Genomic DNA, 57,671 nt, shown 5'->3' with positions numbered 1-57,671 from the left:
TGTTACAAAGGGGTCTGATAGGCTATTTTATTGGCGATAGTCGATGAACTGTAAGAAGTTAGGAAGTTAGAAAGTCAGGAAGCGAGGAAGTGAGCAGCGAGGTAGTGAGTAGCGAATAGCGAGTAGTAATGCAGGAGTGCGCATGGCTTTGGCTTCGTACAAGGGGCTGGCCGGAACCCATGTTGGGGGCGGTAGTCAAGCAGCCCCAAGGCATTACGGTCCGCATGCGGCGAGACCGTTATTAGGAGAATTCCCGTGGTAACCCGAGTCGAAATCTTCGATACGACGCTGAGGGACGGTGAGCAGTCCCCCGGTGCGAGCATGAACGTCCAGGAGAAAATCCAGATGGCGTTGCAGCTCGAGCGACTCAATGTGGATACCATCGAGGCTGGGTTCCCGATTGCGTCGGAGCAGGAGTTCGAGGGGGTGCAGCGCGTGGCGGGGGCGGTGAAGAAGCCGCGCGTAGCGGCGTTGGCGCGCGCGAACCGGTTGGACATCGAGCGCGCCGCGAAGGCCATCGAAAAGGCGCAGTCCCCCGTCCTCCACACCTTTCTCGCCACCTCCGACATTCACCTGGAACTGAAACTGAAGATGAGCCGTCAGGAAGTGATCGACCGCGTTGGCGAGTCGGTGCGTCTGGCGAAGAGTCTGATCGGGCGCGTCGAATACAGCGCGGAAGACGCGACGCGATCCGATCTCGAGTATCTTGCGCAGATCACGCGCACGGCCATTGACGCCGGCGCGGACGTGATCAACCTGCCGGATACGGTCGGCTACACCACGCCGGGCGAGATCGAGGAGATGTTCCGCTTCGTCATCGAGAGGACGAAGCCGTCCGATGACATCGTGTTCTCCTGCCATAATCACAACGATCTGGGGTTGGCCGTGGCGAATGCGTTGGCGGCGGTGCGCGGCGGCGCGCGTCAAATCGAGTGTTGCGTGAACGGGATCGGCGAGCGCGCCGGCAACACGTCGCTCGAGGAAGTTGTCATGGCGATGAAGACGCGGCATCAGGTGTATCCGTTCGACACGGACATCGTCGCGGAGGAAATCACGAACACGAGCCGGCTGTTGGGCAGCATTACGGGACTTTCGATCGCGTACAACAAACCGATCGTGGGGCGCAACGCCTTCGCGCACGAGGCGGGCATTCACCAGCACGGGGTTATCGCGAGCCGGATTACGTACGAGATCATGACGCCGGAGTCTGTGGGGCGCAAGAGCAACGAGTTGGTGCTGGGCAAGCATTCCGGCAAGCATGGTTTGTCGCGCCGATGCGCGGACCTGGGGTTCAAATTGTCCGACGCGGAAGTGCAGCAGTTGTACGAGAAGTTCATCGCGTTGGCGGACAAGAAGAAGGAAGTGTTCGAGGACGATTTGCGCGTGCTGATTGCGTCGATGCGGAACGAGAGCTTCGAGATTTATACGTTGGAACAGTTGCGCACGGCGGGCGGCGACCCGACGATTGCGTACGTGAAGTTGCGGCGCGGCAGCGAATCGTTCGAGGAAACGTCGACCGGCGACGGCCCGGTCGATGCCGCGTGCCAGGCGATCGAACGGATCATCGGCGTCAGCGGCCGTTTGCAGGAATTTTCGATCCGTGCCGCGTCGCCGGGAAAGGAAGCGTTGGGCGAGGCCCACGTCGCCGTGCTCCTCGATGGCAAGACGTTCTACGGCACCGGGGCCAGCACGGACATCGTCGAAGCCGCCGTACACGCGTTCCTCAGCGCGACCAACAAATACCTCGCGCTCAAGAGCACCCAGGAGCCCACTCCCATCACCGCCCAGGCGCGGTGATGGGGGCCCGGCTACGCTTGCTGCGCCCGGTGGATCGCGCGTTACCTGCGGCGGCAGGGGATGTGTGCAAACGGAGTCCCAGTGCTTGCACAACCTTTAGCACCGTCGCGAACTCGGGATTGCCTCCGGGAGACAGGGCCTTATAGAGGCTTTCACGGCCCAGCCCTGCCTTGCGCGCGACCTGCGACATTCCGCGCGCGCGCGCAATATCGCCAAGCGCCGCCGCGACAAGGCCCGGATCGCCGTCCTCAAAAACAGCCTCCAGATACTCGGCCATATCTGTTTCGGTCCGCAGATACTCTGCCGCGTCCCACGGGCGCGTCGGAGTTTTGACAGGTTTCGGCATTTTTGGTCCTTTACACGGTGCGCGCAATCTCTTGCGCCAGTTTGATGTCCTTCGGCTGCGAGCGCTTGTCGCCGCCGCCAAGCAATATTGCCACCGTTGCCCCGCGCACCGTAAAGTACACGCGATACCCGGGACCATAATCGATTCGCAATTCGGATACACCTTCTCCAACGGACTTGGTGTCTCCAGTGTTGCCAAGAGACAAGCGTCGTATCCGCGCGTTAATGCGCGCTTGCGCATGCCGGTCGCGCAGGCCGCGGAACCAGCGCGAGTATGCTTCGGTTTGCCTAACCTCATACATGGCGCGAGGGTATTGTATCCCAAAGGATACTGCGCCGCAAGTGCCTCGAAGCGGGATGCGAGCGAGGTTTCTTGCGGATGCAAAGTGCTAAACGTATTCTCGTATCCCTATGTACGAGCAACTCGACGAGGTCCTTCGGAAGGTACACGAACTAATGGACGAGTACCGCGTCCAATGTCTGTGGTACATGCGGAAGGACTACTATCCCGAAACCGCCGAGTCCGCGATTCGCGTGTTGCGTGCGGTCGAGAACAATGGCGACCTGGCCGCATTTAAGAAGGCCGCCCCACTCCGTCAATGGCTCCCACAGCATTCCAGCGCCACATCTGCCGGTTAGTCGCCCGCACGCGCATCGAGTCTGGCGAAAGCTACGTCGGTGACGGAGTCGCGATAAACGAAGTCGTCCGTGGGGGCCGCATCTCGGACGATATCGACTTGTTCCATGATACGCCGCAGGCCGTCATGAGCAGTTTCGAGGCGGACCGGAAGCTCCTGGAACGCGATGGCTGCGCCGTGGAGGTCAAACGCGAGCGGCCGGGATACGTCGAGGCGATTGTGCGGCGCTGCGCGGACAACACCGGTATTCAGTGGGCGGCAGACAATACGATTCGCTTCTTTCCTTTGGTGGAGCACGCAGAGTTTGGATTGACGCTGCATCCGGTCCGATCTCGCCACGAATGAGGTGCTGGCGCTCGTCGGCCGCCTTGAAGTGCGCGATTGGGTGGACGTCATTGCTTGCCACGATCGAATTCAACCGATCGCCTATCTGGCTTGGGCCGCTTCGGGAAAAGACCCGGCCTTTTCACCGTCCGCAATCCTGTCGCAAGCTGCGCGAACTTCCAGGTACTCGGTCATGGAGATTGCGGCGCTTCAGTACGATGGCCAACCGCCCAACGCATCGGACCTGGCGCTGCGCTGGCACGATATGCTTGACGAAGCGCACCAGTTGATTTCGATACTGCCCCCGGAACATTCGGGCAAATGCGTGTTGTTACGTGATCGGTCGCTGTTCTCGGGAGGCGAACCGGACCTGCGTGCAGCCATTTCCGCAAATGCGCTGGTCTTTCAGAGCGGTTCGATACGCGGCGCGCTCCCAGTCGTAACGGACGTGTAGCACAGGCCACCGGTTTTTGCGTCATTCCGCCGAGAGGCCGTACTCCGCAATCTTTGCGTAGAGTGTGCTGCGGCCGATTCCGAGCAATCGCGCGGCGTCGTTGACGCGGTTGTTGCAGAATTTGAGCGCCTTCTCGATGTGTCGTTTTTCGACTTCGGCGAGACTCAGCGGTGTCTTGTCGGTATCGGGTTCGGTGGACGACTCCGCGGGCGATTGCACGTCGTGGATTTGGATGAGGTCCGAGCGCGTCAGGGCGATAGCGCGTTCGATCGTGTTGCGCAGTTGGCGGACGTTTCCCGGCCAGGAGTGCGACAGGAGATACTCCATGGCCGTGCCCGAGATTCCGGTTACGGGCCGCTTGGCGCGCCCCAAGCTCATGGTGAAGAAGTGCTCGGCGAGCGCCGCGATATCGGCCGGGCGTTCGCGCAACGGCGGCACGGGAATGGCGATGCCGTTCAACCGGTGATAGAGGTCTTCGCGGAACTCGCCGCGCTTGACCTGCATCGGCACGTCCTTGTTCGTCGCGGCGATGACGCGAATGTCCACGCGCGTCTCGCGGTTTCCGCCGACGCGGAAAAAGCGCCCGGAATCGAGCACGCGCAGCAGCTTGGCCTGGTTGTCCATGCTCAGATCGCCGACTTCGTCCAGGAACAGCGTGCCTTCGTTGGCCTGCTCGATTAGCCCGATGCGCCGTTGCGCCGCGCCGGTAAAGGCGCCCTTCTCGTAACCGAAGAATTCGCTTTCGAAAAGGTGCGGCGGAATTGCCGCGCAGTTGACCACGATAAGCGGGCCGCCGGAGCGGGCGGACTGTTCGTGCAACAGGTGCGCGACCAGTTCCTTGCCAGTGCCGGTCTCGCCCGTCACCAGCGCGTTCAATTCGCTCATGGCCGCCTTCTCGACCAGCGCGCGCAGATGGTTCATGGCCGCGCTCTCGCCGATCAGGCCGGTCGACACGCGGGCAACGGCGCGCAGGCTCTGGTTGTCTCGCCGCAGGCGGTCCATTTGGCGCATGGATTGGAAATAGGGCGCGCTCGTCTGTGCGAGCGCCACAAGGAAACGCAGGTCGTTGTCGCTTGGCAGCCGGTTCTCGGCTTCCAATCGCAGCATGGCGCAGCCGATCTGTTGGCCGGCAAGATCGATCGGGGCCGCCAACAACGTCGCAAGCCGCTGCGCCTCGCCTTCGCGCGATATAACCGGTATGTTGAGTCCTTCTCGCCGCGCCAAGGCCTTCTTGGCCTTGCGCTGCACTTCGTTCGGCGCGGTCGTTGAATCGCCCGACTGAATGGACTGCGGCGAATAGAACACAAGCTCGCCGCTCAGCGACTGATGAAGCCCTACCCACGCCGTTGTCGGATGGAAGTACGCCTCGATCGCGTCGAAGATGACGGAGATCAAGTCCGTAATGCTTGCGGAGCGGCTGCAGCGCCGACTCACGTCAAACAATACCGCGAGTTCAGTGACGGAATTGGGATACGCCTTGGCGACAAGTTCCGCCGTGACGTCGCCCAGGGCCTGCGATTGATCCTCGCCGAGATTTACCGTCGTGGCCCCGCCGAAATCGTCGGCACCCTGAACCGAAGGCACATCGCTCGTGGTAACTAGGAACAGCGAACGTCCGATCGCGATTTCATCACCGGGCCGCAGGGCACATTGCTTTGCGGGCCGGCCGTTTACCAAGGTAGCGTTGCTGCTGCCGAGATCGGTGAGGAATACGTCATCCCCGGTTGTAACGATTTCGCAATGATGGCGGGAGGCTAACGAGTCGGGCACAAACACATCGCAGTTCGGCGCGCGGCCAAGCACCAGTCTGTCCGGCCCTATCGGCCAGGTCAAACCTTTACTCGGCCCGGTTTGTGAAGTAATACTGAACATCTCGAAGCTGCAATCCCGTTGTACGACAAGCCGTCGCCGCTCCCAAACATTCACTGAAGGCCAAGGATACTACACGGAAATCGCAATCCCCAAGCGGGCGTGCGGATTACTGAACATCGAGCGTGCGAATGTGGATATTGCCCATGAAGGGCGCGATGCGCCACCACGACATCAAATCGCCCGAGAGCAGCTTGATGTGGGTTGCGTCGGCGATCGGCTGGCCCAGGGTTGGGTCGATCCAGACCCATCGCCCCACGTACACCTCGGGCCACGCGTGGTAGTAAAAGGCGCCGAACTCTTCGCTCCACACCAGCCCGATCGCCATACGCGTCGGAATGCCGGACGCGCGCGCCAACGCGGTGTAGAGCATAGTGTGCTCGTTGCAGTCGCCTTCGAGTGTCATTAAGACATCGAGTGAAGTCGGCAAGCTGGGCACGATGTTCTTCTCGATTTTGGTGTGGACCCATTCGTAGAGCAGCATGGCCTGCCGCCACGCGTCGTGCTCGCTGCCGACGATTTCGCGCGCTTTCTCGACGATCTTGGGATGGTCGATTTGCAGGAAGGGGTCGTTCGCCAGTGCTGCCTCGCGATCGGAATCGGACAGGGGCGCTGCTTCGCCTTCCGGGCCTTTGGCCGTGATGACCCATGTGTTTCGTGGCGTTTGCGATTGCGCGCCATCGATCTCGATGGGCAGTTCTGCGACGCCTTCGAGTCCTGAGAACACGAATTCCATCCGGGCGGCGCCGCGGTATGGTTTCGGACCTTCGGGCCTGATCGCGGCGAACTCCAACAAGCCGGCGGCATTCTCGTGTTTCGCCGCGGCCATATCGAGGGCCTCCGCGGCGTCCATGCGTTGCAGAACGAACCCGATGGGGGTCTCGGCGCGCACTACTTCACCTCTATCGTCGATCCACGCGGTCGACTTCATTCCGGAAAGGTTGGTCTCAACGACTTTGGTGTGCGCGTCGCGTCCCATGACTCGGATGGTTTCCTCGCGCAGGCAGCGCACGCGCGCCCTTCCCGCGGACATTGTCAGCGGATCGAATGTTTCGACTTGGACCTCATCGCCAACCGCCAACGACGGTATCGAGAACGAACCGAACCCGGGCGCAGCGGTCATCAACTGCGCGTCGCCAACCGCCAAGTCGATTGGGGTGCGTTCGCCGCCGGTCTTCATCGCGCCTTTCAGGCGGCCAGCCTCGACCGTCGCCTCCAAGGTGGTGGCGTGCTCGCCGGAGCGCAGCGTGAACGAAAAGTCGCGCAAGCCGGACGCAGGGGACGCCCAAGCCTGGCCGTTCATTACGAGCTCGCCTTTGAAGCTCCCGAGGTTCAAGCGCATTCGCCCGAGAACCTGCGCGCGGATGCCCGCATCCTGCCCGCGGGTATTGGGTTCCGTGCGAATGTTGATGTACCCGATCGGTGTCTTGACTGCGTCGTTGAGCAGAAGCCCCAACCATGTGTCGGTCGGTTCCGATGGGACGGTAAAGGCGCCAGGGCCGACGCGCAATAATGGCGTGAGAATTTCGCGGCGCAGCAGCAGCGCCATCATCACCAGCCAGAAGGCGGCGATGGCGAGGGCGGAAAGTACTACGAGACGCCGCCGCAGCACTTCTTATACTTCTTGCCGCTTCCGCAGGGGCATGGGTCGTTCGGGCCGACTTCGGGGGTGAGTTTGCGGATCGGCTCCTGCTTCACCTTGCGTGGTTGGGCGTCGCCGGGCGGTGCACTCTGCGCCGCGGCGTCTTGGCCGGCAAGTTTGAACCGGCTTGTGTCGTAGGACGCAAAACTCCGGTCTTGTTGTTTGTCGGCGCTGACCATGTTGTAATCGGAGATGGACGCGAATGGGTCGTTCTTCGCACTGAGGGTACCGCGCTGGGCTTCGATGCGGCGCGATTTGCGCACGTCCGGGTCGGTCAGACGGAATACGGTCTGAATCACCCGTTCCTCGATGCTGCTCATCATGCTCTCGAACATCTCGAACCCTTCGGTTTTGTACTCGACCAACGGGTCCTTCTGCCCAAAGGCGCGCAGGCGCACCGAATCGCGCAGGTAGTCCATCGAGTAGAGGTGATCGATCCATTTGTCGTCGACGGCGCTGAGCAGCGCCATTTTCTCGATGTCGTGGACATATTTGCGCGCAAGCTTCGCGAAATCGATGTGGGAATCGTCGCCGCCGATTTGTTCACAATAGCTGCTCCGATACTCCTCTTCGATCGCCTTCTCGTTGGCCACGTAACGCGCGTGGACCTGCGCAATCAAGTCGGTATCGAGCGGCTGCGCATTTTCCTCGTCATCCGTGTCCAACTTTGGATCGAAACCGAAGACTTGCTTAAACCGCGCCTCGAGGCTGTCAAAATCCCAATTCTCCGGCAATTGCTCCTGCGGCGCGTACTCGGCGACGATATCGCCAATCGTGTTGTTGAAGAAATTCTCGATGCGCCCGCGCACGTCCTTGTCTTCGAGCACTTCGCGACGAATCCCGTAGACGATGCGGCGCTGTTCATTCATGACGTCGTCATATTCTTTGAGATGCTTGCGCGCTTCGAAGTTCATTTCTTCGACGCTGCGCTGTGCGCGTTCGATTGAGCGTGTAACCATGCGCTGGCTCAATGGTTGATCGTCCATTTCTTCCTGGCTGCCCATCCACTCGAGCACGCGCTTCACGCGGTCGCCCCCGAACAGCCGCGCGACTTCATCCTCGAGGCTGAGAAAGAAGCGGGTAGTTCCCGGATCGCCCTGGCGGCCGCAGCGGCCTCGGAGCTGGTTGTCGATGCGCCGGGACTCGTGGCGCTCCGTCCCGACGATAGCCAGCCCGCCCAACTCGCGTACGCCTTCGCCCAGCTTGATGTCCGTACCACGGCCGGCCATGTTCGTGGCAATAGTGATGGCGCCCTGCTTGCCCGCGTTCGAGATGATGGACGCTTCGCGCTCGTGGTGCTTTGCGTTCAGCACCTGGAAGTCCGTAATGCCGCGCTGGCGCAAGGTCTCCGCCACCAATTCCGACTTTTCGATTGAGACCGTGCCGACCAGTACTGGCCGCCCGGCGCCGTGAATGTGAACGATTTCGTCCGTTACGGCCTTGAACTTTCCTTTTTCGGTGGCGAACACCAGGTCCGTCATGTCGTCGCGGATCAGCGGCAGGTTCGTTGGAATCTGAACGACGTCAAGGTTGTAGATCGACGAGAATTCCATCGCCTCGGTGACGGCGGTACCGGTCATGCCGCTGATTTTCTTATACAATCGGAAGAGATTCTGGTATGTGATGGTAGCAATTGTCTGGTTTTCGAACTGGACTGCGACGCGTTCCTTCGCTTCGATCGCCTGATGGAGGCCGTCCGAGTATCGGCGCCCTTCCATGAGCCGACCGGTAAACTCGTCGACGATGAGCACTTCGCCGTTTCGTACGACGTATTCGTCGTCCTTCTTGTACAGGTTGTGCGCGCGAATCGACTGTTCGATCATGTGGACGATGCCCAGCGAGTCCGAGGTGAACAGGTCCTCGACCCCCATAAGTTTCTCGGCGAGCGCCATGCCATCGTCGGAGATGATCACGTGGCGGTGCTTTTCGTTTACTTCGTAGTGCTTGTCGCGCCTGAGCTGGCGGACGACATCGTCAACGCGGTAATACAAGTCGGTAGGCTTCTCGGGGCGCCCGGAGATAATCAGCGGCGTTCGCGCTTCGTCGATCAGAATTGAATCGATTTCGTCGATGATGGCGTAGTTGAGTTCGCGATGCACGCGGGACTCAGGACGCCGGGCCATGTTGTCGCGCAGGTAATCGAACCCGATTTCGCTGTTGGTACCGTACGTGATGTCCGCGCGGTAGCTGACCTGGTGCTCGATGCTGTCCATGTCATGTTGGATTAGGCCGACCGAGAGGCCGAGGAATTCGTAGATCGGGCCCATCCATTCCTTGTCGCGGCGCGCGAGGTAGTCGTTCACGGTGACGACGTGGACGCCCTTGCCCTCGAGCGCGTTGAGATAGCAGGGCAGCGTTGCGACGAGCGTTTTGCCTTCGCCAGTCACCATTTCGGCAATGGCACCCTGGTGTAGCACGATGCCGCCGATGATTTGCACGTCGAACGGGCGCATTCCCGTTACGCGCTTGGAGGCTTCGCAGCAGACGGCAAACGCTTCGGGAAGGATATCGTCCAGCGCCGCGCCTTGGCTCAGGCGCTCTTTGAACACGCCGGTCTGTGCGCGCAGTTGGTCGTTTGTCATGCCTGCAACGGTCCGTTCGTGCGAACGCACGGCATCGAGCAACGGTTGGAGGCGTTTGATTTGGCGCTCTTTGTTCGTGCCAAAGAGCGATTTCAGGATCGTGTCAAGCATGCGAAAAAAACCATCGAACAAGGATGATGAACTCCGGACACCGCGGAATGCGTGTCAACACGGACGGCAATTCATTGCATTGACGAGATGATACCAAAGCGTTGGCAAACCGCACAAAACGAAGCCGGACCGCAGCGCGCCGGGGTTACTCCATGGGATACTTGAGGCCCCACTGCGCGCGCAAGCGGTCCATCGTCTGCATAATAAGGATGCTCTCGCCCAGCGGCATGTCCGGGCTTTCCGTTTCGCCAGCGCGCAGACACCGCATCACTTCCATCGCCTGGTACTCGTAGCCGTTTCCCTGGTGCGCCTGAGAGAATAGAACCGGCTCGTGCCCATGCCGGGTTAACGTTGCGGTCGTCGTACACCAGAAGGGGGAATGCATGCGGACCATACCGTCCGTTCCGAGCACATAGGCATCGTGCGGCGTCTCGGTCCGCACGCCGCTCGCTAGGACGGCGAGGCGTCCTTTGTCGTATGTGAGAACGTAGCCTGCCTGTTCGTCGACTCCGGTTTGCCCGATGTGCGCAGCGCCGGTCGCGGCGACCGGTTCGCCGTTGAACACCATCGAGGCGAAGGAAACAGGGTACACACCGACATCCAGCAGGCTGCCTCCACCATACTCCGGATTGAACAAGCGACTCTCCACGTTCATGTCCGCGCGAAAACCGAAATCGCCCATGACCATGCGCGGCTCGCCGATACGCCCCTCCGCAATCCACGCCTTCGCCTGAACCATTGCTGGAAGGAATCGCGTCCACATCGCCTCCATCAGGAACAGGTTCTTCTGCCGTGCGAGAGAGACCATCGCCTTCGCTTGCGTAGCGTTGATCGCAAATGGCTTTTCGCACAGCACGGCTTTGCCGTGTTCTAAGCAAAGCAGGGTATTTTCGCAGTGCAGTTGGTGTGGCGTGGAAATGTAAATCACGTCCACTTCGGGATCGCTCGCAAGCGCTTGGTACGACGCGTAGGCGCGCGGCGCGCCAAACTCCCTGGCAAAGGCATCCGCTGTGTCCTGCCTGCGTGAACCGACCGCTGCAATCGCGGCGTCGGGAACGGACTGCAATCCCGTCGCAAACTTTTTGGCGATAGCGCCGGTCCCGAGGATTCCCCAACGAATGGCTGTGCTCATTTAGCGTCCTTTACGTGTTTCCGCATGAATTCGTACGCATGATCGCCTTTGAATTCGTGGCCACCGGCGAATACTTCAAATACGAAGCGGTCCGAAATGCCCAATCCGTCCCAATATCGCTTGGCGCGCAGCGCCTCGGACTTTGCGCCATCGACGGCGAACAGCGTGTCCGCGTCGCCGACTTCGATCAGGAACGGGCGCGGGCAGATGAGCGCGCAGAGTTCCGCGTCGTTGAACTCGTTCATGAAGTTGAAGAACGACCAGTCTTGCCAGAGATAGCGCCGCCGTTCGTTGAAGTAGCAGGAACTCACCGCTGCGCCGATTCGCGTGTCCAGCGCTGCGGCGTACAGGGTGTATAGGCCGCCATAGGACAGCCCCATCATCCCGATCCGATCGCGGTCCACTTCCGATCGGGCACACGCGACGTCGATCAGACGGAATATCTTATAGAGTTCGACAGCCAGAATGGACGTGCCGAGATACTGCAACTGTTGGTCGAGTTGATGACGGTTCAGGCCCTCGATGTTTTCTTTACCGCCGTACGGAAATAGAAGCGCGGGTTCGAGGGTCACGTAGCCCTCTTTCAACGCGCGCAGCGTCATCCACCCGTAGTTGCCGGCGCCGACGCCTTCGATCATTCCATGCACCAACTCGGGATTGCCGCCACCGCCATGCTGGCAAACCATCAGTGGCGCGGGCTTTGTCAGTCCGCGCGGAATGCTTATCAAGCCGTAGGCCTCGACACCATCAAGGACCTCGACCCAGACGCGATAAATGGTGGCGTAAGGATCGTCGGCAATCTTTTCATAGCGAGGCTTCGCGAACCGTTTTATCATTGGAGGGGGATACCCGATGCGTTCGCACACGGACTCGCGCAGCTTCCACGTGGATCGAACGTAGCGCGTTTCGTTTGTGAAGTCCGGTTGGAACGCCGCGTCCCGCCTTTGTGCGGCGGCGTCATGCAGGCGTTGCACGTACGTACCGATCTCGTCGTACCGAACCTGGCGATTCTCCCGCGAGTTTTCCGCGGGTTCGGTGTAGCGGTCCGGAAATAGTTCGTCCGCGTAGGCGCAACACACAATCGCCGGCAGTGCGAGACAGGCGTACATTGCGTGTCGAGACAGCATGGGCCAAAGCATAGGAATGCGGCTGGAGCGAATCAAGAGGACGCCGGCTGCTAGGCGCCGCGAATCAGTACGAATTCTGCGAGACCGAGCATTGACTCGCGGTATTGCGTTGCGGGGAGTGATGCAAGAGCGGCCCGGGCCTCGTCGATGTACTCACGTACCATCGCCTCGGTTTGCTCACGCGCGCCGGACGACTCGATCGCGTCCGTAACCCACACGCGGTCCGCGTCCGTAAGCGGCTTGCCCTTCAGGCGGTCCAAACGCGCCTGCCCCGCGGCGTCGAGCGATTCGCGAAGCAAAATGATGGGCAACGTTTTCTTGCCTTCGACAATGTCGCCGAACGCCGGTTTTCCGAGCGATTCTTCGTCACGCGTCAGGTCGAGCAAGTCGTCGACCAACTGGAAAGCTACGCCGAAGGCGAGTCCATATTCGTGCAACTCGCGCCTCGGGGCCCCTTCAATAACGCACGCGGGCGTACTGCACGCCACTGCAAAAAGGCTTGCCGTTTTCTGACGCGCCAGGCTGATACACGCTTCGGGCGAGTAATGGTCCTGCCCAAGACCGAAATGTGTTAATTCTCCCTCGGACATCTCGCGCACGGAGTTAATCGCATTGGTGATGACGAGGCACGAATCGTACGATCCGAGAATGTCGATGGCGCGGGCGACAAGGTAATCGCCGCCGAGCACGGCGGTGTGGTTGTCCCACATCGCGTTGAGCGAACGCATGCCATGCCGCAGATTCGCGTGGTCGATCACGTCATCGTGCGCAAGCGCCGCGAGGTGCAAGAGTTCCATCGCGGTCGCGAGCGGGACAAAGCGTTGTGTATCGCGCTCGCCCAGCGCGCCCGCCGAAAGCAGCGACAGTGCGGGCCGCAACATTTTGCCGCCGATCGGCAACATCGGGAGGCTGTCCCCGTAAACAAACCGCAGCGCATCGGCCCAGAGTCCGGCGAGCGACGCGCGTACGGCATCCATGTCGTGCTGGATTGGGCGATACAAACCATTTAAGTTTACGGTCGTCTGCATACGGTTGGATTTTAACATAACGGGATGCGGCGTTTGAAAAATCTCGCCGGATTGCTGTATCTTCAATCACTTTGCAGGTCAAAGCGCGATCGTGCGCACATCGTCAGGATGCATACGCGAGCGCGAAGGTCATCGCATCGCGGCGCGCAAGAGAATTGAGACACGTTTCATTTCCGGGGATAGGCAGTTTTCCCATGACGTCACCGCGTCACGTTGACGTGCTCGTTATCGGCACTGGGCCCGCCGGCGAAGGCGCGGCCATGCAATCGGTGAAATCCGGCAAGAGCGTTGCCGCGGTCGAGTGCAAGCCTCTTGTCGGCGGAAGCTGCACCCATCTCGGCACGATTCCGAGCAAAGCGTTGCGCTACGCGATTCACGTGATGGTCACGGCGAACAACAACCCGTTGTTTCGCGAGGCCGGCATCAATATCGACCTGTCCTTTTCGCAATTGCGCAAAAGCGCCGCCTCTATCATCGACCGGCAGGTATCGATGCGAAAGCGTTTTTACGATCGGAACGGGGTCGACCTGCTTTGCGGCCGCGCGTTCTTCCGCGATCCGCACACGATAGAGGTCCAAAACGGCTCCGCGGAACCCGAGATTGTTAGCGCTGCCAACGTCGTAATTGCGACGGGTGCATCGCCATACCGCCCGGACGACGTGGACTTTTCGCATCCGCGCGTGTTCGACAGCGACACGATATTGAGCCTCAAGGACACTCCGAAGTCCATCACCATATACGGAGCGGGCGTGATCGGATGCGAATATGCGTCGATGTTCCGCAATTTGGACGTCAAGGTCAATCTCGTCAACACGCGCGAAAAACTGCTCGAGTTTCTCGACGACGAGATCATCGATGCGTTGAGTTACCACCTTCGCGACTGCGGCGTTCTGATTCGCCACATGGAAACCTGCGAGCGCGTGGAAGCGCGAGACAACGACGTTATTCTGCATTTGAAGTCCGGCAAACAATTGAAATCTGACGTACTACTCTGGGCAAGCGGCCGCGTTGGCAATTCGATCGGCATGAACCTGGAAGCGATCGGCATCGAGCCGGGCCACCGGCAACTGATTCCTGTTAATGAGCGCTACCAGACCGCACTCCCCCACGTTTATGCGGCAGGCGACGTTGCAGGTAAGACGTCGCTGGCGAGCGCGGCGTACGTCGAAGGCCGCTATGTCGCCACGGCCATTCTAGGTCACGCGGAGCAGGAGTTGGTTCGGGACATCCCAACGGGCATCTACACGTCGCCGGAGATCAGTTCGGTGGGAAAGACCGAGCGGGAGTTGACGCAGAATAAAGTCCCATACGAAGTGGGTCACGCGCTCTTCAAGAGCCTCGCGCGGGGCCAGATAACGGGACAGACCGTCGGAATGCTGAAGCTGCTCTTCCACCGCGAGACACTACAGATTCTTGGCGTACATTGTTTCGGAGCAAACGCCTCCGAGATCATCCACATCGGTCAGGCGATCATGGCGCAAAAGGGCGAGGCCAATTCGCTTCTCTACTTTATAAACACGACGTTCAACTATCCCACCATGGCCGAGGCGTACCGCGTTGCTGCGCTGAACGGTTATAACCGGTTGTAGACCGGACGCTACCGAATCTTTTCGAGGATATCCAGTCCTCTCCGAATCGTGTCATCGGTCGCCGCGAAACTGATACGTATGTTGCTTTTTCGCTCGCTGAATACCGACCCCGGAATGATCAGCAGGTTGTTGTCGATGGCTCTCTTGACGAAAGCGTCGCCATCGCCGCCGGGGGCCTCGGGGAAGATGTAGAACGCTCCGCCCGGTTTGGTGACCGTGAATCCGCGTTCGCGAAGGCCGTTGTAGACGAGGTCGCGCTTTCGCCGATACGCGGCGATCTTCCCGGCCGGGTCGAGGTGCAGCGCGGTGACGGCCGCTTTCTGCGCGAAGGACGGCGCACACACGAACGTGTACTGCTGCAGCGTGTTCATCTTGTCGAGGATGTCTTTCGGGCCGGCCGCGAAGCCGACGCGCCAGCCTGTCATGGCGGCAGTTTTCGAAAACCCGTTCAGGACGATTACATTCTCGCATAAGCCCGCCATGCTGCCCGGCGCGTCGTCGTAGTGAAACTGGTCGTAGATGTCGTCGGAGATCACAAGCAGGTTATGTTTTTGCGCGACCCCGGCCACAGCCTTCAGTTCCTCCATTGTCATAGTCACACCGGTCGGATTCGATGGTGAATTGACAATCAGCATTTTGGATTTCGGCGTAATTACGCGCTCGATCGCCTCGGGGGTAAGTTTGAAGTGTGGATACGTATCCACCATCGCGCACTTGCCCCCCAACAGGTTCACGAGGTGCTTATACATGACGAAGTAGGGATCGGCGAAGATTACTTGGTCGCCGGGGTTAATTGTCGCGAGCAGTGCGAGAAACAACCCGCCCGACGTGCCGGACGTGACCATGACGTTTTCCAGCGGAACGCCGAAACGGCGTTTGTAGTACGCAGACGATTCCTCACGCAGTTCTTCGATGCCACCCGTTTGGGTATATTTGTTGAAGCCTGCGCGTATCTGCTCGATGGCTACTGCCTTGACCGCTTCGTCCACGTCGTAATCCGGCTGGCCGATACTGAGGTTGACGGGGTCCTTCAACGATGCGGCGAGGGCAAAAACTTTGCGAATCCCACTTGAATCAATTCGGCCCATTCTTTCGGCGATAAAGCTCATTCGTCCTCCTACAAATACTGCTGATACGGGAAATCGCTCAAGGGGCCTTCGTGGAAGATAAGGCGTCCGCGAACGGTTTGGTCCTGTCCCGGTTCGAGGTCGTTAAAGTGCGGGTCGGCGTGCATGCAGGGATGGTTGTGGTTTTGGGTCAGCGAAAGCGTGGAATCGAGCCAAGTCATCGCGACCAGTCGTTCGGCTTTGTTGGACACGGTTGCCATCATGGGGAGGTCAGCCTTTCGATTCGAGTGCGTCCGCCATCCAAGTCCGAATTTGCCGTTTTCTTCTGTCAGCGCTCGTGCTTCCTCGAACTTCATCCAACCCTTGTTGGGCACATGCACATATTTGTTGTCCCGCGTGTAGTCTGCGAATTCTCGAATCGCCCGGAGGAACGCGCAGGTTTGCAGCGTAATTTCCCGGAGCGGCTTGTCGCTGCCATTGCGAATACGCAGTTCCAGCCCCGCGACATTTTCCCGTTCCTTAATAACGGCGGCAAAGAACGACACACCATCCGGCAGCACGCGCTCGACGGATACTTTGTCCTGTTCCGACTTCCATTCGATTCGAGGCCACTCCGAGTAGACCGCGGGCGCCGCAGGATTGATATGACTCAAGTAGAGCAGGCCACGATCGGTGAAAAGCGCTTCGGGAAAGTCGAGCCAAATGTAGTCCTGGCTTGGCCACGACGGGCTCACCCAGGCAATGTGTTCCCACGGGTAGTGGGGCCGCCACGCGCCGGGAAGAATGCGCATTCCTTTTGCATTGTTCTCGTAGCTTGGCTTCTCCGACTCGCCAGCCGCACCGAAGGCACGCAGGGCGAACGCCGGGGCCGCCGCGCATGAAACGCGCAGGAACGTACGTCGAGACACGCTTGTGTTCATAAGTGTTTCCTTCGTTGGATAGTCAATCATAGCGAATGCCAAACGTTGAACGTCAATACCGCTCTTGATAGGCTCCGTCCACTATGGCGACGTCCTGGATTATACGCGCTCGAGGTCGGGCAATGGCGTGTTTCCTTGCGGGACTTGCCGTATCCTGCGGACAAAACGAATCCGCAGAATCAGGTGCAACTCGGATCACCTATTGGCGAACGTTGTCGGGCGCGGCAGGCGACGCGCAGGACGAACTGGTGCGGCGGTTCAACTCCTCGCAGTCCGGCGTCAACGTTGCGTCCGAATACCAAGGCACGTACGGCGATCTTGCTACAAAACTCATTGCCTCCGCGGCGGCGAAGTCCGGACCGGATGTAACGCAATTAGGTACGTTTGAAATTCGGCAGTTTGCGCGCGGCGGCGTACTCGTCGATTTGACCCCGTATCTCAGCGGGCCCAATGGAATCGATCGATCCGATTGGCCGTCATCGTATGCACATGCGGGGGAGATCGACGGCGCCACGTATTGGCTGCCATTCAACGTCGCAGTGCCGACGCTTTACTACAATAAGGAAGCCTTTGATCAAGCAGGATTGGACGGGCCGCCCAAAACGTGGACCGAGTTTTATGTATACGCGCGCACATTGACAGTAGCCTCGGGAGAGGCTGAAAGGCGAGTGGGCGTCGCGCTGTGGAGCAATACATGGCCGCTCTTCTCGATGATTTGGTCCGAAGGCGGCGAACTGACCACGCCGGATTATTCGAACATCACCCTGAACGACCCTGTCGCCGCCCGTGTGTTCACCGAGTTGCAGCAGCTTGTTCGGGACGGCGCCGCGATTGTCCCGGACAAGGCTTCGGGTGGACACCGCGCGGCGTTCATCGGCAAGCGCGCGGCCATGATCCTCGATTCGCAAGACGCGTTCAGCGAGGTATTCACGCAATCACAAGGATTCACTCCCGCCGTCGCGAATTTTCCGGCGGGAGCGAAGGGCAGAATTTACGCGCCGGGCGGAGGCGGAATCGCCATGCTCACGGTTACGCCGCCCGAACGACGCGATGCCGCGTGGGAATTCATTCGTTTCATGCTGGCCCCGGAGCAAATCGCATACTATGCGAAAGAATCCGGGTACGCGGCGTTTTCGACGTCCGCACAGGTGGCGATGAGCGGCGGGGCCAGCGACCCGAGATTCAACGTCATTCACAACGCCCTACCGCATGTTCGGGCGGACTTTTCCGTCAATATGTCTCCCGCTATTCGCAACGCGTTCGACGAGGCTTTCCGGAGAATTCTGTTGCAGGACGCGGACGTGATGCGGACATTGGATGACGCAGACGCGAAAGCCGAGGCCGCCATCCAAGCGGAACGGTCGCGATGAAGGTGAATGGAAACAGGCGCGAGTGGCTAACCTTTTTGGGTTTCATCGCGCCTAACGCGCTCCTTTTCTTGACGTTTACCTATTGGCCGATTTGCTACAGCTTCTGGTTGAGCTTGACGGACTGGGACCTGCTGCGTCCGACCCACGAGGTGGTTGGGCTTGCCAATTACGTTGAGCTGTTTCGCAGCAGCGCGTTTTGGCGCGTGTTGGCGAACACGGCGATCTATGCAATTTGCGTGGTGGTAATCGCGCAAGTTTTTGCGTTCGTTCTCGCGCTATTCCTCAACATGCCGGCGCCCGGACAGCGCGTATTCCGTACGATTGCGTTTCTCCCCCACGTGACCATGACCGCGGCTGCGGCCCTCGTTTGGGTGTTATTGCTGCACCCGCAATACGGGCCACTCGCTTTCGTGTACGCCACACTGGGCGTCGCCGGACCAAACTGGCTCGACAGCGCCGTGCTTTCCATGGCGGCGCTCGTGCTCGTCGGCGTCTGGAAGGAAACCGCCTTTGCGGGCCTGTTCTACCTTGCGGGACTACAAGGCCTGCCGCGCGACTGTTACGAGGCTGCGACACTTGATGGCGCCGGGCCCATCGCGAAGGCCCGTCATCTAACGATTCCGCTCATGGGTCCGGTCATTTTCTTTTTGCTGTTAACCGGCACAATCGCGGCGACAAAGGCATTCGATACTGTCGCAATAATGACGGAAGGCGGACCGGTTTATCCCGACACAAGCATGTACGTGTATCATCTCTACACGCTCGCGTTCCGTGACTATCGCGCGGGGTTTGCATCTGCGTTCGCGCTGGTTTTTTTCGTCGTCACCATTGTCGCACTTGTCGCGCAATGGCGCGCGTTGGCCCGCCGCATCCACCATGGCGAATAGCGGATGTCCGGCCGGCATACAACCTGGATTTCGTACACTGCAACGCTCGGAGCGCTCACCGTCGCCACGCTTCTACTTGGACTTCCATTCGTCTGGATGCTACTTACTTCGCTTAAGTCGGGTGGCGAAGTCGCGTCATATCCGCCTGTCTGGATATCCGGCGAATGGCGTTGGTCAAACTATGCCGACGCATGGCGTGTTGCGCCATTCGGCCGCTTCTACATCAACAGCGTCGTCGTCGCGGGTACGACAACGTTTTTCCAAGTAGCCTTTGCGCTCCTGATGAGTTACGCGTTTGCCGTCGTTCGATTTCCAGGGAAGCACGTCCTGTTAATCGCCGTCTTGTCGACCATGATGATACCGGAAGAAATGAAGCTGGTCCCGAACTTCATTCTGTTAAGCCGGCTCGGGTGGTTCGACACGTACGCGGGCCTCATTGTGCCGGCGGTTGCGCATGCGTTTCCTGTGTTCGTGATGTATCAACAGTTTCGGCAGATACCCCGATCGCTGATCGAGGCGGCGCAGGCGGACGGCGCGCACCATGCGCGTATCCTGTGGCATGTGGCGCTGCCCATGAGCCGCCCCGTGCTGACGGCCGTGGCCCTTGTCTCGCTGCTCGGACAATGGAACGCCTACCTTTGGCCGCTCATCGTGACGAACTCCACGTCGATGCGCACGCTCCCACTCGGCGTCGCGTACTTGCGCAAACAGGCGGAAGAGGGCAGCGTACAATGGAACTTGTTGATGGCCGCGGCAGTCTTCGTTGTGGCGCCAATCGTGATTTTGTACACTCTTTTGCAGAAGCAGTTTGTCGAGGGCATCACGCGGGGCGCCCTCAAGGGATAACTCATCCGCGCCGCGTTAGAAGTTAAGGTGCGTTCGTGTACGCGTTGAAGTTTCTGAAAGAATTCATTGCGCGGCCCGGCGACGTTGGGTCGATTACGCCGAGCTCCAAGCAATTGGCCGCCCAGGTGGTGGACTGCGCGCAGGTCCCCAAGGCGAACGTTGTGGTGGAGTTCGGTCCGGGTACGGGCGCGATTACGGAGGTGATCGTTCCCAGTTTGCGCCCCGGCGCGAAGTTCATTGCTATGGAAATCAACTCCGATTTCGTGAGACTGCTACGGGATCGGTTCCCATCGATAACGGTGCATGAGGACAGCGCAGCCAATACCCCCAAACATCTCAAAGAACTTGGGGTTGGCCACTGCGACTCGATCGTGTCGGGACTCCCCTGGGCCTTCTTCAAGGAATCGCTTCAAAACGAACTCCTCGACGGCGCTGTCGAGGCGCTGCGACCTGGCGGCACTTTCGCGACGTACATCTACGTCACCAGCTACCCCATGCCGTCCAGCATGAAGTTCCGCAACAAGCTTCGCTCCCGCTTCTCCCAGGTGGGTCTTTCGCGGGTCGTCTGGGCAAACGTCCCCCCCGCCATCGTGATCTGGGGACGCAAGTAGCGGGGGCGGCAGATCGGGGCAGGCCGTGCGATTTCGCTACGGCGTGAAGGTCAGTCCCTCTGCTGGCGTCCCGTCAAGGTTCGTGAACCGCAGGGACACGCCACTCATCCCGGCGCGGTTATAGACCTTGACGAATATCCGTGAGGTGCCCGCAGGCAGTGTGACCGGCACGATATCCTTGTCGTAATCGAGACCGCGAGGCCCGTCATGGCGATACACCTCGATGTCGTTGAGGCGCACGATTCCGTCGTCATCGGTGCATACCCGCATTTGCAGTTGTCGATCCGCGGAACTGGTCACGTCGCAATACAAGTACATCGCCGCATTCTTGAGCGCGCGCCGTCCGTAGATGTTGGTAAGGCCCAAGGTGCCGCACGTAGTTTCACGAACGCGCCAACCTGCTTTTCCATCTTTGACAGGATGGATTGCGCCGGTGTCTATCGAGGAGTCTGGCGGAAAAACCGCGTCGAGCAGTTTCCCTTCGGTGTCCTCGAAAGGCCCGATCACGTACCAGGCGGGCACTGCGCCCGGGAACGGCGCAGGCGTGGCCCAATGTCCGGCAGATTGCAGGCGCGTCGCCTTCATTGATTCGGTTTCAGGGCGAACCATGAGACCGCCCGTATCGATTGCCTCGCGGTTCGCCGCGCGCACGACCGAACCCAGTTCCGGCAACGTTGCCCACCCCGGAAGTTGTTCGTTGCCGAGCCAATACGCTGCAAGCCCGCTGGCGCCTTCGCGCACGAAATCTTCCAACTGTTCCCGGAGCTGTTCACCCGTGGGCACGCCTTGCCCGGTGTTGGCGGGCCTTCCATCGAAGGCTTGATAGATGCCGACAAACGGTATTCCCGGGACACGGCTGCGCGCGGTGGTCAACATGCGTTGGACGACCTGGCTGGTCCGATCGCGTTCGTAGCTTTTCGTGCCCACCGGATACCAGTAGATGAACATGATGTCGCACACGCCCGGCGCAAAATTGATGAGCGAGCCGTCATCGCCGAACCCTGCGCAGACTGGGTGCCGTTTGCCCAGGTCTTCCTTTTGCACGGTTGCGTACATAGCGCGCAGGGCGGACACCGAATCGCCGGGACTATCGTCGAGTGTGTAGTACCCAAAGAGGTTTGGCGAATCCTTCACCCGCCGAATCTCGTCGGCGCACGGCCCCGGCCAGAATAGAATTGTGCCTTCCCGGTGCTCGGCGGCTTTGGTGCCATCGCACCCGCGCTGACAATTCAGAAGGCCGGTGTCGTCTATCGAATCGTATCGAATGATTTCGTCGTCGATCTGGACTACTTTCGACGTGTGTTTGGGTCTACCGCCCTGGAACGAGAGTGGAATTGTGACCTGATCCGCGGAAATCGGTTCGCGCAGGCTGACACCGTGGTACAGATGGCTCGTGAGATGGTGGAGAACTTTGATGCCGTGCTTCGCGCAGTAGGCCCCTTCGGGCGTGGCCGGATCGAGTTCGTTTTCGCCGCCGAAGACAATGTTCATTCCCGCATCGCGAATGTAATCCAGGCTGGCAAGCATACCGTCGCCTGGCGCGTACGTCCCGAGAATGGGCTTGCCGTCAACGCTCCACCGCGTTGGGTGCAGAGGCATTCTCGCGCTGTTGGCCGCATCCGACGAGACCACGCCGGGTATGAAGACGCCGGCGCACCCCCCGCGCGTTGGGATTTTCAGGTTGCACTCGACCGCCCACATTTCCCAGGCGCCATCGGTGTACACGTCATTGCCCGGCCGCCCGCAGGCCTGGCAGAACAAGTACCATTTGTTCTCTATGCTATAGAGCGCGGGCGTGGCGACATGGTAGAGCGTGTTATCGCCATACAGCCCCTCCCACTTTGTTTGGAGCATCGTATCTACGTCGATCTGCGTCCAACCTTCGGCGGGATCCGTGCTGACCGCCAACACCGGGCGCCATCGCTTTCCCTGTTCGATGCCCACCTCGATGCAGAGCACGTAGGTGTTCTCGATCTTCTGAATTTGGTGCCATTCGTAATACGCGTTGGGCGTTGACTCGAAAATCTGCCCCATGCCGCGCGGGTCGTTCGCATTGTATCGCCGCGTCCAGTTTTTGCCGTCGTGGGACGTGGCGAGCCGAATGCCGGGAAGGATGCCGTCCTTACCGCGATAGGAGTAGTACATGTACCAGTCCCAACGCTGCTCCTTTTCGTTCCACTCGCGCATCACCGCGGCTTGTTGCGCCATGTCTTCGTAATAGGGCGCTGCCGGTTCGGGCGCCAGAATTGGCTTGTCGCCGTACCGTTTGATCGCCTCCGGTGAGATGGAGGAGTAGCCGTCTTCTCCGGCGGGACAAATTGCCAGCCCGATTCGATCCTGCACGGTCCCGGTGGTCCCCGAGTAGTAGATGTAATACGAATCCTCTTCCGGTATGTACAACACGGTATCGAGGCGGATGCTCGCCGAGTCCCAACCCGTTTCGCCCGGACGAAATATCGGGTTCGCTTCGTATTGATACCATGTGAACGGATCGCTTGTTCTCGCCCACGCCTTGCCGACCGCAGCGTATGCCCGGTCTGATGCCGGCACCGCGCCGTAGAACATGATTAGTTTAGCCGGGTCTTTCGGGTTCGGAAGAATGCACGGTTCCTCGATTTGCTGCGACTGCCACGCGGCATCCGCGCGGGAGATGATCAGCTTTCCGCGTACGGACGCAGGCTGCGCCGTTGCATCCAAAGATGCATACGTGCAAAGAACAACGACTACGCCGAAAGTCCGCAATACCAACATGTTGGCCCCCAGGCAGGATTAGAATTGCGCGCGATCTCCGTTAACCCCTCGATTAGGCGGCGCGGCGAAGCACGCACATTCGCGTTATGCAACAAACTTTTTCTTGGTCTTGGCCAGAGCGCGCCGGACTTCCAGTGGAAGCGAAATCGCAATGAAGTATCGGGGCGGATACAAATGGTCTTCGCCGGATTCGTCAACGACCCGTATCAGGTCTGACCTTGCGGCGCTCTTGTCCGGCACCGCCGCGTATATCTTACCTCGAGGCAGGTCATCGCAATCCGCATTTTCTACACAGACCAAAAATCTTTGTGAGAACTTTTTCATGTCTTTAATCCACGAAACGCTTGATCTTGGATTGCTTCATGCCAGTTCCGTGGGATTCATACCAGTGAAGTTCAGCCCCCGAATATCGCCCCGCGAGCGCTTTACTCGTGCAATCCCTTTCATCTTGCGCCATCGCGTACCGCCGTACTGCTCGTTCAGTATTGCTCGCTTGCGCACACCTGCGCCCTGAGCAATTGACTCAATCTCCCTGATGGCACCAACGATTTCAAAGTATACCAATGAAAGCTCCGCTTCAATCCGGCTCCGCCGCGCAACGTATTTGACGGAATCTGGCTAGAGAGTCCATCCATTCCGATATTGACGCGTCACATACTGATTTGCATCGGGCATGTTCGGGAACTCCATTTTTGCCGGGTCCCATTCGATGCGCGCGTTCATGCGCTTGGCGATGTTGCCGAGTTGGCAGACTTCCGTCAGCGGACCGGAGTAGGCGAAGTCCGCGCCGGCGCGCGTGTTGGTCCTAATCGCGTTAAGCCAGTCTTGCTCGTGCGAGCACTCGACGCGCGGTATTGTCGGCTCGGGCGGCTTGAACTCCTTCATGCGAGACGCGGGCAACAGGCGCGGTTCGTTGCCGTACACGTTGCACGTGATCATCCCCTCGGAACCTTTGAACAGTGCGCCGCCCTCGGGGTCGCCCAACCGGTCCTCGGGCAAAAGGCCAGCGGGCCGGGGAGGCCGCAGCCCGTCGTACCAGGTCAATGTCACCGGAGGCATCGTCCCCCGTGCGGGGAATTCGTACTGGACCAGGCACGCGACAGGATGTACTTCGCCGTTCCAGTCGGTGTAGTTCCCGTCAATCGAAGCCGGATGCCCCAGATCGAGCGCATAGAAAATCGGATCGAAGGTGTGCGCCCCGCGGTCGCCCATCATGCCGCTGCCAAAATCGAGGAAGCTGCGCCACGTGCGCGGGTGGTAGCACCGGTGGTAGGGCCGCTCCGGCGCGGGACCCAGCCACAGGTCCCAGTTCAAGGTCCCCGGGACTGGCGGCGTCTCCGTTGGACGCACGCCGACTGGTGAACTCCACGCCGCGTGACCCCACGGGTAATACGTCAGGCTACACCACGCGTCCACTTCGCTCACTTCGCCGATCGCTCCAGCTTGAATCCACTCTTTGATTTGGCGAATACCTTCGCCGGAGTGGCCTTGAATCCCCATCTGCGTGACGACGCCGGTTTCCCGGGCAATCTCCGCCAGGCGGCGCGCTTCGTACACGTTGTGCGTTAGCGGTTTCTGGCAATAGACGTGTTTCTTCGCGCGCATGCACGCCGCGGCAATCACGGCGTGCGTGTGGTCCGGGGTCGCGATGACAACGCCGTCGATGTCGCTCTTCGCGAGCATTTCGCGATAGTCTTTGTACTTCGCCGCCTGCGGAAACGCCGCATACACTTTCGCCGCGTACTCGTCGTCCACGTCGCACAACGCGACGATGTTCTCGCGCGCGACGTTTCGCAGGTTTGAGGCGCCCATTCCTCCGACCCCGACGACGGCGATGTTGAGTTTGTCCGTTGATTCTCCGGCTTTCGCCGGTTGATGCAAGGCGGTAATGGCAATACCCGCCGCGCCCCGCGACACAAAGTCGCGCCTGCTGAGTCGATTCATGACTGTCCCCTCCCCCACGATTCTTTCAATATCATCAACACCCGTTCCGAGCGATACATCTTACCCGACCACTTTGCGCTATACTGTCTCTTCCATTCAATTAGAGGAACCTATCCATGCTTAGAAATCGACTCGTCATCTCTGTATTTCTGCTCTCGTTCACGATGTTCTACCCAATGGCTCTAGCCGCCGACGCTCCCACCGCGCCAAATCCACCCGAAGGCTTCACGGCCCTGTTCAACGGCAAAGACCTCACCGGCTGGAAGGGACTTGTCGCAGACCCCGAAAAGCGCGCGAAGATGACGAAGGAAGAGCTCGCCGCGGCGCAGGCCAAGGCCGACGAGCGGATGCGCGAGCACTGGAAAGTCGTTGACGGCGCACTCGAATTCGACGGTAAAGGCGACAGCCTGTGCACGGTGAAGGACTACGCGGATTTCGAACTGCTGGTCGATTGGAAGATTAAGGACGAAGGCGACAGCGGCATTTACCTCCGCGGCAGCCCGCAGGTGCAAATCTGGGACCCGAAGAAGAACAATGTTGGCTCCGGCGGCCTGTACAACAACGAGAAGGGGCCGTCCAAGCCGCTCGTGCTTGCCGACAATCCTATCGGCGAATGGAACACGTTCCGCATCAAGATGCTTGGCGACAAAGTCTCGGTCTGGCTGAACGACAAGCTCGTGGTTGACAATGTCGTGCTCGAGAATTACTGGGACCGCTCGAAGCCCATCTATCCCACCGGCCAGATCGAGCTACAGAACCACGGAAATACGCTGTGGTTCCGGAATATCTACATCAAGGAGATTCCCGCGAAATAGCGGTCAGGATGGCTACGGCTTGCGGGAACCACAGGCGAAAAGGTGTAGCAGCCCTGACAACTTTCCTATGCGGTTGGCCGATGATCGCCGGTATCGGCCAACCGCGCTAGTCTCCCTTAACAGTTTGCTGCAGTTTAGCTTAGCCGACAAACGGTACTGCCGGAACATTTCTTGCCTGTGAACCGCCGGTGCATTGTCTCAGCCTGATCAAGGCAGGCGGGACATTTTTCGCGTGGTGATCCGGCGTTGCCGAAGCCAATCAGGCGAATTGGCTTTGGCGCTGACGCCCGGGTATCGAGTTGGCGCTCGACCAGAGGAGAAGCTGCGGTGAGCGTGAAGCGTGCGTTGTGCGTTCTTGCCCTCAATGTGTTCGCTCTTCCCGCGTTCGCCGGCACGAACGACGGTGCGGGGGAAGCACGCGAGCGCATTACGTTGTGGCATCAGTTTTATCTTGACCGGGGCGTAGACTACACGCGCTTCGGCGAACTGGGTGCGACGCGGACCGCGTTCCGCCGCATGTTCGTACAGGAGATCGCCGCGCTGCAGGAACTCGGCGCAAAACCCATTGACGCCGCGGTCGTTCTGCTCGCGCTCGATCGCCACTACAACGAAACGATCGCGCGTGCGGAACGGGGCATCGAGGCCAGCTTCGCGGCCGAATTCCGGACCGCACTGCTTTCGCACTACGAGCGGACCGGCAACCCACAGCGGATCGTCATGTTCGATGGCACATTTGTTCCCAAGAACGCAAAATCAGAAGACGCGTCAAGCGCTCCCATTGGCGTCGACATGGTTGCCTCCGGCACGTGGTCAAACGTGGATGGCTATACCGTCCGTGTGTCGATGGACTTTGTGTTTATCGGCACCGGCAGCCTGATCAGCTTCACTGCGGAAGGGACTGTGCCCGAAGCTGCGGAGGGCATTGCGTTTCAATTGTTCGACTACTTCGAGAAGAACCGCTTCCCCGAGCCGGAGAATCCCCTCGCCCATCTCGAGGTCCGGCCCGCATTGCCCGGGCATAGCATCTACCGCGGCGTCCCGCGCGATGCCGCTGTACGCGCGTGCGAGGGCCAGGGATTTCGTCTGCCGTATTCCTACGAACTCGACTTGATCTTCGCGCAAGGCCCCTACGAGGATGGCGGGATCGAAATCGATCCGAACTGGTACTACCATGTCGCCGACGATGCCGAGCACGTGTGGCTCGCTCCCGGAAAACTGGAAAACGTGCACGGCCTTTCTCTCGCCAACTTCGAGAAGCGCAGCCCTTACTACATCATGGTGAAAGGTTCGCCATCCGCAAATGTGCAGCTCATCACGAAGCTGACCCACTTCATGAAGTCAGAATCGCGCAGGCCGAAGTCTGACCGCGACACGCTCGCGATATACGCCGCGCGGCTCGCGTTGGCGGACCTCGGCGCCAAGACTCCAGACAGCGAAAGGGCGCTGGAACTCATGAAGCGAGAGTTCCGTAAGCGCGACGGCAATCCCTGGGTGTATTTGCGGGAGAAGGGGATTACACGGACGAGCCTCGCCGCAGCCAGCACGTCACACTGACGTCCCGGGGCGGTCCCCCGGCTTCGCGGGGGGATACTTATTGGGGAGTGGCTGACAGCAACGCTCAATTCGCCGTCGCCGCACCTTCCACGGGGTAGGCGCGCATACGCTCGACGTCGAACGCCCACGCACGAACGTGGCGCATACCTTGCGGAAGCGCCGACGTATCGAGTTGCTTCATCCAACCGCAATTCACGTACGCAGGTACGTTGAGGCCAGACGCTATGTCGGGTCTGTATTCTTGAGGAACCGCGACGGAGAAAATCCGCGCCACGCCGTTGCTATCGTCGTATGTGAGCAGGACCGCGTCGGCTGGACGCTCTTTGCCGGGCAAGACCGCCCATCCCGCAATCAGGAAACGTCCGTTCGCAAGTCTGCCGGACTGTTCGATGGCGCCGTGGTGCGCCGGACCCGGGGCATTTGGATCGGCGAGATCGTTGGCGTTGTCCGTGTGAACCAGACCCGGGGTCAAATACCCGAGCCGGTCAAGGGTCCCAATCAACGGTCTGAGCGGCTCGGGGAACGGATGAACGTGAGACGCGAGAAGCGCGGGATCGTCGACAATATGCGATAACGCGACGATTGATTTTTCGTGCAGTCGAGAGTGCTGAATGTCCCGCCACTGGCCGACGACGGATATGGCCCCGAGGACATGGAGCAACGCGATTGCCGACGCGACACACGTCAGCGCAGTGCTGACGCGATCCACATTGCCCGAAGACTTGGCGTCGTCCCGCCCGTGACGCACGATCAAGGGCAGGAGGAATAGCAGGGCAATGGGCAACGCGGTGCTGAAAGGGGTATAGCGCGACGGCATCGCGCACGCGACTGCTCCAAGTCCGAGACGCCCGACGGTGATCGCGGTCGCATTCAAGCACGCAAAACCGGCAAGCGTGATCCAGGGAAGCGCACGCGCGAGCAGCTCTTGGTCGCTGCGGCGGCGCAAAATTGTGAACAGGGCGCCGATCAAAAGAATGACGAAAACTCCCCCCACAATTTCCGCAACGGAAAACGGTTCCAGCGCAGTACCGTGGGCAAACGGAGCGCCGAGAACGGCGAGAAAAGAGCGTAAGCCCGCAACGGGATGGCCAAGAACGAACAGTGGGCTGGGGTGGAGTTCGGGCTTCGTATAGCCAACGAAGTAACTTGCGGTGCTCGATGCGAATGCGAGCAGGTAGGCGAGCATCCACCGCTTGCGGGCTTTCCAGCGAGCCGCGGCGCCGGGAAACAGAAACATGGGAAACGCAAGTATCCAGTATGTAAAGCCGCTGCCAATGGAAAACGTGCACACGAGACACAGCGCCATCGTCACAAGGAAGTTCCATGGATGCCGCATCGACGACGCGACCCACGCGATCGCGAAGAAACAAACGACGGGAAGGAGAAAACCAATTTGGAAGCCCCATAGCCAGTTCTCCCAACTCATTGGCGAGAACACCAGGGCGCTTGCGCCGAGAAGCGGCCATGGATTTGCGGACGCGCGAAAACCAGTCGATCCCGCAAGTCGAATGAGGCTAGCCAGACACAGCCAGCCCAATAACCAGACGACCCAGAGTTCGGCGAGTATGTTCCAATGCGTCAACCGCGCCAGGGCAAACATGAGGAGCCGCGGGACCAGCAAACGATGCTCGTTGTGCTGCGCCGCGAAGTCCGCAAAACCCAAAGTTCCTTCGTCTGCTTTTGCGAACAAAGGGGCCAGACCGTTCCATTGATCGAGGTGCGGAACGTTTACGCCATAGCGGTGCACGAGCAATGCGATCCACACCGCGGGGAGAGCCCAAACGACGGCCCAAAGCAAATTCCTCCACGTTGGCAGCATTTGGTAAGCGGCTCCCCTTCTCCGCTGCGCGGAGTCACGGCAAGTGCCGCAAGACTAGCGCGATGACTATTGTGGTTCAACAAAAGCGCGCACCGAACGCGTGCCCCGCAGAATCACGGGCACCGTCAGGGAGATTGGTTCTGCGAAGACCCGGGTCAGGATGGCGGGGTTGCTTCCGGTCTGACGAAAAAGGCCAGGACCGCTCCGGCAAGTAACCATGCGCCGAAATTGTAGACGCCCTGGACCAGTTTCCAGCGAAACGGCAGCACCCACCAGACGTGCTCGCCTATGTCCACCAGCAACATCGAGACCAATCCCGCCAGCGCCACGAAATACACGCGCGACCCGTAGGTGGGCAGCGCCGGTAACGCCGCCCGCATCATGAGCGCTAACACAGCAACGGTCACCAAATAGAGGATAAATCCCTTCAGCATGATACTCGGGTCGACGATCGGGCGGCCGTCCCGATCAATCATATGTACAAATGCCAATGGGCCGGTGGACATGTGTTTTTCCCAATCCGGCTGGCCGGGCGACGGCACGTAATAGGTCCCTTCCTCCGGGAATATTTCCGACAGCGCCCGCTGTGCCGCAGCCCCGTCCACCGGATTCTTCCAGACCCAGGTTTGGACGCCAACCGCGCCCCAATACAGGAATCCCCACAGGTAAATCGCAATCGAGGCGGCGAGAACGCCAAGAACGGTACGCCACATTTTTCTCTCCCTTGCAGAACCCGGTTCGATCGAGCTGGACGCGCGATGGAATAAACCATAATAGCACAGGATCGTATACAAGTAGCAGCCAGGAGCGGATTTCCAGGCCCGGACCGCTACAGTTCTGCGCCTGGGGTTGCGTAGAATGCGGGCATGCCCTATCTCGGCTGGAAACTGAAGCGAGTGTTGTTCAAGGACAACGCGGCCATGCGGTATGGCCGCGTGCGCGGAGTCGAGAAGCCAATCAGCACGCTGGTACAGGGCACCGTGATGCTGCCGGGGGAGAACGAGGCGCAGTCGCACGCACTATTGGACGCGGTGCTCGAGTTGGGCTGCAACACGTTTGACACGGCGCACGAATATGCCGGCGGCGAAGGCGAGCGTTCGTTCGGGCGGTGGCTTGCACTACGGGGCAATCGCGACAAAGTGGTGATTATCGGAAAGGGGTGTCATCACAACGCGGACCGAAAATGCGTCACACCTTACGATATCGCCTCGCACCTGCACGATTCGCTCGCGCGCATGAAAGTCGATCATATCGATCTGTATATGCTCCACCGCGACGACCCGTCGCAGCCCGTCGGCCCGATCATGGAAGCGCTGAACGAATTGATGGACGCGGACAAGATTCACGCGATCGGCGCGTCGAACTGGACGACGCGCCGGATTCTGGAAGCGAACCTCTATGCGCAGACGCACGGCCTCACGCCGTTTGTCGCGAGCAGCCCGCAGTTCAGTCTTGCGGAAATGATCGATGAACCATGGGACAACTGCGTCAGCATCAGCGGTCCCCAGGGCGAATCCGATCGCGCTTGGTACGAGGAGAATGAAATGCCGCTCTTCACGTGGTCGTCGCTCGCAAGCGGGTTCCTGTCGGGCAAGCTGACACGGCAGAATGCGCGCCAGCACGAAGGGCAGATGTATCACCGGTGCTACGCGTGCGAAGCAAACTTCAAACGGTTGGATCGCTTGCAGGAACTCGCGCGGCTGAAGCGCGTCAGCGTCCCGCAGTTGGCCCTCTCGTGGGTGCTGCACCATCCCCTCGAACTCTACCCACTTGTCGCGGCCTATCATCCGCGCGAGTTCGAGCAACTCACCAAGGCGTTGGATATCGAACTTACGCTATCGGAGTCGGAATGGCTGGATTTGGAGCGGGATGAGTTGGATTAGAGTTCGTCGCTTGAGCAATGGAGTCTACCTCATGAACGCTACGGTCACGATAGGAACCTACATGGACTTGATGCTCGCTGAGCTCGTCCGGGGACGTCTTGAATCGGAGGGAATTCAGGCAATTCTTACCGATGACTTGGCTGCGTTATCCAACGATGGCGGAATCGTCGCGACCCAAGGTGTGCGGGTCCGCGTGCCGCACGATCAGGCGGAGAAGGCGCGAAGAGTTCTCGACGAGATCGAGGGGTAAGCTTGGTGAGAAATGTTCTGGAGTAAGGCGCGCCGCCGGGAGAAGGTAAGGGCGCGCGCGTTTCCGGAGGCGTGGGAAGCGGCGCTGCGTGACAATGTGCCGTACTACGGCTTCTTGCCGCCCGAGGATCAAGCGGAATTGCGCGGGCACATCCATGTCTTGATTGGGGAGAAGAACTTCGAAGGCTGCGGCGGCCTCACAATTACGGACGAAGTAAAGGTCACCATCGCCGGCTATGCGTCGATACTGCTGTTGCATCGCGACGCGGCGTACTACCCGCGCCTTTCGTCAATTCTGGTGTATCCCGACGCGTTCGTTGCGCGACAGGAATTCGTGGAGTTTGGGGACGATATGGACGTAATGGACGATGAAGACGTTCGCATTGGGGAGTCGTGGGATACCGGGGCGATCGTGCTCGCGTGGAAGCCCATTATGCAATCGGCAAAGGGCCAAGGCAGCACACAGAATGTGGCGTTGCACGAATTCGCCCACCAACTCGACCTCGAAGATGGCATCACCAACGGAGTGCCCGATCTCGATGACGACGAGGCCTACGACGACTGGGTGCGGGTTATGGGTGGCGCATACGAAGCGTTGTGGAAAGACATCGAGCGCAACCGGTTGACGTTCATCGACGAATACGGCGCGACGCATCCCGCGGAATTCTTCGCGGTGCTCACCGAGACATTTTTTATGCGTCCGCACACGCTGCAGCGAAAACACGCGGACGTGTACGGGGTATTGCGCGAGTATTACCGGCAAGACCCGGCGGCGTTACTGCCGAAGGTCTGACTACGAAGTTTCTCCGTCTTCGTCGTCATCCTCGTAGACCTCGTCCAGCACATCGCTGTCGACGCCTTCGTTCAAGTCGGCCAATAGTTCCGCCGCCGCCTCGGCGTGCTCCGGTTTCACTTCGATGAACGCCATCATGCTCGCGCGCGAATACAAGCCAAGTATGTTTTGTCCCATGGCGTTCTGCACGACATAGGGGATGTCTGCACCCTGCAATAGCGACTCGGCAAGGGCGATTTCCCCTTTGTCATCGGTTTCAAACACACAGACGGAATCCTGGAAATGCGGTTCCATGTCGGGCTGCTCTTCGACCAACTCAACCTGGCACTCCCCGCACATCGTCACCCCCGGGTCAAATTCAGCTCCGCAGCCTGGACAAAACATTTCGCACCTCCTCCGGACCGGCACTCGCCGCGTCTGGAGGACATGGTAACCCATTTCCGTGTTCATTGGCGTGCAACGCCGGCGAAGTTCCGCGGTAGTATGCGTCGTATGCCGCGTAAGAGCTTATGCAACTTTTCCGAGCGCGCCGATGATAGATCGATTGTCCTCGAATTGCCTCGCGGACTTGGTATAATTTGAATCGTTAACGGCCCCTCGCTCTGCGGGGGAGATGGGGCCTCGCCCGAACGAACCCGTCCAACCATCACTGCTACTCCGCGGCAGTACCAAGGTGTCTCGCCATGACGTCCGCTTCCGCCTCCCGCCTGCTCCCGTCCCGTGTTCTCGCAGCGACGCTAATAGCCTTGCTCGCGGTCGCGCAAACCTTCGTTCAGGGGTGCGGCTCTCCGTCGGACCAAACGCCGCCGAGCGAGTCCGCGGCGCTTCCGGCCACCCAGGAAGGCGACGCCCCCTCCCCGGATGCCGAGCCGACCGAGGCGGAACCGGTGGAGGACATAAGACCGTTGTCGGTAGTTGGAACCGTGCCTTTGCCGGGCGACGCATTGAAAGGTCGGATCACAGTCTTCTTCGACCAGGACATCAAGGTGGAGGGCCAAGACAAGCCGGAAGCTACGCCGCCATTCACGATGGACCCTCCGTTCGTAGGGACGTATACGATTGGGCGCAATTACATAGACATCGCGTCGGACAAATTCTCGCCGACGGCCCCGCTGACCCTTACCTTGAACGATGACATTAAATCAACAACAGGAAATACGCTTGGAACAGAAGCGCGCACTTTAAACTTTGCCCCATTCACGTTCGAAGTGCGCCGAATCTGGCAGCTCGAACAGTCCGCCGAACGCGAGGTGATAGGGGTGCTCTTCCCCACGTCCGTCGCTCCCGAGGCCCTCCAACAGAACATGACCGTGACCGATGCGGACGGAGCGCCAGTCGCAGTGACTGTCGAACCCGGCAGCCAACCGGATATCCTTCGCCTTGTCATCCCGACTGGAATCAAGCTCCCGGTCCACATAACCGTGGGTACTGGTCTGACGGATTCCACCGGCGCGTTCCAGCTTGCCAACGAGTTTATCGCGGAGTACCCGTCCTTTGCTGACTTGCTGGTGACATCCGCCAAGCTCCTCGAACCGGACGGGGAGGCCCCGCGGGTTCGATTCCGATTCTCGAAGGCCATCGACGCGGAGACGCTCAAAGAGCATCTTTCGATTAAGGACGAGGCCGGGGCGCCGATCAGTTTCGAGATTGTGTCAGACGGCCAAACGACTGAGCCCGATGTGCGAGTGAGCATCACAGATGAGACCCGCTCAGACATCACGCTCGAAATTTCGCCGGGCCTCGAAGGTTTGGAGCACGCCACCCTTCGCGAGACCTTCACCAAGACGTTGCCGGCGCGGGCGCTTCAAGTCGACCGGGAATTGTCGATTGCCGATGATTATTGGGACTACGCCGACCGCGACGGCCTTGCGCTGAGCCTCGGTTTCAACATACCCATCAACGTAGTCAGCATGAAGGAACACCTGAAGATCGAGCCGAAGGTCGAGAACGTGCGGGTCGAACTTGGTTACAACGCGCGCCGCGCGAAGATATTCGGCGATTGGGATTCGGGAAAGAGCTACCGCCTCAACTTTTCCAAGGGGATGACCATTGGCGCCGGCGCCAAGACCGCCGATGACGTCGAGTACTCAGTGACTGCCGACACGGTCCCTCGATACATCGGTTTCGGACAAAAAGGCAAGTACTACTTCCCCCGCCGCGACGGCATCGGCCTGCCGCTTGAAACCCGCAACGCCTCGAAGGTGAAGCTCCGTCTCTTTCGCATGTTCCCATCCAACATCGCGGTGGCGGTAGGTGACATGGAGAACGGAGAACCGTGGACCCAGTTTCTGCGCGCCTGGAGCGAATACATCACGGATCAGGACCTGGACGTGAAGCTTCAGGCGGACCGCCTTGTCAGTACCCCGCTAACGCTCGACACAACCATCCCGGAAGGCAAACGGGGCGTCTTTTGCCTTGCGGCATACGACAAAACCTCTGAAGGCGAGGACGAGGAGTACTACGACGAAGAAGGCGGCGCCGCGGACGAGGACTCCGCCTCGCCCGAAAGCGAGTACCCGTCCGCTACCAAGCTTATCCTGTTCACGAATATCGGCCTGCTCGCGCACTGGCTCGACAACGAGCTGCTCGTTTTCGCTCACGACCTTTACACACTCGAACCGAAAGCCGCGGCGAAGGTCACCATCTGGTCTGCCAAAAACCAGGTCTTGGCGACGGGAAGCACCGACGAACGCGGCGTCGCGAAGCTGGGTCCCTTTGAGACACGCCTTGGACTGCCGAGCGTTGTGGTCGTGGAGGCCGGCGATGATGCGACCTTCCTCCATCTTGAACCCCGCAATGACGACACGCGCGAGATTTCGCCAGACATGCCAAAGTTCGACCGAAAGGCGTATGACGCATTCTTATACGCCGACCGCGAACTGTACCGGCCGGGCGAACCCGTCTACCTGCGCTGGCTTGTACGCAGCAATTACGGCGACGCGCTCGCGAACGTTCCGTTAACGTACTCGATCGACAATCCGAACGGCGAGGAACTCACTAGCGGTCCAACAACGCTGTCCGCGGCGGGGACGGGCGGCCTCGATTTGACGACCGAAAAGGAATACCCCACCGGCGAGTACACCGTGAACCTCAACGTCCCGGGGTCAAAGAAGCCGATTGGGACTTATTCCTTCAAGTTGGAGGAGTTCGTCCCTAATACGATGAAGGCCGCACTAACCGTTGCGGAAGCGGTCTGGCTATCCGGCGAGAAGTACGCCATAAAGTTGAACGCGCAGCACCTTTTCGGCGCGGCAGCGGCCGATCGCAGGGCCGACGCGAAGATCGTCCTGCGCCCCGCGGCGTACCGTCCCGAGCAGTGGAAGACCTACACGTTCGGAAACGACACGCCCTACAAGAGCGAGACAGTTACCACGGACGAAGTGCAGACGGATGGAGCGGGCAACGCCGAGTTTCCGTTCTCCTACGCCGCGCCGCCTGATGTGACCTATCCGCTCAGCGCGCTCATCATCGGGCGTGTCTACGAACTTGGAGGGCGCGCCGTCGCGGACACGAAAGAGATCACCGTGCTGCCCGCTCCCATTTCGTTAGGTGTTGGCCTCGCTCCAGCGGATAGCGGACAGGGTGTGTTGGTCAACGTTGCGGCGATTAACCCCGACGAGACGCCCGCTGCACTTTCGAGCGTGAAGGTCACGCTGGAAAAACAGGTCTGGAACTACTACGTACGCCGATACTACGACTACCACGAACCCAACTGGTCCGAATCCTTCGAGCCGATGGAGACGCGTGACGTCGCTCTGAATAACGGCGCGGGCGCGACTACCTTTGACGTGAAGGGCTACGGTTATTTCCGCGTGCGCGTGCACTCGGACAAGACGCCGCAATTCAGTACCCTGTCGTTTTACTCCTACGGCGGGCAGCCCCATCTCGTGAATGCCGCGCGGCCAAGCCTCATCAAGCTCACCCTCGACAAGCCGAAGTATGTCGTGGGCGAACAGGCCACGGTGCGCATTGAAGCGCCGTTCGACGGCAAATCATTTGTTGTCCTGCAAGGACAGGAACTACAGCAGGCGCAAGTGGTGGACATCGTCAACGGCGTTGGCAACGCGTCATTCCCCGTATCCACCGATCAGTATCCGAACATCTGGATTGAAGCGACTGTCGTCCACGCGATTAAGGAAGGGCAAGATCAGGTCTATCCGTTCTCCAGTCTCGCGCTTGCTCCCGTGAAAATCGAAGACCCCGCGCGCAGCATCGCGGTGTCCTTCCCGGGATTGCCGGAAGAGATTCGTCCGCTGTCCGACGCGCAGTTCGTTGTAGAAACGCGCGACGCTACGGGCGCGCCGCAGTCGGTCGAACTCACACTCGCCGCTGTCGACGAAGGCATTCACGCCATTACCGGTTACGAAAGCCCCGATCCGCTTTCGTATCTGTCGCGCGTGCGCCGGCCGGACTACCGCCGCACGCACTACTACGACAAGGTCGCGTACGATTTCGACAAGACCCGGATCGGCGGCGACCTTGAAGCGCTGTTGGCGAAACGCGCCGCAGCGATTGACGAGAACTGGATCAAACCGGTTTCGCTGTGGTCTGGCGTCGTGCAAACAGACGCAAACGGACAAGCGACCGTCAACATGAAAGTACCAGAGTACAGCGGCCAATTGCGGCTCGTCGCCATTGCCGCGTCTCCACGGGCGACCGGTGCGCAGACTGGATTTGTTTACGTACGGCGTCCGTATACGTTACGTACGAGCATGCCCCGTTTCCTGTTGCCGGGCGATAAGGCGACCTGCCGTGCCACGCTGCATAACAACACCGATTCGCCCGCGAAGGCAATTGTGAGTTGGACAGTCGAAGGCACTATCGAGGTGAACTCCGGGTCGCAGGAAGTCGACGTCCCGGCGAAAGGCGAGGCGCATGCCCTCGTGGACTTTGTCGCGGCGCAGGCCGTAGGCCAGGCGGCGATTCAATGGTTCGTGACGTTCCGTGACGCGTCGGGCGCGGACGCCGAGAAGCTCGAACAACGCGCCCCGATTCCCGTGCGCGCGCCGGCGGTATTCCAGTCGGACCACCAATTGATCGTGCTGAATCCCGGCGAATCCACGACTGTGAAGAACTCAAAGTTCCTCGAGGACAAGCGTACGGAGGTCTCGATCGTCGCGGGTGCAAACCCGGTGCTGCGCGTGTTCGACGCGCTGAAGCACGTGGTCTCCTACCCCTACGGCTGCGTAGAGCAGACCACCTCTCGTCTGTTCCCCATGTATTTGCTTAAACAGAATTCGGAACTCGCCGCCATGCAACTGGACAAGGGTGAAAACCTCGACGGATTCATCCAGTCCGGCATCAATCGATTGTTTTCGATGCAGACGGATTCCGGCGGTCTCGGGTTCTGGCCCGGCGCGGAATCGCCTTACGACTACGGTTCCGTGTATGCGCTGCACTTCCTCACGTTGGTGAAGAACGACCGTCAAATCGCGTTGCAGGAGAAGAACATGGAGGACCTTCAGAACTACGTGCGAAAAATATCGCGCGACTGGTCCGACAGTTCCGAGTCGTCGCTTTACAAACGCGCGTATGCGGTGTACGTCCTCGCGCTCGGTGGCGACAACGAGGCGCTGAAGCAAATACAGCGCTTTGATTCGGTGAAGCTCCCGCGCTCGGCGCGGTTCATGCTCGCGGCGGCGCTGGCGATCAACGGTGAGAATCCCGACCGGGTGAGCCTGTACATGTCCAACACGCCGTCGGTCCCCTACGTCGTGACCGAACCGGACGGCACGCTGAACTCGGAAATCCGGAACGACGCCGTCGAGCTGCTCGCGTTGCAGCAGATGAAAGGAGACGCGAAGCAGATGTCCGAGTTGGCCGGCAAGCTCACGGCATATATCACGGCCAACCGCTACGGCACGACACAGGAGACAGCGTTCATCTGCGCATCGCTGATCACGTATCTCAGCGAGATCGCGCAGAACGTCGATACGGCCAAGGCGACGATCGAGGGACCGAAAGGCAAGAGCGAGATCAAAGGCAAAGAGTCTTTCTCGGGCGAACACAACGGACCTGGCGGGCAGTTCGTCATCACCAATTCAGGCCGGACGGCGATCTACGTCAGCGCGACGACGCGCGGCGTGCCGGAGCAGCCGGACACCACGCCAATCAGCCAAGGCATCGCCCTGACTCGCACAGTCTACAACGAAAAGGGCGAGCCGCATGCCGGGACGTCGTTCGGGCAGGCGGACAGTTTCGTTATCGGCATCGAACTGAATTGCGATCGCCCCGCGAAAAACGTCGTTATCGCCGATCTCATCCCCGCCGGGTTCGAGATTCAGAATCCGCGGCTCGACGCCGACGCGATTCCGTCGGACGCGTTCAAGAACCGAATTACGCCAACATACCTTGAAGTGCGCGACGACCGGCTTGTTGCTGCGTTCGACTCGATCGACACGGGCAAACACAACCTCTACTACATAGTTCGTGCGGTCACGCCGGGCCATTACCAATATCCGGCCGTGACGGGCGAAGGCATGTACGACGCATCGGTCCGCGGGCGCGGCGTACCGGGCGAAATCGATGTGGTTGCGCAGTAATTCATGCATGCTTCCGGCCAGATAGTCCGCATCGCAGTTGCCGCTTGGCGGCGCAGGCGCTGGTTCATCGCCGGCGCGTGCGCCGCCGGCGTTGCGTTGGTCACAGGCCTGCTCTGGCCCATGGATACAAACCGCTATTTGAACGCCGGCGCATCGCCGCAGATGCTTGACCGCGACGGCAAATTACTCTACGCCTTCCTGAACGACGAACAACAATGGCGGTTTCCCCGCGCGCTCGACGAAATCAGTCCGTATATTGTCCAAGCGACGGTTGCGGTCGAAGACCAACGCTATTGGGAACATCCCGGTGTCGATGCGTTCGCGATTGCCCGTGCGATCCTTCAGAACGTGTTTCGCGCGCGCATCCATTCCGGCGCTTCGACGATCACAATGCAGGTCGTCAAGCTGGCGGACGATTCGGACCGGACCGTATTCGGAAAGCTCGCGCAAGCGTGGCAATCGCTTCGTCTCGAACGCAACGCGGATAAGGATGCGATCCTCGACGCGTATCTGAACAGCGCGCCGTATGGACTCAACCTTGTCGGGTGCGAAGCGGCCGCGCGCCGCTACTTTGGGAAGCCGGCAAGCGAACTGACCCTATCGGAAGCGGCGACGTTAGCGGCGCTGCCCAAGTCGCCGGTTGGACTCATGCCATTAAAGCATCCTGACGCGGCGAAGGCGCGCCGTGGCTACGTGCTTGACCGCATGGCAGCCGAAGGTTTCATATCGGACGACGATTGCGTGCGGGCGAAGGGCGACGCGCTGACCGCGGCGTGGAACGAATTCCCGCAGCTTGCCCCCCACCTTGCCATGCGTATTGCGTCATCCGCCAAACCGATCATGTCCACACAAACGACGCTGGTTTATGCGTTGCAGGAACGCATGGAAAACGAAGTAACGGAATACCTCAAACAATTTGATAACGACGTGAGCAACGCCGCCGCGATCGTGGTGGACGCCGAGACCGCGCAAATCTTGGCGCGCGTCGGTTCCGCTGACTTCTTCGGTACGCCCGGCGGCGGCCAGGTCGACGCCTGCCGCGCGCCGCGTTCGCCGGGCTCGGCACTGAAACCGTTCACGTACGCGCTCGGAATCGAACGGAACGTCCTCTACTCCACGGAAATGTTGTTGGACGACTCGCTCGATTACGGACTGTACAACCCCGAGAACTACGACGGTAAGTACCGCGGGTTGGTGTCGGCCAGTTACGCGCTCCGGCGCTCACTCAATGTGCCCGCCGTAAATGTTCTTGATCGGCTTGGGTACGACGACCTGCACCGCTTTCTGCAGAATGCCGGGATAACGACGCTGGTGAAACCGGCGGACTATTACGGGCTGGGTCTCACGCTGGGCAACTGCGAGATTCGGCTCGACGAACTCGCCGCCGCATACTGCACGATCGCCAACCTGGGCGAATACCGTCCGTTGCAGGACGTTGCCGGCGCATCCCCTACGCCGGTCCGCGTTATTTCCGAGGGCGCCTGCCTCTCGGTCTACGGCATGCTTGATCAGGAACTTCCCAACGAGTTTCAGCGCGACATCGTCCGCGCGCGAGGATACGTACCGCGCATCTGCTGGAAGACGGGAACCTCGACGGGTAACCACGACGCATGGGCCTTCGTGTTCAATCGGCACTACGTTGTGGGCGTCTGGCTGGGTAACAACGATGCCACGCCATCGAAATACCTCGTGGGCGCACGCGCGGCGCTGCCGCTTGCCGCGCAATTGTTCCGCTCCCTCCCAAGAAAGGCAATGTCCGATTGGCCCGAAGCGGGAAACGCCATGCGCACCGTCAAGCTCTGCGCGGACACTGGACTTCCCGCGGCGCCGTGGTGCCCGCACGCATCAACGGATATCCTGCCCGCCGCTCAGTTCTTGAACCGAAAGTGCGACGTGCATTACCCAAGCCCCAGCGGCGACGGCGCCGTTCAACGCTGGCCCGCCTCCGCCAAAGGCTGGGATTTGGCGAATGTAAACGCAACGATAGCGACCGTTCGGGGCGATGCGACACGTAAAGAAGGTTTCCGAATTCTCGCGCCCACCAACAATGCGGAGTTCGTGCTAACCCGCGAGGCGAACTCAGACCGCATACGGCTGCGCTCCTCCGCGGATGGTTCGACGACCGTCCACTGGTACCTGGATGGAGAACACATTGGGGTCTCGGGACCCGGCACTCCGCTGTTTCTCGATCTCGGCGACGGTGAACACCAACTCGCGTGCATGACGGCGTCGGGCGCTACGGACACGGTAACGTTTTCTGTTGCCGCGCCGTACGCACCCCAGACCTTCCGAACGGCGCACGCTCAATAGCTTGACGGCTCGTCCGCGGATTTGTCTCCACGTGATGCGTCCGGCACAATATCCTCCAATCTGTAGACTTTTCCCCTCTGACTCCAGGACTCGAAACCTCATACCATGCGCGTTGGCCTTTACACACTTGGTTGCGACAAGAACACCGTGGACAACGAGTATCTCGCAGGGATGCTCGAGGACAAGGGTTGCGAGGTGGATTTCATTGACGACGCGGGCGGCGATTTGCCGTTCGATGCGGTCGTCGTAACTACGTGCGGTTTCATTGGCGACGCCAAGCGGCAGTCGGTCGAAGCGCTGTACGAATTCACCGAACGCAAGAAGGAGAATGCACTGCGCGTCTTCGCGACGGGATGCCTTGCGCAACGCTACGCAGACGACCTCTTGAAAGAATTGCCAAACCTCGATGGCCTCGTCGGCGTTGGCCAATACGAGCGCCTTACCGAACTGATCCTCGACGGCCGGCCCGCGCCGGTTCGTAACGTGCGGGAAACCCCGCGTGTCGAGATCGAGCACTTCATGCGCCGCAAGCGGGTGGACTCGAAGCCCTACTCCTTCCTGAAGATTTCCGACGGATGCAATCACGGCTGCACGTTCTGCTCGATTCCCATTATGAAGGGCCGTCACACCTCCGTACCGGTAGAAGTCCTGCTCGACGAAGCGCGCTCGCTCATCTCGGAGGGTGTCAAGGAGTTCATCCTGGTTGCGCAAGACCTTGCCGACTACGGGCGCGACTGGAGCCGGGAGTGCCGCTTGCCAGACTTGTTGCGCGCACTGTGCGCGTTGGAGGGTGAATTTTGGGTGCGGTGCATGTACGTGTATCCCATGGGTATTACGGACGAATTCCTCGACCTCATGGCCAATGAACCGAAGATCGTCCCATACCTCGATGTCCCGCTCCAGCACCTCGATCCCGAGACGCTGCGGCGCATGAACCGACCATCGAAGGATGTAAACACGTTCAAGCTCGTCGAGCGCATCCGGGCACGTATCCCGCACATCGCGTTGCGCACGACCATGATCGTAGGGTTTCCCGGCGAGACGCGTCAGGCGCACCAGAACATGCTTGCGGGCATGCGTGAGCTTCGATTTAACTGGCTGGGCGCGTTTCAGTACTCCCTCGAGGAGGACACCCCGGCCGGCCGAATGAGCGGTCAGATTAGCAGCGCGACCAAGAAGCGCCGTTGGGAAAAGGCGATGGAAACACAGGTCGAGATTACCGCCGCCTGGAACCAGGCCCGCGTCGGCTCCCGCGTTCGGGTCCTTGTCGAATCCCGGGACCCCGAATCCGGCCGGTGGGTTGGACGGACCCCCTCCGAGGCACCCGAAATCGACGGCGTCGCCTACGTGGATTCGTCGCGCTGCCTACACCCTGGAGACATCGTCGAGGCCCAGATAATCGGGGCCGACACCTACGACATCCATACCTGCGATATCGGCCCCCCAAACCTCGCCGCGTCCTTTCAGGACAGCCGCTGAAACCGTCCGAAGGGCCTAGTCGTCCAATGGGCCAGATGCTGGGGTCGAGTCTTCCCGAGAAAGCGTATTTTTCGCGGGTCCGATCCCCCCAGAACGACTTTTCACAGGAATACTGGACAAGAGAACAATTCTGGGTTATATTGTTCGTAGTTGGCTAGATGCATCAGGCGTGTTTGGGAAGGATAGGGCTATTTTTAACTACGGGCTCGGTCGTTAGTTTTGGGTGGTCTGTCTTTCGGCATCTGGCTGCGTCGATCTCGTCGCGGTATACCTGAGGAGTCGGGTTGTGCGAACCGTGGCGCGACAAGACAATTAGGGCTCGGTGGGTTGATCGGTCTTGGGGAGGTGAAATTCATTCGTTGAACGCTTCCTTGGGGGTGGCGTTGCGCCCCGGCGCGCCCGCATTGCTTTTATCGTTTGCGCCTGAGCAGACGAGGGGCTGGAGTCCTGGTTTTATGTGTTGTGTCGTAAACAAAATGTGGCTTGAGGAGAGAAGTCAATGAAATCGAAACGCGGTTTCACCCTGATTGAATTGTTGGTGGTGATTGCCATCATCGCAATTCTCGCGGCGATTCTGCTGCCGGCCCTCGCGCGTGCACGCGAAGCGGCCCGGCGCGCAAGTTGCCAAAACAATCTGAAGCAAATGGGTATTGTGTTCAAGATGTACTCCGGCGAAAGCGCTGGCGAAAAGTTCCCGCCGGTCCACGGTCCCGAGCCGTGGTTCTTGGCCGGGCTCAGCTTCCCCGGCGCGTCGGACGGATCGTGCGACGAAGACGATCAGCCAGACGTCTCTGTCGCCGCGCTGTCCGTGTACCCGGAATACCTGACAGACTGGAAAGTCTTGATATGTCCCTCGGATCCGGACAACACGATGGGTATCGTCGGCGACATCGACGATGACTTCAGCCCGGATCCAGGCGTGCTCTGCGGCGCTTACACGGGTATAGCGTCGGACCATGACGAAAGCTACGTCTACACCGGCTATATCTTCGACCTGTGGGACGCGGACGACCTGATCATCACGGCCCCGATTGACGTCGGCAACGGCACCCCGCAAGTTCCGGCGCAGGTCGCGGAAGCGATCATCGCCCTTGCGGTGCCGCTGACCACCCAGGCGGCGGTTACGCCTGCGCAGGCGCAGACAATTCTCGCGACGAAGGACAACGACCTCACGGTTACTGCCCTTCGTGGCAATGCGTACAGCAACCAGGTCCGTCGCTTCCGTGAAGGCGTCGAGCGCTTCCTCATCACCGACATCAACAACCCGGGTGGTTCCGCCCAGGCGCAGAGTGAAGTCGAAACGATGTGGGATCACATCAACATCAACGTGACCGGCGGTGGCGAATTCAACCACGTGCCGGGCGGCTCGAACGTGCTGTTCATGGACGGTCACGTCGAGTTCAAGAAGTACGAGCGTGCCGGCAAAGGCCCGATCAACGAATTCTGGGCGAATGCCGTCTTCTGGTTCGCCGGTTAGTCGGAGTTCCAGGCGCTAGACCGTTGTTCAGAAGCGGCCGTGGCGACAACGTCACGGCCGCTTCGTTTAGGGAATTGGTTTGGAGAAATCTTAAGATCGCGGGCATGCGGGTGTATACGCATCCCGTCTAACTCGAGGAGCAATTTCATGAGCTTGAAACGCGGTTTCACGCTGATTGAATTGCTGGTGGTGATCGCCATCATTGCAATTCTCGCGGCGATTCTGCTGCCGGCCCTCGCGCGAGCGCGCGAAGCGGCCCGGCGCGCAAGTTGCCAAAATAACCTGAAACAGATGGGAATTGTCTGCAAGATGTACTCGGGGGAGAGCGCCGGCGAAAAGTTCCCGCCGGTGCACGCCACCGAGCCGTGGTTCTTGGCCGGCCTCAACTTCCCCGGAGCGGCCGATGGATCGTGTGACGAGGACGACACGCCGGAAGTCACTGTGTCGGGCCCGTCGGTATATCCCGAGTACCTGACGGACTGGAACGTGCTCAAGTGTCCGTCAGACCCCGACGTGAACATCCAGCTTGTCGGTGACACTGATGATGATGACGCGGTGGACCCGGGTGCATTGTGCGGTGCGTACACCGGTATGGCCTCCAATCACGACGAGAGCTATGTGTACACCGGTTACATTTTCGACCTGTGGGACGGAGACGATCTGATCATCGCCGCCCCGATTGACGTCGGCAATGGCACGCCGCAAGTACCGGCTCAGGTCGCCGAGGCGATCATTGCCCTCGCGACTCCGCTCACCACGACCGCTGCGGTCACTCCGGCGCAGGCCCAGACAATTCTGGCGCAGAAGGACAATGACCTCACGGTTACCGCCCTTCGTGGTAATGCGTACAGCAACCAGGTGCGGCGCATCCGCGAAGGCGTCGAGCGCTTCCTCATCACGGATATCAATAATCCGGGTGGGTCAGCACAGGCGCAAAGCGAAGTCGAGACGATGTGGGACCACATCAATATCAGCCCGACCGGTTCCGGCGAGTTTAACCACGTGCCGGGCGGTTCGAACATTCTGTTCATGGACGGTCACGTCGAGTTCAAGAAGTACGAACGTAACGGTAAAGGCCCAATTAATGAATTCTGGGCCAATGCGGTCTTCTGGTTCGCGGGCTAGTTCCGAACGGTACAAGACGCGCGCCAGCGCGATTTGAGCGTTGCTATACGGGGGTGGATTCTTCGAACCACCCCCGTTTCCTAATGTCTACCGCCGTTGATTGTCAGACGTAAACCCAGCCAACCCAGAATACCCTTTTATATGAATACTGCGAATATGTATGCGGATTAATCGGTATAAACGAAATATAAGGACAAATATTTTCAAGATATAATTGTAAAACGTGTATTTATTTGTTGACACAATGAAGAAACCCCACTATACTCCAATAGACTTGCGCCTTGCGGCAATGTGAATACGCACATTGCCGACGCTCAAAGTAGTCGGGCGAACGCGCGACCGAGGAGGATGAGATGGTATCGAAGCGGGGTTTCACGTTGATCGAGCTGCTGGTGGTGATCGCGATTATCGCGATCCTCGCGGCGATTCTCCTGCCAGCATTGGCCCGTGCGCGCGAGGCCGCCCGGCGCGCCAGTTGCCAGAGCAACCTCAAACAGATGGGGATTGTCTTCAAGATGTACGCGGGCGAGAACAAAGAGACCTTCCCACGCCTACAAGGCCCTGACATATTCTCCTTGGCAGGCCTTTCCGTGGGTGACCTGGGCATCGACTGCGGCGCGTCTGACACGGACAACTTTTCATTCGATCCGTATGCGGTATACCCGGAGTACCTATCGGACTGGGGCGTCATCCAGTGCCCTTCGGACCCAAACTCCGACCTTGCTATCATCGCCGAGGGCTGCCAGTTTGCTGGCTTAGCTACTCAGGCCAACGCCAGCTACATCTACTTCGGATATGTCGTGGATCGCGGCGACGGCAACGATCCAACTGTTACGGCGCCGGATATCGGTTTTGGCTCGTTCGACATCTCGGTTCAGGTGTTCGAAGGATTCATCGCGCTGGTCACGGGATCGGCGTTGGGCGCTCCGAAGCCCATGAATCCCTTGGGCAACGCATTGGATGCCTTGGACACGTTGACCCACGACTTGGAGGTTTCCCCAGGCGCGGGGAACAACGGTTCCGACACCATACGCCGGATTCGTGAAGGCATCGAGCGCTTCCTAATCACGGACATTAACAACCCCGCGTCGAGTGCGCAGGGACAAAGCCAAGTCGTCGTACTTTGGGACCAGATAAACCTCAACCCAAGCGGGGCGGGTGAGTACAACCACGTGCCGGGAGGCGGAAACGTGCTGTACATGGATGGACACGTGGAATTCTCGAAGTACGAGGCGCTCGGCAGGTTCCCCATCAACAACGCGTTTGCCAGCGCAACGCTGTGGTCCACGGGCCCTTAACCACGCGCGTCGCAGTTAACCCAGCCCGAGTCGCCGTCGGCGTAGTATTCTTTTTTCCAGATCGGCACTCGCGCCTTTACTTCGTCGATGATGTACCGGCACGCATCGAACGCGGCGTCCCGGTGGGCCGCTGAAGCCCCCACCCACACGGCCATATCGCCGATCGTGAGCGAGCCGATCCGATGGATACATTGCGCGTCCAATACTGCGAACGTCTTTCGCGCCTCGGCGATTATTGCGTTCCCTTCCTTCTCCGCCACGCTTGCGTAGGCCTCGTACTCGAGCCGGACTACCGAACGTCCAATATTATGATCGCGAACCCACCCTTCGAACGTCGCGAACGCGCCTGCATGGGACTTCTCGAACCGGGGCCGCAACAGGGATGTATCGATCGGTTCGCTCGATAACGCGAACATCCTGACTAACCTCCTGCCACCGGCGGAACAAAGACGACCCTATCGCCATCGGTTAGTGGCACGTCCCAATCGGCAAACTCGTCGTTGATGATGACCCGTAATCGGGACGGTTCCAGCGTGAAGGAGTGGGCCGCCTGAAGTCCCGCGTAAAGGTCGCGTGGCGTGCGGGCTGCGGTTTGTACCTGCTCCTCGGCAAGCCCGCGCTGCTCGCGAAGCATTGCGAAGTATAGAATTCCGATCGATTTCATGGGGTACCGGCATGTTTCGAGATAGACTCGAGCAGCGCCTCGCGCTCGTCCGGCGAGTTGGCGTTATCCAGCGCATGAACGTCCGGCAACCTGATCAGCCATGTATCGGAATTGATGAGCACTTTGCGCGGGCAATGGTAGCCCAGGGCAAGAAAGCTCATCAGCCGGAAGATGCTTTTGGGTTCGTAGATGGCGCATAGGGGCTCTGGAAAGCCGTCGTTTGCGCTCGTATACGCCGTAGCAAGTTTGAAGGGATTGCGTTCGGCGCAGAGATATTCGAGCGTGTCCGGCGTAACAGCCGGGAGGTCGCACGCAAGCACCAGCCATGCGGCATGCGGATGCGCCTTCTGGGCAGAGAGAATACCTCCCAACGGCCCGTACCCGAGGAAGGTATCGTGAATCTGCGGAAAATCCCGGTATGTGGCTTCTCCACTTTGTTCCGACCGTAGCGATACGAACACCTTATCGCACAACGCGCTCAGGAGGTCGAAGCAGTGCCGAACCTGCGGTCGGCCGTGATAATCCAGGGCTGCCTTATCCAACCCCATCCGGGTGCTCTTTCCACCCGTGAGCACGAGGCCGTAGAGCGGAATCGACTCGATGACCTCGTCGAAGTACGACTCAATCCGCTGTTTCAGCGCAAGGGTTTGATCTTCGGTGAAGTACGTCGCGCCAGGGGGAAGCACTCGGCACGACGGAGCGGACCCGACGTATGCGAGCACGTTTTGGTATTTCGGAACTTCCCCATCGTCCACCCACACCAATTTCGCCATGTCGCTATCCGCCTCTGACTCGGCAAATACGACATCAACGTCGACCAGTTGCTGCTGTCGAACATAGTTGTCGAGTTCCCCAGGGTACAGTAGCCCATGCTGCCCATCCCCCCGCACAAGGTTGACACCCATCTGTCGGGCGGAATCGTCGGGCATTTGTGTGGGCCGCTCGATAACGTGGCCGACGACGAAGTGGGGGTCGAACATCGCACCGACTTTGGCAGCTAAGTGCGCTCTTTGGTCAGCCGATTGACCATGGAAAGCAAGCTCAAAGGGGTTATAGTGGAAGGCATACACCCTATTTCCTGTGGCGCTAAGACTACAACCCATAGTCGCTTTTCCCGCCGGTTTTTGATATCAATGCAACCTCCTGAATTGTGATGTCGTGAGATAGGGCCTTGCACATGTCGTAGACCGTGAGGGCGGCTATGGACGCCCCCGTCAGGGCTTCCATCTCGACGCCGGTCCGGGCGTGGACGACTGCTTCACAAGTCACGACCAGGCAACTTTGACCGTCAAATTCCACAGAGACTTTACAGTCATCCAGCCCCAATGGGTGGCAGAGTGGAATCAGTTCCGATGTGCGCTTGGCAGCCATGACGCCCGCCACGATGGCCGTTTGGAGCACGGGGCCCTTCTTCGTCACCAACTCTCCGTTGAGAAACTCCGCGGCGATGGCCGGCGGCAAGGCTACGACTGCGCGCGCTTTGGCGGTACGCCGCGTTATCGGCTTCTCGGCGACGTTTACCATTTTGGGCTGGTTATTCTCATCGACATGCGAGAGCATCGGTTTCTCGTTAACCTCCGATATGGTACATTTCGACTTTTCGTACCGCCGTATGCGAATGCTGTGCGTCCGCGCGAAGCTCTGAGTACCGGTCGCGCCGCCGCTTCCACACCTCGTACAATATACCGTTCAGGTCCTCGTCCGAACCGCCGTTCCTCAATGCAGTTCTCAAATCTGTGCCGCGCGACGCGAATAAGCACGTAAACACTTGGCCGTCGGCGGACAAACGCGCGCGTGTGCACGACCCGCAAAACGGCTGGCTCACGGACGAGATGAATCCGATCTCGCCTGTTCCATCGGCGTAACGATACCGTTCGGCGACTTCGCCGTGGTAGTTTGCGCCCAGCGGAAGCAGGGGATACTGCGCCGCAATCCGGTCGCGCACAGAGCGGGATGTCACGACCGCATCTTCGCGCCAGCCGTTGCAGTTGCCTACGTCCATGTATTCGATAAACCGGAGCACGGCGCCCGTACCCCGGAAGCGCTGCGCGAGCGCCAGCACACCGTCCTCGTTGACGCCGCGCTGGACGACGGTGTTGATCTTGATAGGCCCCAGACCTGCGTCCTCCGCGGCACGAATTCCGTCGAGTACGGTTTGAACGCTAACATTGCGCCCGTTCATCCGCTTGAAAACCTCGTCATCGAGCGAATCGAGGCTCACCGTCACACGGTCCAACCCGGCGACCTTTAGTGCGTCCGCCAGTTGCGGCAGGAGAATTCCATTTGTCGTCAGCGCCAAGTCCATCACGCCGGGGATTTCGCGCAGCATTGCGATCAGAACCGGCAGATCCTTTCGCAAGAGAGGCTCACCGCCGGTGATCCGCAATTTGGATACGCCCGCCTGGACAAACAGTCGTGCGACCCGCGCGATTTCTTCGAAACTGAGCAGTTCCGCCCGCGTCAGGAATTCGTAGCTGTCGTGGTAGTGGTCGGCCGGCATGCAGTAGGTACAGCGGAGGTTGCACTTGTCCGTGACGGAAATCCGCAGGTCGTGCAGCGGACGCGTCAGCGAATCGACGACAGGTCTGGTTTGTTCGATTACGGCCACTGGGCAACGTCCTTCAGATAGTCCGAGCGCCGTTGGCGGGGCAGTAGTTCGCTCCCGATTTCCAGAAACGGCCTCAATTACCGTATTATGCCCGACTTATGTCCGGCGGCGAAATTGGGAAGAAGTGCGCCGAGACACCCGAGAGTTCCCAAATACTTCGAGCAGCATATGCGTGAACGTGAATTTATACAGTCTACCCTGGACGACATGGCGATATTCGTCCGCTCGAAGTATGCCATGCGGGACGGAATGCGCATTTCGACAAAACGGGAAGCCAACGACCTCCTGACCGAGGTCGATTTGGCCGTCCAAGAGGAAATCGTCGGGCGGATTCAGGAAGAGTTTCCACACGACGCGATCTACGGCGAGGAAGCGGGCATGAACGAAGTGCCAGCCGACCCGGACGGCCGTACGTGGCTCATCGATCCCATAGACGGTACACAGAATTTCGTCCGCGGACTCTTTCCCGCATTTGGCATTTCACTGGGCTTTGCCGAGCAGGGACGCCCCGTGGTTGGCGGCGTGGCCGTGCCGGGCCGGGGTGAGCTTTACCTGGCGGAAAAGGGAGGTGGCGCATTCCGCAACGGTGAGCGGATCGTGGTGTCCGACGTGGGCGGATTGGCAAGTGCACGGGCGGAGGTCGATTTCTCGGGACCCTGGGACCGGGAAGAGATTCTACATCGGTTCTCGAGGCTCATGGTCGAAATTGGACAGGTCCGATGCCATTGTGCAGCCGTCATCGGGCTATGCTCGATCGCCACCGCGGACATGGACGCGTACGTCCACGTCGCGTTGAACCCATTTGACTACGCGGCCGCGATGATCATCGTCGAGGAGGCAGGCGGAAGGGTGACCCGGCTGAATGGCGGCCCCATACACCTTTTCGACGGCGGGCGCGGCGTGCTGGCGAGTAACGGATTGCTGCACGACTCGCTGCGCTCGATAATTGTTTGAGGTGCGCTGCGATGAAGACACGTGAAAGCGGTATGCCCGAAGAGGCGATGTGGGACTCCTTCTTCGATCCCGAGTCGATACTTGCCGCGCTGGCGTTAGACTCGCGATGCGTTAACGTCGTGGAGTTTGGCTGCGGGTATGGTACGTTCACGATTCCCGCGGCGAATGTCGTATCGGGTACTGTCTTCGCGCTCGACATCGAACCCGAGATGATTCAGGCAACTGAGCAGCGCGCGGTGCGGTTTGGCGTCACAAACGTGCGCGTGCTGCGGCGAGACTTCGTCGAAGAAGGAACGGGACTGCCCGACGGGTGCGTGGACTACGCAATGCTATTCAATATCCTTCACTGTGAAGAACCGAGCAGACTGCTGCGCGAGGCGCATCGCGTGCTGGCCGCGAAAGGGAAGCTGGGCATTATCCACTGGAGGTCCGATATCCCTACCCCGCGCGGGCCATCGTTGGACATCCGACCCACGCCTGACGATTGCGCGAATTGGGCAGCACAGGCCGGTTTCGACCGCCTGGAGGGCGAAACCATCCTTATACCGCCATACCACTTCGGAATCGTGCTTGAAAAGGGCCGCCGCATCGAGGAGTGTGCATGAGAAAGGCTGTCCAGTTCGGCGCGGGTAACATCGGCCGAGGTTTCCTGGGCCAGCTCTTCTACGAGTCGGGTTACGAAACGACCTTCGTCGATGTTGCCGACGCGTTGGTGGCCGGCCTGAACGACCGCCATAGCTACCCGCTGCGCATTCTCGATGACGTGAGTTACACGATGTGCATCGAAAACGTGCGCGCGGTTCACGCAACGAAGACGGATGCCGTGGCCAAGGCCCTTGCCGGGGCCGAAATCGCGGCGACGGCGGTGGGTGTACCCGTTTTGCCGAAGATAGCGCACCTCATTGCGGCGGGCATCGAACAGCGTTTCGCCGACTTCAATGCCACCCCGCTGAACGTAATCGTCTGCGAGAACCTTCTGGATGCGGGACCGTATTTGCGCGAGCAGGTGCGGGGTCACCTCTCCCCCACCTTCCACGCCGTGCTGGACGAGAAGGTCGGGTTCGTCGAGGCGAGCATCGGCCGCATGGTGCCCGTCATGACGGAGACGCAGCGGCAGGAGGACCCGCTGTTGGTGTGTGTCGAGGAGTACTGCCATTTGCCGGTGGATAAAGATGGCTTCAAGGGCCCAATCCCCGAATTGAAGAACCTTCAGCCGCGCGATAATTTCGCGGGTTACGTCGAGCGCAAGCTATTCGTCCACAACGCAGGGCACGCCGTCGCTGCCTACCTCGGCTACCTCAAAGGTTACGAGTACATCTGGCAAGCGGTCGGCGACCCGGCGGTCAGAACTGAGATCGAAACTGCACTGGCTGAATCCTGCGAAGGGCTGGCACGGAAGCACGGGATGGATGTCCAAGCCCTCCGAAAGCATACGGACGACCTGCTTCGCCGCTTTGGAAATCGCCTTCTCGGCGACCAAGTCGAGCGCGTCGCACGCGACCCGATTCGAAAGTTGGGGCCACGGGACCGGCTAATCGGGGCGGCAACCATGTGTCTGGAGCAGGGAGTCTCGCCGCTCAATCTCGCGTTTGCAGCCGCCGCCGCGATTCGGTACGATCATCCGTCCGATCCGGCCGCGCAATCCATTCAGGAACGCCTTGCACGAGAGGGACTTAGCGGGGTCTTGCGAGAGGTATGCACGTTAGATCCGGATTCCATTCTCGGATGCCTCGTCGCCAGTGGGATTCGCAGGCTGGATGCAGAAGGCTGGATTCGCGCCTGAGTAAGGATAGAACGAATGCACGAAGTTAAGTTGCCCCAGTTGGGTCAGTCTGTTGAAGAGGCCTCCATTGTCCGGTGGTTCAAGAACGAAGGCGACGTCGTAGCCAAGGGTGAGCCGTTATTGGCGGTCCAAACGGACAAGGCCGAGATCGAATGCGAATCCCCCGCCAGCGGTACGCTGCGTAAGATTTTGCTCCCTAGCGACGTGACTGTCCCGGTAATGACCGTTATCGCGCTGGTTGGGGAAGCCGACGAACCGCTGCCAGACTTGGCGAAATATGGAAATATGGCGGGGGCGCCTCCCGCGTTGGTGGGCGAGGTAGCGAAACCTGCAGAAGCTCCCAAGCCGGCAGCCGCAACGGCCACGCAACCGCCCGATGCGAGTGGCCGGGCAGTTTCGCCGCGTGCGCGCCGTGCCGCCGAGGCGCTGCACGTCAATCCGAACGTGGTGCCCGGCACCGGGGTTGGCGGGCGCGTGATGGAGGCGGACGTGAAGGCCTATGCCGCATCGGTAAACGCTACGCCGACGGCGAAGCGCCAGGCCGCGGCCTCGGGCGTGGACATCGCGCGCGTCGCGGGTTCGGGGCCGCGCGGAAGGGTCACGAAGGCGGACGTGTCGGGGGCGCGCCCCGCCGTTCCGGCGATCCCTGCGGGCGAAACGCGCCGCCTACCGCTGACGCCAATGCGGCGCATCATTGCGCAACGCATGGCGGACAGCAAATTCGGCGCGCCGCATTATTACGTTACGGTCGAGGTCGATATGGCGAACGCGGTGGCGTTGCGCAAGGGGCTGCCGTGGAAACCGTCGTTCAACGACATCGTCATGCGCGCGACCGCACTGGCGCTCGTCCAGTTCCCCGCGGTGAACGCGCGTTGGCAGGGCGACGCCATCGAGGAGATGGGGGACGTCAACCTTGGGTTTGCGGTAGCTATGCCGACCGGGCTTATCGTGCCCGTCGTGCGCGGCGCGCAAGCGAAGTCTTTGCAGGACATATCGGCCGAGTGCAAGGCGCTTACGGATAAAGCGCGCACGGGAAAGCTGTTGCCGGACGACTACGCAGGAAACACGTTTACGATCTCAAACCTTGGAGGTTTCGGCGTAGACCATTTCACGGCGATCATCAATCAGCCTGACAGCGCCATCCTTGCCGTCGGCCAGATCAAGGATCGTCCAGTGGCGATCGATGGTGGAATACATATCCGCCCAATCATGAAGATGACCCTCTCTTCGGATCATCGCGTCATCGATGGAGCCCTCGCCGCGCAGTTCATGGGACATTTGAAGAGCTTGCTCGAGGAAGCGCGGCTTTAGAGCCGCCCGATCTCGAAGAAATTTCACATGTTCGAGAAGACTGAATTCTGGATTCTGGATAATCCTCTGTATTTCATGTTGCTTTACATCTTGGATTGGCTGTTGCGTACCTTCAACCTCGTCACACTTTAGCTGACTAACGAAGAATCAACGGCCGATTGACCGGAGAATTGCATGGACGCATGTGACGTAGTAGTGATTGGCAGCGGCCCGGGCGGGTACGTCGCGGCGATACGCGCGGCCCAGCGCGGTGCGCGCGTCGTCGTGATCGAGAAGGACGAGTTGGGCGGTGTGTGCCTGAACTGGGGTTGCATTCCAACGAAGACCCTCATCACCAGCGCGAATTTATACCATAAATTGCAGCACGCCGAAGCGTTCGGCCTGAAGGCGAAGGCAGGCGGCGTAGATTTCGCGGCCCTGCGCGCGCGCAAGGACGACGTTATCAGGAAGAACAAGGCGGGCATTCGCAACTTATTCAAGGGCCACGGGATTGAAGTTGTCAACGGCACAGCGCGCGTTGCCGCGCCGGGACTCATTCACGTCGGCAAGGAAGAGATTCGCGCAGGCGCGATCATAATCGCCACGGGCAGTTCGTCCGCGCAGTTGCCCGGCCTCGAGACGGATGGCGAGCGCGTTATTACCAGTACGGAAGCGCTCGAACTCGATGCCACGCCCAAGCGTGTGCTCGTGATTGGCGGCGGCCCAATAGGCGCTGAGTTTGCCTCGATATGGAATGCGTTCGGTTCGGAAGTGGTGCTCGTCGAAATGATGCCGAATCTCTTGCCGTTGGACGATGCCGAGAATACGAAATTGCTGGCCAACATCTTCAAGAAACGCGGTATCGACGTGCGTACTGAGACGACGGTGAAGAAACTCGACCGTGACAAGAAGGCCGTCCGCGCCACGCTGCAAGGCAAGCATGCGGGTGCGGTGGAGGTCGATTTGGTGCTCGTGGGAATCGGGAGAAAATTTCATTCCGACGTCGTTTCCGAAACCCCGGGGCTTGGCGTGGCGCTTGGGAACCGCGGCTCGATTCTCGTCAACGAGCGTATGGAAACGAATGTCGCGGGCATTTACGCGATCGGCGATGTGACTGGCAAGACCATGCTCGCCCACGGCGCCAGCACGGAGGGTATCGTAGCGGCGACGAACGCGACGGGGGGCGACGAAGTCATGGACTACCGTGTCGTTCCAGCGTGCACGTTCACTTCCCCGGAAGTAGCCAGCGTGGGACTGACCGAAGCCAAGGCGCGCGAGGCGGGATACGACGTGAAGGTTGGCCGCTTCAGCTTCATGGCGAGTGGTCGCGCGCATGCGATGGGCGAAACCGACGGCATGGCGAAAATCGTTGGGGATGCGGACACGGATGAAATTCTCGGCGTTCATATTATCGGCGCGGAGGCAGGCGAGCTGATCGCGTCGGCGGCGCTCGCGATGAAGCTCGAAGCGACCGTCGAGGATTTGGCGCACACCATCCACACGCACCCGACGCTCGCGGAGACGGTCATGGAAGCGGCCGAAGACTACTACGGCGTCGGTATTCATACGCCCGCGCGCAAAGCGAAGGTTTGATGCCGTCGCGTACGTCCCCGCGGCGCGCGAGTGAACGGATGAGGTAAGCACGTTGCGATTGCGGTATCGGCCTGCCATCGAGAACGGCATCTGTCTCCTCATTGCGACCGTCGTTCCCCTGTGCCTTCTACTTCCCTGTGTTATTCGCGGCGATGTGCCGGTCAACGCGGAAAGCGCACTCGCGTATGCACCTTGGGAAGAGGCCCGCCCGGCGGGCGCAGCCGCGGATGCGAATCCTACGGCCAATGAACAGGCGCAACGCTACTATCCCTGGTTCGTTTTTCTCGCAAGTACCGAACACGTCGGCGACATTCTATGGAACCCGCTCGACTATGCGGGCCAGCCATTTCTCGCGATTTGGCGGACACGATGCTTGTCGCCGTTCTCGGTTCCGTTTTACGTGGGCGACGCGCCGACCGCGCTGTTTGTCAGTGTTTTCCTGAAGCTTTGGGTCGCGGGTTGCTGCGCGTTCTTTGCAGCGCGACGTTTTGGAATGCCCCCAGCGCTTTCGATGATCCCGGTCGTGGCGTTTCAACTAAGCGGGCCGCTGTTACTGTGGTCGGTTCTCCCGATATCGGACGTGCTGCCGTGGCTTCCGCTACTCATTGTCTTTGCGGAGCGCCTTGCGTTGGGCCAATACCGTGCGTGGCCGGGCGGCGCTGCGGTAATCGGACTGATGCTGCTCGGCGGCGAACCCGAAGCGCTCGCGGTAGTGCTTATTCTCGCCATTCTCTATTTCGCGCTGCGCACCCTTAGAGAATGGCGCGGTATTACCGGGACAGGCGTCTCACTGCTGTCGTTGGGCGCGGCCATTGCACTTGCGCACGGCATAGCGAGTGTGCAATTGCTGCCGTACATGGAATTCAATCGCTATGCCGTCGAGTCCGGCCTTCCCGCGATTCGCTATGCGCCGCACCGGTTCGAATTTGCGTCGTGGATACTGCCCTTCTTGAACACAGGTTCCAACGGACTGTCGGAGGGGGCCACCATCACGAGTCACTCGGGTCTTGTCCTGGCGCTTCTGCTTCCCGTGTGGTTTTCGCTACGTCCCTTCGCAGAAGAGCGCACGCGCCGCCGCTACGAAGCATCACTGCTGCCCATTGTCGGGCTCAGCGTGCTTGCGCATGTGTGGATGTCACTGCGCGATTCGATCCCATTTTGTGGATCGGTGAATCCGGAGCACCTGCTGGTTCCTAACGCGTTTGTTCTGGGACTTCTCGCGTCCTTCACTGCGGATGAATGGCTCCGGCTCGGACCGCACGAAATCAAGACAACACTCAAGCGGTTCCTGTTCATTGGCCCGGCAAGCTTGATCGCCGCGGCAGTAGCCGTACTTTGGCCGGGCGGTCAGGCTGGACTCGTGCCCGGTCCGTGGTGGTCGGCGGCGTTTGCGCTCGTGTTTATTATCGTCACGGTCGCGGTCCTCGCGTACAATGTCGTGAACCCGTCCATTCGCGGCATGGGCTATTCTCTCGCCACGCTATTGGCAGCGGACCTGCTTATTACCTTTGCCGCACACCTGCCATCGACGCCGCGCGAACTGCTCTATCCCGAGACCCAATTCATCGCGCTCTTGAAGAAAACCGGCGGGCGCGTTACCGGCAGCACCGCGCTCGCCGACTGGCCCCTTGCGGGCAGTTCCGTCCCTCAGCTTTTCGGAAGCGCCGGAGTGGTCATCAAGCATCAACGCGATTACAGGGCCCGCACGGAGGACGACCCGCTTCTCTTCCGGCGTTCGGGTTCGCAACTGCTGCTACTGAAGCAGGAAGACATCCAGGGGAAGTTCGCGCCGCTTCGCGAAATGCTGCGTATTGAACAGGTGCTTCCAACGGGGGCAGTGCTATTCTTCGACACACAGGCGAAAGGCCGCGCGTGGATGGCGTACGAAGCGCGCAACGTCGAACGATACTCTCCCGCGGAAGTGAGTTCCACTTCGCCCATCGTTATCGAGCAGGGCGTACCCCCTGCCCCGCTTCCCGCGGACAAATCCCCGGGAACAGTCGCCGTACAACCAACGGACTCGAATACGAAGGTGACGATCACGTTGGATGGCGTCTCAAAAGGGATACTCGTCTTGGCGGATGCATTCTTCCCGGGATGGAAAGCAACTATCGATGGCGCGCCCGCGGGCGTTCTTGCGGTGGATGCGCTCTACCGCGGCGTGGAGATTCCCGAAGGAGCGAAAGAAGTCGTGTTCGTATACGACCCACCGCTCGTGAAGATTGGCATGATCGCATCCGCGATCGCGTTGGCCGCATTGCTGGTCAGCGTGGCTGTGTTGCTGCCGTCGACGATTCGTTCGCTGAAAGAACGTGATACGTGGGTGCTTCAATAGGCGTCGCGAAGCAAGCTACGATGACTTATTGACCGCCTTCTCGATCTTGCCGTCTTTCGGCATGCC

The 57,671-nt window shown here is 59.8% G+C and carries 47 protein-coding genes (1 of these 47 only partly in view); 26 read left to right on the top strand and 21 right to left on the bottom strand.

The features are described 5' to 3' along the window. Nucleotides 1–255: 255 nt before the first annotated feature. Entirely contained in the window at nucleotides 256–1,797 is a 1,542-nt protein-coding gene (locus HUU46_05010; GenBank protein NUM52984.1) for a 2-isopropylmalate synthase, read from the top strand. On the opposite strand, the gene HUU46_05005 is transcribed toward HUU46_05010, so the two are convergent. Together HUU46_05005 and HUU46_05000 are read right to left on the bottom strand one after the other, a co-directional pair. Further along, entirely contained in the window at nucleotides 1,778–2,143 is a 366-nt protein-coding gene (locus tag HUU46_05005) for a putative addiction module antidote protein (GenBank protein ID NUM52983.1), read from the bottom strand. The two genes, HUU46_05010 and HUU46_05005, sit on opposite strands and share 20 nt — an antisense overlap. A gap of 10 nt (nucleotides 2,144–2,153) precedes the next feature. Continuing rightward, nucleotides 2,154–2,444, bottom strand: a complete 291-nt coding sequence (locus tag HUU46_05000) for a type II toxin-antitoxin system RelE/ParE family toxin (protein NUM52982.1) — start codon at nucleotides 2,442–2,444, stop codon at nucleotides 2,154–2,156. Nucleotides 2,445–2,553: 109 nt separating this feature from the next. Here HUU46_05000 and HUU46_04995 point away from each other — a divergent pair, with 109 nt between their 5' ends. From HUU46_04995 to HUU46_04985, 3 genes are read left to right on the top strand one after another with little or no spacing between them, the layout of a single operon-like run. Beyond that, the gene (locus HUU46_04995; protein NUM52981.1) at nucleotides 2,554–2,781 is read left to right on the top strand and encodes a hypothetical protein; all 228 of its coding nucleotides are present in this window, start codon (nucleotides 2,554–2,556) and stop codon (nucleotides 2,779–2,781) included. Next, a complete protein-coding gene (locus HUU46_04990) occupies nucleotides 2,742–3,125 on the top strand; it encodes a hypothetical protein (protein ID NUM52980.1) in 384 nt (127 codons plus the stop codon). Before HUU46_04995 ends, HUU46_04990 begins: the two co-directional genes overlap by 40 nt. 1 nt (nucleotide 3,126) lies before the next feature. Further along, on the top strand, nucleotides 3,127–3,558 hold the full coding sequence (locus HUU46_04985) for a hypothetical protein (GenBank protein NUM52979.1): 432 nt from the start codon (nucleotides 3,127–3,129) through the stop codon (nucleotides 3,556–3,558). A 21-nt stretch (nucleotides 3,559–3,579) separates the two neighbouring features. On the opposite strand, the gene HUU46_04980 is transcribed toward HUU46_04985, so the two are convergent. The 6 genes from HUU46_04980 to HUU46_04955 form a co-directional block, all read right to left on the bottom strand. Continuing rightward, the gene (locus HUU46_04980) at nucleotides 3,580–5,391 is read right to left on the bottom strand and encodes a sigma 54-interacting transcriptional regulator (protein ID NUM52978.1); all 1,812 of its coding nucleotides are present in this window, start codon (nucleotides 5,389–5,391) and stop codon (nucleotides 3,580–3,582) included. Nucleotides 5,392–5,536: 145 nt separating this feature from the next. Further along, nucleotides 5,537–7,039 carry a transglutaminase domain-containing protein gene (locus tag HUU46_04975; protein ID NUM52977.1) on the bottom strand — a complete coding sequence of 501 codons (1,503 nt, stop codon included), beginning with the start codon at nucleotides 7,037–7,039 and terminating at the stop codon, nucleotides 5,537–5,539. Further along, nucleotides 7,018–9,762, bottom strand: a complete 2,745-nt coding sequence (gene secA / locus HUU46_04970; GenBank protein ID NUM52976.1) for a preprotein translocase subunit SecA — start codon at nucleotides 9,760–9,762, stop codon at nucleotides 7,018–7,020. Before secA ends, HUU46_04975 begins: the two co-directional genes overlap by 22 nt. A 145-nt stretch (nucleotides 9,763–9,907) precedes the next feature. After that, nucleotides 9,908–10,894 (bottom strand): Gfo/Idh/MocA family oxidoreductase, encoded by a 987-nt coding sequence (locus tag HUU46_04965; GenBank protein ID NUM52975.1) that lies wholly within the window; start codon nucleotides 10,892–10,894, stop codon nucleotides 9,908–9,910. Beyond that, nucleotides 10,891–12,003, bottom strand: coding sequence for an acetylxylan esterase (locus HUU46_04960; GenBank protein ID NUM52974.1), 1,113 nt, complete (start codon nucleotides 12,001–12,003; stop codon nucleotides 10,891–10,893). The genes HUU46_04965 and HUU46_04960 overlap by 4 nt, the downstream gene beginning before the upstream one ends. A 68-nt stretch (nucleotides 12,004–12,071) precedes the next feature. Beyond that, nucleotides 12,072–12,998, bottom strand: a complete 927-nt coding sequence (locus tag HUU46_04955; GenBank protein NUM52973.1) for a polyprenyl synthetase family protein — start codon at nucleotides 12,996–12,998, stop codon at nucleotides 12,072–12,074. 245 nt (nucleotides 12,999–13,243) lie between these two features. Between HUU46_04955 and sthA the strand changes: the two genes are divergently transcribed. After that, complete coding sequence (gene sthA / locus HUU46_04950; protein NUM52972.1) at nucleotides 13,244–14,638, top strand: Si-specific NAD(P)(+) transhydrogenase; 1,395 nt, start codon at nucleotides 13,244–13,246, stop codon at nucleotides 14,636–14,638. An 8-nt stretch (nucleotides 14,639–14,646) separates the two neighbouring features. On the opposite strand, the gene HUU46_04945 is transcribed toward sthA, so the two are convergent. Both HUU46_04945 and HUU46_04940 read right to left on the bottom strand, forming a co-directional pair. Further along, nucleotides 14,647–15,747 carry a pyridoxal phosphate-dependent aminotransferase gene (locus HUU46_04945; protein NUM52971.1) on the bottom strand — a complete coding sequence of 367 codons (1,101 nt, stop codon included), beginning with the start codon at nucleotides 15,745–15,747 and terminating at the stop codon, nucleotides 14,647–14,649. Nucleotides 15,748–15,755: 8 nt separating this feature from the next. Beyond that, nucleotides 15,756–16,625 carry a hypothetical protein gene (locus tag HUU46_04940; protein NUM52970.1) on the bottom strand — a complete coding sequence of 290 codons (870 nt, stop codon included), beginning with the start codon at nucleotides 16,623–16,625 and terminating at the stop codon, nucleotides 15,756–15,758. 122 nt (nucleotides 16,626–16,747) lie between these two features. Here HUU46_04940 and HUU46_04935 point away from each other — a divergent pair, with 122 nt between their 5' ends. Genes HUU46_04935 through HUU46_04920 form a run of 4 tightly spaced genes read left to right on the top strand, consistent with a single transcriptional unit; the run spans nucleotide 16,748 to nucleotide 20,339 of the window. Continuing rightward, the gene (locus HUU46_04935) at nucleotides 16,748–17,995 is read left to right on the top strand and encodes an ABC transporter substrate-binding protein (protein NUM52969.1); all 1,248 of its coding nucleotides are present in this window, start codon (nucleotides 16,748–16,750) and stop codon (nucleotides 17,993–17,995) included. Continuing rightward, the gene (locus tag HUU46_04930; protein ID NUM52968.1) at nucleotides 17,992–18,882 is read left to right on the top strand and encodes a sugar ABC transporter permease; all 891 of its coding nucleotides are present in this window, start codon (nucleotides 17,992–17,994) and stop codon (nucleotides 18,880–18,882) included. Before HUU46_04935 ends, HUU46_04930 begins: the two co-directional genes overlap by 4 nt. A gap of 3 nt (nucleotides 18,883–18,885) precedes the next feature. Then, a complete protein-coding gene (locus HUU46_04925) occupies nucleotides 18,886–19,728 on the top strand; it encodes a carbohydrate ABC transporter permease (GenBank protein NUM52967.1) in 843 nt (280 codons plus the stop codon). 35 nt (nucleotides 19,729–19,763) lie between these two features. Beyond that, nucleotides 19,764–20,339 (top strand): methyltransferase domain-containing protein, encoded by a 576-nt coding sequence (locus HUU46_04920; GenBank protein ID NUM52966.1) that lies wholly within the window; start codon nucleotides 19,764–19,766, stop codon nucleotides 20,337–20,339. A 36-nt stretch (nucleotides 20,340–20,375) separates the two neighbouring features. Here HUU46_04920 and HUU46_04915 read toward each other — a convergent pair whose 3' ends face one another. Next, the gene (locus HUU46_04915) at nucleotides 20,376–23,090 is read right to left on the bottom strand and encodes a hypothetical protein (GenBank protein NUM52965.1); all 2,715 of its coding nucleotides are present in this window, start codon (nucleotides 23,088–23,090) and stop codon (nucleotides 20,376–20,378) included. A 618-nt stretch (nucleotides 23,091–23,708) separates the two neighbouring features. Beyond that, entirely contained in the window at nucleotides 23,709–25,034 is a 1,326-nt protein-coding gene (locus HUU46_04910; GenBank protein ID NUM52964.1) for a Gfo/Idh/MocA family oxidoreductase, read from the bottom strand. 116 nt (nucleotides 25,035–25,150) lie between these two features. On the opposite strand from HUU46_04910, the gene HUU46_04905 reads away from it, so the two are divergent. Continuing rightward, a complete protein-coding gene (locus HUU46_04905; protein ID NUM52963.1) occupies nucleotides 25,151–25,849 on the top strand; it encodes a DUF1080 domain-containing protein in 699 nt (232 codons plus the stop codon). Nucleotides 25,850–26,176: 327 nt separating this feature from the next. Then, the gene (locus tag HUU46_04900) at nucleotides 26,177–27,403 is read left to right on the top strand and encodes a hypothetical protein (GenBank protein ID NUM52962.1); all 1,227 of its coding nucleotides are present in this window, start codon (nucleotides 26,177–26,179) and stop codon (nucleotides 27,401–27,403) included. 64 nt (nucleotides 27,404–27,467) lie between these two features. Here HUU46_04900 and HUU46_04895 read toward each other — a convergent pair whose 3' ends face one another. Beyond that, the gene (locus HUU46_04895; GenBank protein NUM52961.1) at nucleotides 27,468–29,222 is read right to left on the bottom strand and encodes a hypothetical protein; all 1,755 of its coding nucleotides are present in this window, start codon (nucleotides 29,220–29,222) and stop codon (nucleotides 27,468–27,470) included. Nucleotides 29,223–29,377: 155 nt separating this feature from the next. Beyond that, nucleotides 29,378–29,935, bottom strand: a complete 558-nt coding sequence (locus HUU46_04890) for a hypothetical protein (GenBank protein ID NUM52960.1) — start codon at nucleotides 29,933–29,935, stop codon at nucleotides 29,378–29,380. Nucleotides 29,936–30,142: 207 nt separating this feature from the next. On the opposite strand from HUU46_04890, the gene HUU46_04885 reads away from it, so the two are divergent. From HUU46_04885 to HUU46_04875, 3 genes are read left to right on the top strand one after another with little or no spacing between them, the layout of a single operon-like run. Then, nucleotides 30,143–31,105, top strand: coding sequence for an aldo/keto reductase (locus tag HUU46_04885; GenBank protein NUM52959.1), 963 nt, complete (start codon nucleotides 30,143–30,145; stop codon nucleotides 31,103–31,105). A gap of 31 nt (nucleotides 31,106–31,136) precedes the next feature. Beyond that, nucleotides 31,137–31,355, top strand: coding sequence for a DUF2007 domain-containing protein (locus HUU46_04880; protein ID NUM52958.1), 219 nt, complete (start codon nucleotides 31,137–31,139; stop codon nucleotides 31,353–31,355). A 12-nt stretch (nucleotides 31,356–31,367) separates the two neighbouring features. Continuing rightward, nucleotides 31,368–32,147, top strand: a complete 780-nt coding sequence (locus HUU46_04875) for a zinc-dependent peptidase (GenBank protein ID NUM52957.1) — start codon at nucleotides 31,368–31,370, stop codon at nucleotides 32,145–32,147. On the opposite strand, the gene HUU46_04870 is transcribed toward HUU46_04875, so the two are convergent. Next, nucleotides 32,148–32,531, bottom strand: coding sequence for a DUF2007 domain-containing protein (locus HUU46_04870; protein ID NUM52956.1), 384 nt, complete (start codon nucleotides 32,529–32,531; stop codon nucleotides 32,148–32,150). A gap of 299 nt (nucleotides 32,532–32,830) precedes the next feature. On the opposite strand from HUU46_04870, the gene HUU46_04865 reads away from it, so the two are divergent. The 6 genes from HUU46_04865 to HUU46_04840 all read left to right on the top strand — a co-directional run bounded on the left by HUU46_04865 (nucleotide 32,831) and on the right by HUU46_04840 (nucleotide 46,378). Next, nucleotides 32,831–38,689, top strand: coding sequence for a hypothetical protein (locus HUU46_04865; GenBank protein NUM52955.1), 5,859 nt, complete (start codon nucleotides 32,831–32,833; stop codon nucleotides 38,687–38,689). 3 nt (nucleotides 38,690–38,692) lie between these two features. Next, nucleotides 38,693–40,999 (top strand): penicillin-binding protein 1C, encoded by a 2,307-nt coding sequence (gene pbpC / locus HUU46_04860; protein NUM52954.1) that lies wholly within the window; start codon nucleotides 38,693–38,695, stop codon nucleotides 40,997–40,999. 105 nt (nucleotides 41,000–41,104) lie between these two features. After that, complete coding sequence (gene rimO / locus HUU46_04855; protein NUM52953.1) at nucleotides 41,105–42,478, top strand: 30S ribosomal protein S12 methylthiotransferase RimO; 1,374 nt, start codon at nucleotides 41,105–41,107, stop codon at nucleotides 42,476–42,478. A 499-nt stretch (nucleotides 42,479–42,977) separates the two neighbouring features. Then, nucleotides 42,978–43,955 (top strand): DUF1559 domain-containing protein, encoded by a 978-nt coding sequence (locus tag HUU46_04850; protein ID NUM52952.1) that lies wholly within the window; start codon nucleotides 42,978–42,980, stop codon nucleotides 43,953–43,955. 147 nt (nucleotides 43,956–44,102) lie between these two features. Then, nucleotides 44,103–45,080, top strand: coding sequence for a DUF1559 domain-containing protein (locus tag HUU46_04845; GenBank protein ID NUM52951.1), 978 nt, complete (start codon nucleotides 44,103–44,105; stop codon nucleotides 45,078–45,080). A 353-nt stretch (nucleotides 45,081–45,433) separates the two neighbouring features. Further along, complete coding sequence (locus HUU46_04840; GenBank protein ID NUM52950.1) at nucleotides 45,434–46,378, top strand: DUF1559 domain-containing protein; 945 nt, start codon at nucleotides 45,434–45,436, stop codon at nucleotides 46,376–46,378. Here the strand turns inward: HUU46_04840 and HUU46_04835 are convergent. From HUU46_04835 to moaA, 5 genes are all read right to left on the bottom strand, one after another. Further along, nucleotides 46,375–46,794, bottom strand: a complete 420-nt coding sequence (locus tag HUU46_04835; protein NUM52949.1) for a molybdenum cofactor biosynthesis protein MoaE — start codon at nucleotides 46,792–46,794, stop codon at nucleotides 46,375–46,377. The two genes, HUU46_04840 and HUU46_04835, sit on opposite strands and share 4 nt — an antisense overlap. A 5-nt stretch (nucleotides 46,795–46,799) precedes the next feature. Next, nucleotides 46,800–47,042 carry a MoaD/ThiS family protein gene (locus HUU46_04830; protein NUM52948.1) on the bottom strand — a complete coding sequence of 81 codons (243 nt, stop codon included), beginning with the start codon at nucleotides 47,040–47,042 and terminating at the stop codon, nucleotides 46,800–46,802. Beyond that, nucleotides 47,039–47,815 (bottom strand): NTP transferase domain-containing protein, encoded by a 777-nt coding sequence (locus HUU46_04825; GenBank protein NUM52947.1) that lies wholly within the window; start codon nucleotides 47,813–47,815, stop codon nucleotides 47,039–47,041. Before HUU46_04825 ends, HUU46_04830 begins: the two co-directional genes overlap by 4 nt. Nucleotides 47,816–48,134: 319 nt before the next feature. Beyond that, nucleotides 48,135–48,602 carry a cyclic pyranopterin monophosphate synthase MoaC gene (gene moaC / locus HUU46_04820; GenBank protein NUM52946.1) on the bottom strand — a complete coding sequence of 156 codons (468 nt, stop codon included), beginning with the start codon at nucleotides 48,600–48,602 and terminating at the stop codon, nucleotides 48,135–48,137. A 10-nt stretch (nucleotides 48,603–48,612) separates the two neighbouring features. Next, entirely contained in the window at nucleotides 48,613–49,650 is a 1,038-nt protein-coding gene (gene moaA / locus HUU46_04815; protein ID NUM52945.1) for a GTP 3',8-cyclase MoaA, read from the bottom strand. A 168-nt stretch (nucleotides 49,651–49,818) separates the two neighbouring features. Between moaA and HUU46_04810 the strand changes: the two genes are divergently transcribed. The 6 genes from HUU46_04810 (at nucleotide 49,819) to HUU46_04785 (ending at nucleotide 57,605) form a co-directional block, all read left to right on the top strand. After that, nucleotides 49,819–50,604: an inositol monophosphatase gene (locus HUU46_04810; protein ID NUM52944.1), complete on the top strand. Its 786-nt coding sequence runs from the start codon at nucleotides 49,819–49,821 to the stop codon at nucleotides 50,602–50,604. Nucleotides 50,605–50,615: 11 nt separating this feature from the next. Next, nucleotides 50,616–51,209: a class I SAM-dependent methyltransferase gene (locus HUU46_04805; GenBank protein NUM52943.1), complete on the top strand. Its 594-nt coding sequence runs from the start codon at nucleotides 50,616–50,618 to the stop codon at nucleotides 51,207–51,209. Beyond that, the gene (locus HUU46_04800) at nucleotides 51,206–52,387 is read left to right on the top strand and encodes a mannitol-1-phosphate 5-dehydrogenase (protein NUM52942.1); all 1,182 of its coding nucleotides are present in this window, start codon (nucleotides 51,206–51,208) and stop codon (nucleotides 52,385–52,387) included. Before HUU46_04805 ends, HUU46_04800 begins: the two co-directional genes overlap by 4 nt. Nucleotides 52,388–52,402: 15 nt before the next feature. Then, nucleotides 52,403–53,698 (top strand): 2-oxo acid dehydrogenase subunit E2, encoded by a 1,296-nt coding sequence (locus tag HUU46_04795; GenBank protein NUM52941.1) that lies wholly within the window; start codon nucleotides 52,403–52,405, stop codon nucleotides 53,696–53,698. Nucleotides 53,699–53,872: 174 nt separating this feature from the next. Beyond that, nucleotides 53,873–55,270, top strand: a complete 1,398-nt coding sequence (gene lpdA, locus HUU46_04790; protein ID NUM52940.1) for a dihydrolipoyl dehydrogenase — start codon at nucleotides 53,873–53,875, stop codon at nucleotides 55,268–55,270. A 52-nt stretch (nucleotides 55,271–55,322) separates the two neighbouring features. Continuing rightward, entirely contained in the window at nucleotides 55,323–57,605 is a 2,283-nt protein-coding gene (locus HUU46_04785; protein ID NUM52939.1) for a hypothetical protein, read from the top strand. 15 nt (nucleotides 57,606–57,620) lie between these two features. On the opposite strand, the gene HUU46_04780 is transcribed toward HUU46_04785, so the two are convergent. Further along, a protein-coding gene (locus HUU46_04780) for a tetratricopeptide repeat protein (GenBank protein NUM52938.1) crosses the window boundary here: on the bottom strand, nucleotides 57,621–57,671 show its 3' portion. It continues 1,059 nt past the right edge of the window; the window shows 51 of its 1,110 coding nt (coding positions 1,060–1,110); its start codon lies off the right edge, out of view; it ends in the stop codon at nucleotides 57,621–57,623.

The sequence above is a fragment of the Candidatus Hydrogenedentota bacterium genome (genome assembly GCA_013359265.1).
Taxonomy (GTDB): Bacteria; Hydrogenedentota; Hydrogenedentia; order Hydrogenedentales; family SLHB01; genus JABWCD01.
This window is presented reverse-complemented; position numbering and strand designations above follow the sequence as displayed.

What these genes read in the sequence shown, in the direction of transcription:
- HUU46_04955 (NUM52973.1), bottom strand. Translation starts at nt 12,998, where the DNA reads ATGGATGCCGTACGCGCGTCGCTCGCCGGACTCTGGGCCGATGCGCTG.
- sthA (NUM52972.1), top strand. Translation starts at nt 13,244, where the DNA reads ATGACGTCACCGCGTCACGTTGACGTGCTCGTTATCGGCACTGGGCCC.
- HUU46_04915 (NUM52965.1), bottom strand. Translation starts at nt 23,090, where the DNA reads ATGTTGGTATTGCGGACTTTCGGCGTAGTCGTTGTTCTTTGCACGTAT.
- HUU46_04805 (NUM52943.1), top strand. Translation starts at nt 50,616, where the DNA reads ATGAAGACACGTGAAAGCGGTATGCCCGAAGAGGCGATGTGGGACTCC.
- HUU46_04940 (NUM52970.1), bottom strand. Translation starts at nt 16,625, where the DNA reads ATGAACACAAGCGTGTCTCGACGTACGTTCCTGCGCGTTTCATGCGCG.
- HUU46_04865 (NUM52955.1), top strand. Translation starts at nt 32,831, where the DNA reads ATGACGTCCGCTTCCGCCTCCCGCCTGCTCCCGTCCCGTGTTCTCGCA.
- HUU46_04825 (NUM52947.1), bottom strand. Translation starts at nt 47,815, where the DNA reads ATGGCGAAATTGGTGTGGGTGGACGATGGGGAAGTTCCGAAATACCAA.
- HUU46_04935 (NUM52969.1), top strand. Translation starts at nt 16,748, where the DNA reads ATGGCGTGTTTCCTTGCGGGACTTGCCGTATCCTGCGGACAAAACGAA.
- secA (NUM52976.1), bottom strand. Translation starts at nt 9,762, where the DNA reads ATGCTTGACACGATCCTGAAATCGCTCTTTGGCACGAACAAAGAGCGC.
- HUU46_04810 (NUM52944.1), top strand. Translation starts at nt 49,819, where the DNA reads ATGCGTGAACGTGAATTTATACAGTCTACCCTGGACGACATGGCGATA.
- HUU46_04845 (NUM52951.1), top strand. Translation starts at nt 44,103, where the DNA reads ATGAGCTTGAAACGCGGTTTCACGCTGATTGAATTGCTGGTGGTGATC.
- HUU46_04880 (NUM52958.1), top strand. Translation starts at nt 31,137, where the DNA reads ATGAACGCTACGGTCACGATAGGAACCTACATGGACTTGATGCTCGCT.
- HUU46_04850 (NUM52952.1), top strand. Translation starts at nt 42,978, where the DNA reads ATGAAATCGAAACGCGGTTTCACCCTGATTGAATTGTTGGTGGTGATT.
- HUU46_04895 (NUM52961.1), bottom strand. Translation starts at nt 29,222, where the DNA reads ATGCTGCCAACGTGGAGGAATTTGCTTTGGGCCGTCGTTTGGGCTCTC.
- HUU46_05005 (NUM52983.1), bottom strand. Translation starts at nt 2,143, where the DNA reads ATGCCGAAACCTGTCAAAACTCCGACGCGCCCGTGGGACGCGGCAGAG.
- HUU46_04995 (NUM52981.1), top strand. Translation starts at nt 2,554, where the DNA reads ATGTACGAGCAACTCGACGAGGTCCTTCGGAAGGTACACGAACTAATG.
- HUU46_04925 (NUM52967.1), top strand. Translation starts at nt 18,886, where the DNA reads ATGTCCGGCCGGCATACAACCTGGATTTCGTACACTGCAACGCTCGGA.
- HUU46_04960 (NUM52974.1), bottom strand. Translation starts at nt 12,003, where the DNA reads ATGTACGCCTGTCTCGCACTGCCGGCGATTGTGTGTTGCGCCTACGCG.
- HUU46_04990 (NUM52980.1), top strand. Translation starts at nt 2,742, where the DNA reads ATGGCTCCCACAGCATTCCAGCGCCACATCTGCCGGTTAGTCGCCCGC.
- HUU46_05000 (NUM52982.1), bottom strand. Translation starts at nt 2,444, where the DNA reads ATGTATGAGGTTAGGCAAACCGAAGCATACTCGCGCTGGTTCCGCGGC.
- HUU46_04795 (NUM52941.1), top strand. Translation starts at nt 52,403, where the DNA reads ATGCACGAAGTTAAGTTGCCCCAGTTGGGTCAGTCTGTTGAAGAGGCC.
- HUU46_04965 (NUM52975.1), bottom strand. Translation starts at nt 10,894, where the DNA reads ATGAGCACAGCCATTCGTTGGGGAATCCTCGGGACCGGCGCTATCGCC.
- HUU46_04930 (NUM52968.1), top strand. Translation starts at nt 17,992, where the DNA reads ATGAAGGTGAATGGAAACAGGCGCGAGTGGCTAACCTTTTTGGGTTTC.
- HUU46_04870 (NUM52956.1), bottom strand. Translation starts at nt 32,531, where the DNA reads ATGTTTTGTCCAGGCTGCGGAGCTGAATTTGACCCGGGGGTGACGATG.
- lpdA (NUM52940.1), top strand. Translation starts at nt 53,873, where the DNA reads ATGGACGCATGTGACGTAGTAGTGATTGGCAGCGGCCCGGGCGGGTAC.
- HUU46_04945 (NUM52971.1), bottom strand. Translation starts at nt 15,747, where the DNA reads ATGAGCTTTATCGCCGAAAGAATGGGCCGAATTGATTCAAGTGGGATT.
- HUU46_04885 (NUM52959.1), top strand. Translation starts at nt 30,143, where the DNA reads ATGCGGTATGGCCGCGTGCGCGGAGTCGAGAAGCCAATCAGCACGCTG.
- HUU46_04890 (NUM52960.1), bottom strand. Translation starts at nt 29,935, where the DNA reads ATGTGGCGTACCGTTCTTGGCGTTCTCGCCGCCTCGATTGCGATTTAC.
- HUU46_04835 (NUM52949.1), bottom strand. Translation starts at nt 46,794, where the DNA reads ATGTTCGCGTTATCGAGCGAACCGATCGATACATCCCTGTTGCGGCCC.
- pbpC (NUM52954.1), top strand. Translation starts at nt 38,693, where the DNA reads ATGCATGCTTCCGGCCAGATAGTCCGCATCGCAGTTGCCGCTTGGCGG.
- moaC (NUM52946.1), bottom strand. Translation starts at nt 48,602, where the DNA reads ATGCTCTCGCATGTCGATGAGAATAACCAGCCCAAAATGGTAAACGTC.
- HUU46_04905 (NUM52963.1), top strand. Translation starts at nt 25,151, where the DNA reads ATGCTTAGAAATCGACTCGTCATCTCTGTATTTCTGCTCTCGTTCACG.
- HUU46_04910 (NUM52964.1), bottom strand. Translation starts at nt 25,034, where the DNA reads ATGAATCGACTCAGCAGGCGCGACTTTGTGTCGCGGGGCGCGGCGGGT.
- HUU46_04830 (NUM52948.1), bottom strand. Translation starts at nt 47,042, where the DNA reads ATGAAATCGATCGGAATTCTATACTTCGCAATGCTTCGCGAGCAGCGC.
- rimO (NUM52953.1), top strand. Translation starts at nt 41,105, where the DNA reads ATGCGCGTTGGCCTTTACACACTTGGTTGCGACAAGAACACCGTGGAC.
- HUU46_04875 (NUM52957.1), top strand. Translation starts at nt 31,368, where the DNA reads ATGTTCTGGAGTAAGGCGCGCCGCCGGGAGAAGGTAAGGGCGCGCGCG.
- HUU46_04840 (NUM52950.1), top strand. Translation starts at nt 45,434, where the DNA reads ATGGTATCGAAGCGGGGTTTCACGTTGATCGAGCTGCTGGTGGTGATC.
- HUU46_04800 (NUM52942.1), top strand. Translation starts at nt 51,206, where the DNA reads ATGAGAAAGGCTGTCCAGTTCGGCGCGGGTAACATCGGCCGAGGTTTC.